The organism is Arthrobacter sp. P1_B9, from assembly GCF_056406495.1.
Genome location: NZ_JBFUAA010000012.1, coordinates 1 through 53,575 on the forward strand (window position 1 = coordinate 1; position 53,575 = coordinate 53,575).

62 protein-coding genes (1 of these 62 cut by a window edge) are annotated in these 53,575 nt (G+C 65.1%); 35 read left to right on the forward strand and 27 right to left on the reverse strand.

What is annotated here, in order from left to right; genetic code table 11:
- Positions 1-285: 285 nt before the first annotated feature.
- Entirely contained in the window at positions 286-960 is a 675-nt protein-coding gene (locus tag AC1D1A_RS15745; protein WP_476948123.1) for a ScbR family autoregulator-binding transcription factor, read from the reverse strand.
- A gap of 441 nt (positions 961-1,401) precedes the next feature.
- Between AC1D1A_RS15745 and AC1D1A_RS15750 the strand changes: the two genes are divergently transcribed.
- Positions 1,402-2,196: an MBL fold metallo-hydrolase gene (locus tag AC1D1A_RS15750; RefSeq protein WP_476872461.1), complete on the forward strand. Its 795-nt coding sequence runs from the start codon at positions 1,402-1,404 to the stop codon at positions 2,194-2,196.
- A gap of 101 nt (positions 2,197-2,297) precedes the next feature.
- Here the strand turns inward: AC1D1A_RS15750 and AC1D1A_RS15755 are convergent, their stop codons facing one another.
- Together AC1D1A_RS15755 and AC1D1A_RS15760 are read right to left on the reverse strand one after the other, a co-directional pair.
- Positions 2,298-3,020 carry an AAA family ATPase gene (locus tag AC1D1A_RS15755; protein ID WP_476870869.1) on the reverse strand — a complete coding sequence of 241 codons (723 nt, stop codon included), beginning with the start codon at positions 3,018-3,020 and terminating at the stop codon, positions 2,298-2,300.
- An 88-nt stretch (positions 3,021-3,108) separates the two neighbouring features.
- Positions 3,109-3,534, reverse strand: coding sequence for a GNAT family N-acetyltransferase (locus AC1D1A_RS15760; RefSeq protein ID WP_476849236.1), 426 nt, complete (start codon positions 3,532-3,534; stop codon positions 3,109-3,111).
- A gap of 191 nt (positions 3,535-3,725) precedes the next feature.
- Here AC1D1A_RS15760 and AC1D1A_RS15765 point away from each other — a divergent pair, with 191 nt between their 5' ends.
- Positions 3,726-4,055 carry a hypothetical protein gene (locus tag AC1D1A_RS15765; protein WP_476948124.1) on the forward strand — a complete coding sequence of 110 codons (330 nt, stop codon included), beginning with the start codon at positions 3,726-3,728 and terminating at the stop codon, positions 4,053-4,055.
- Between the two features lie 37 nt (positions 4,056-4,092).
- Here the strand turns inward: AC1D1A_RS15765 and AC1D1A_RS15770 are convergent, their stop codons facing one another.
- A complete protein-coding gene (locus tag AC1D1A_RS15770; protein ID WP_476948125.1) occupies positions 4,093-4,788 on the reverse strand; it encodes a class I SAM-dependent methyltransferase in 696 nt (231 codons plus the stop codon).
- Positions 4,789-4,884: 96 nt separating this feature from the next.
- Between AC1D1A_RS15770 and AC1D1A_RS15775 the strand changes: the two genes are divergently transcribed.
- Entirely contained in the window at positions 4,885-5,475 is a 591-nt protein-coding gene (locus AC1D1A_RS15775) for a helix-turn-helix domain-containing protein (protein WP_459384676.1), read from the forward strand.
- 23 nt (positions 5,476-5,498) lie between these two features.
- Here AC1D1A_RS15775 and AC1D1A_RS15780 read toward each other — a convergent pair whose 3' ends face one another.
- From AC1D1A_RS15780 to AC1D1A_RS15790, 3 genes are all read right to left on the reverse strand, one after another.
- The gene (locus AC1D1A_RS15780; protein WP_476849233.1) at positions 5,499-5,726 is read right to left on the reverse strand and encodes a hypothetical protein; all 228 of its coding nucleotides are present in this window, start codon (positions 5,724-5,726) and stop codon (positions 5,499-5,501) included.
- Between the two features lie 76 nt (positions 5,727-5,802).
- The gene (locus AC1D1A_RS15785) at positions 5,803-6,255 is read right to left on the reverse strand and encodes a hypothetical protein (RefSeq protein WP_476849232.1); all 453 of its coding nucleotides are present in this window, start codon (positions 6,253-6,255) and stop codon (positions 5,803-5,805) included.
- A gap of 146 nt (positions 6,256-6,401) precedes the next feature.
- The gene (locus AC1D1A_RS15790; RefSeq protein WP_476948126.1) at positions 6,402-7,343 is read right to left on the reverse strand and encodes an AraC family transcriptional regulator; all 942 of its coding nucleotides are present in this window, start codon (positions 7,341-7,343) and stop codon (positions 6,402-6,404) included.
- A 271-nt stretch (positions 7,344-7,614) separates the two neighbouring features.
- On the opposite strand from AC1D1A_RS15790, the gene AC1D1A_RS15795 reads away from it, so the two are divergent.
- The 5 genes from AC1D1A_RS15795 to AC1D1A_RS15815 are packed head-to-tail and all read left to right on the forward strand — an operon-like array spanning position 7,615 to position 12,957.
- Entirely contained in the window at positions 7,615-8,961 is a 1,347-nt protein-coding gene (locus AC1D1A_RS15795; RefSeq protein WP_476948127.1) for an ABC transporter substrate-binding protein, read from the forward strand.
- 23 nt (positions 8,962-8,984) lie between these two features.
- Entirely contained in the window at positions 8,985-9,953 is a 969-nt protein-coding gene (locus AC1D1A_RS15800) for a carbohydrate ABC transporter permease (protein WP_476930953.1), read from the forward strand.
- Positions 9,950-10,867, forward strand: coding sequence for a carbohydrate ABC transporter permease (locus AC1D1A_RS15805; protein WP_476858476.1), 918 nt, complete (start codon positions 9,950-9,952; stop codon positions 10,865-10,867). The genes AC1D1A_RS15800 and AC1D1A_RS15805 overlap by 4 nt, the downstream gene beginning before the upstream one ends.
- A gap of 51 nt (positions 10,868-10,918) precedes the next feature.
- A complete protein-coding gene (locus AC1D1A_RS15810; RefSeq protein WP_476948128.1) occupies positions 10,919-11,980 on the forward strand; it encodes an NAD(P)-dependent alcohol dehydrogenase in 1,062 nt (353 codons plus the stop codon).
- Positions 11,980-12,957, forward strand: a complete 978-nt coding sequence (locus AC1D1A_RS15815) for a carbohydrate kinase family protein (protein WP_476858477.1) — start codon at positions 11,980-11,982, stop codon at positions 12,955-12,957. Before AC1D1A_RS15810 ends, AC1D1A_RS15815 begins: the two co-directional genes overlap by 1 nt.
- An 8-nt stretch (positions 12,958-12,965) precedes the next feature.
- Here AC1D1A_RS15815 and AC1D1A_RS15820 read toward each other — a convergent pair whose 3' ends face one another.
- From AC1D1A_RS15820 to AC1D1A_RS15845, 6 genes are all read right to left on the reverse strand, one after another.
- Entirely contained in the window at positions 12,966-15,611 is a 2,646-nt protein-coding gene (locus AC1D1A_RS15820) for a PEP/pyruvate-binding domain-containing protein (RefSeq protein WP_476948129.1), read from the reverse strand.
- Between the two features lie 239 nt (positions 15,612-15,850).
- Positions 15,851-17,026, reverse strand: a complete 1,176-nt coding sequence (locus AC1D1A_RS15825; RefSeq protein WP_476948130.1) for a PRC and DUF2382 domain-containing protein — start codon at positions 17,024-17,026, stop codon at positions 15,851-15,853.
- 604 nt (positions 17,027-17,630) lie between these two features.
- On the reverse strand, positions 17,631-17,978 hold the full coding sequence (locus tag AC1D1A_RS15830) for a hypothetical protein (RefSeq protein ID WP_476849223.1): 348 nt from the start codon (positions 17,976-17,978) through the stop codon (positions 17,631-17,633).
- Positions 17,979-18,139: 161 nt separating this feature from the next.
- The gene (locus AC1D1A_RS15835; RefSeq protein ID WP_476849222.1) at positions 18,140-18,586 is read right to left on the reverse strand and encodes an Hsp20/alpha crystallin family protein; all 447 of its coding nucleotides are present in this window, start codon (positions 18,584-18,586) and stop codon (positions 18,140-18,142) included.
- A gap of 326 nt (positions 18,587-18,912) precedes the next feature.
- Entirely contained in the window at positions 18,913-19,179 is a 267-nt protein-coding gene (locus AC1D1A_RS15840; RefSeq protein WP_028276267.1) for a GlsB/YeaQ/YmgE family stress response membrane protein, read from the reverse strand.
- Positions 19,180-19,381: 202 nt separating this feature from the next.
- Positions 19,382-19,885 carry a MarR family winged helix-turn-helix transcriptional regulator gene (locus tag AC1D1A_RS15845; RefSeq protein ID WP_476855806.1) on the reverse strand — a complete coding sequence of 168 codons (504 nt, stop codon included), beginning with the start codon at positions 19,883-19,885 and terminating at the stop codon, positions 19,382-19,384.
- Positions 19,886-20,201: 316 nt separating this feature from the next.
- On the opposite strand from AC1D1A_RS15845, the gene AC1D1A_RS15850 reads away from it, so the two are divergent.
- The 4 genes from AC1D1A_RS15850 to AC1D1A_RS15865 all read left to right on the forward strand — a co-directional run bounded on the left by AC1D1A_RS15850 (position 20,202) and on the right by AC1D1A_RS15865 (position 23,319).
- Positions 20,202-21,041, forward strand: a complete 840-nt coding sequence (locus AC1D1A_RS15850; protein WP_476855807.1) for a hypothetical protein — start codon at positions 20,202-20,204, stop codon at positions 21,039-21,041.
- 8 nt (positions 21,042-21,049) lie between these two features.
- Positions 21,050-21,451: a phage holin family protein gene (locus tag AC1D1A_RS15855; protein WP_043435594.1), complete on the forward strand. Its 402-nt coding sequence runs from the start codon at positions 21,050-21,052 to the stop codon at positions 21,449-21,451.
- Positions 21,452-21,469: 18 nt separating this feature from the next.
- Complete coding sequence (locus AC1D1A_RS15860) at positions 21,470-22,078, forward strand: DUF3618 domain-containing protein (RefSeq protein WP_476948131.1); 609 nt, start codon at positions 21,470-21,472, stop codon at positions 22,076-22,078.
- Positions 22,079-22,161: 83 nt separating this feature from the next.
- Positions 22,162-23,319 (forward strand): YihY/virulence factor BrkB family protein, encoded by a 1,158-nt coding sequence (locus AC1D1A_RS15865; protein ID WP_476855809.1) that lies wholly within the window; start codon positions 22,162-22,164, stop codon positions 23,317-23,319.
- A gap of 12 nt (positions 23,320-23,331) precedes the next feature.
- On the opposite strand, the gene AC1D1A_RS15870 is transcribed toward AC1D1A_RS15865, so the two are convergent.
- From AC1D1A_RS15870 to AC1D1A_RS15885, 4 genes are all read right to left on the reverse strand, one after another.
- Positions 23,332-23,964, reverse strand: a complete 633-nt coding sequence (locus tag AC1D1A_RS15870) for a CG0192-related protein (protein ID WP_476855810.1) — start codon at positions 23,962-23,964, stop codon at positions 23,332-23,334.
- 215 nt (positions 23,965-24,179) lie between these two features.
- Positions 24,180-24,527 carry a DUF6510 family protein gene (locus tag AC1D1A_RS15875; protein ID WP_476849216.1) on the reverse strand — a complete coding sequence of 116 codons (348 nt, stop codon included), beginning with the start codon at positions 24,525-24,527 and terminating at the stop codon, positions 24,180-24,182.
- Entirely contained in the window at positions 24,524-25,261 is a 738-nt protein-coding gene (locus tag AC1D1A_RS15880; protein ID WP_476849215.1) for an FAD-binding oxidoreductase, read from the reverse strand. Before AC1D1A_RS15880 ends, AC1D1A_RS15875 begins: the two co-directional genes overlap by 4 nt.
- 10 nt (positions 25,262-25,271) lie before the next feature.
- Entirely contained in the window at positions 25,272-25,865 is a 594-nt protein-coding gene (locus AC1D1A_RS15885; protein ID WP_476948183.1) for a sulfite oxidase-like oxidoreductase, read from the reverse strand.
- 221 nt (positions 25,866-26,086) lie between these two features.
- Here AC1D1A_RS15885 and AC1D1A_RS15890 point away from each other — a divergent pair, with 221 nt between their 5' ends.
- From AC1D1A_RS15890 to AC1D1A_RS15910, 5 genes are all read left to right on the forward strand, one after another.
- Entirely contained in the window at positions 26,087-27,523 is a 1,437-nt protein-coding gene (locus AC1D1A_RS15890) for an MFS transporter (RefSeq protein WP_476858486.1), read from the forward strand.
- Between the two features lie 125 nt (positions 27,524-27,648).
- Positions 27,649-28,209, forward strand: coding sequence for a Chromate resistance protein ChrB (locus AC1D1A_RS15895; protein ID WP_476948132.1), 561 nt, complete (start codon positions 27,649-27,651; stop codon positions 28,207-28,209).
- Between the two features lie 5 nt (positions 28,210-28,214).
- Positions 28,215-28,679, forward strand: coding sequence for a DUF1232 domain-containing protein (locus AC1D1A_RS15900; protein WP_230009189.1), 465 nt, complete (start codon positions 28,215-28,217; stop codon positions 28,677-28,679).
- Positions 28,680-28,698: 19 nt separating this feature from the next.
- Positions 28,699-29,274 (forward strand): cation efflux transmembrane domain-containing protein, encoded by a 576-nt coding sequence (locus tag AC1D1A_RS15905; RefSeq protein WP_230009188.1) that lies wholly within the window; start codon positions 28,699-28,701, stop codon positions 29,272-29,274.
- Positions 29,275-29,314: 40 nt separating this feature from the next.
- Positions 29,315-29,467: an LPXTG cell wall anchor domain-containing protein gene (locus tag AC1D1A_RS15910; RefSeq protein WP_028276278.1), complete on the forward strand. Its 153-nt coding sequence runs from the start codon at positions 29,315-29,317 to the stop codon at positions 29,465-29,467.
- A gap of 238 nt (positions 29,468-29,705) precedes the next feature.
- Here AC1D1A_RS15910 and AC1D1A_RS15915 read toward each other — a convergent pair whose 3' ends face one another.
- Positions 29,706-30,341 (reverse strand): LysE family translocator, encoded by a 636-nt coding sequence (locus tag AC1D1A_RS15915; protein ID WP_476849211.1) that lies wholly within the window; start codon positions 30,339-30,341, stop codon positions 29,706-29,708.
- Positions 30,338-31,327: an alpha/beta fold hydrolase gene (locus tag AC1D1A_RS15920; protein ID WP_476948133.1), complete on the reverse strand. Its 990-nt coding sequence runs from the start codon at positions 31,325-31,327 to the stop codon at positions 30,338-30,340. Before AC1D1A_RS15920 ends, AC1D1A_RS15915 begins: the two co-directional genes overlap by 4 nt.
- Before the next feature lie 97 nt (positions 31,328-31,424).
- Between AC1D1A_RS15920 and AC1D1A_RS15925 the strand changes: the two genes are divergently transcribed.
- Positions 31,425-32,489, forward strand: coding sequence for a hypothetical protein (locus tag AC1D1A_RS15925; RefSeq protein WP_476948134.1), 1,065 nt, complete (start codon positions 31,425-31,427; stop codon positions 32,487-32,489).
- 27 nt (positions 32,490-32,516) lie between these two features.
- Here AC1D1A_RS15925 and AC1D1A_RS15930 read toward each other — a convergent pair whose 3' ends face one another.
- From AC1D1A_RS15930 to AC1D1A_RS15955, 6 genes are all read right to left on the reverse strand, one after another.
- On the reverse strand, positions 32,517-33,530 hold the full coding sequence (locus tag AC1D1A_RS15930) for a patatin-like phospholipase family protein (protein ID WP_476948135.1): 1,014 nt from the start codon (positions 33,528-33,530) through the stop codon (positions 32,517-32,519).
- 256 nt (positions 33,531-33,786) lie between these two features.
- Positions 33,787-34,314 (reverse strand): DUF427 domain-containing protein, encoded by a 528-nt coding sequence (locus AC1D1A_RS15935; protein ID WP_476855816.1) that lies wholly within the window; start codon positions 34,312-34,314, stop codon positions 33,787-33,789.
- 87 nt (positions 34,315-34,401) lie between these two features.
- Positions 34,402-35,337 (reverse strand): polyphosphate kinase 2, encoded by a 936-nt coding sequence (gene ppk2, locus AC1D1A_RS15940; RefSeq protein WP_476948136.1) that lies wholly within the window; start codon positions 35,335-35,337, stop codon positions 34,402-34,404.
- Between the two features lie 211 nt (positions 35,338-35,548).
- Complete coding sequence (locus AC1D1A_RS15945) at positions 35,549-36,316, reverse strand: SDR family NAD(P)-dependent oxidoreductase (protein ID WP_476948137.1); 768 nt, start codon at positions 36,314-36,316, stop codon at positions 35,549-35,551.
- A 105-nt stretch (positions 36,317-36,421) separates the two neighbouring features.
- Entirely contained in the window at positions 36,422-36,856 is a 435-nt protein-coding gene (locus AC1D1A_RS15950; RefSeq protein ID WP_223916232.1) for an SRPBCC family protein, read from the reverse strand.
- Positions 36,857-36,937: 81 nt separating this feature from the next.
- On the reverse strand, positions 36,938-37,300 hold the full coding sequence (locus AC1D1A_RS15955) for an ArsR/SmtB family transcription factor (RefSeq protein WP_028276286.1): 363 nt from the start codon (positions 37,298-37,300) through the stop codon (positions 36,938-36,940).
- 420 nt (positions 37,301-37,720) lie between these two features.
- On the opposite strand from AC1D1A_RS15955, the gene AC1D1A_RS15960 reads away from it, so the two are divergent.
- From AC1D1A_RS15960 to AC1D1A_RS16020, 13 genes are all read left to right on the forward strand, one after another.
- Positions 37,721-38,107: a hypothetical protein gene (locus tag AC1D1A_RS15960; RefSeq protein ID WP_476858762.1), complete on the forward strand. Its 387-nt coding sequence runs from the start codon at positions 37,721-37,723 to the stop codon at positions 38,105-38,107.
- Positions 38,108-38,171: 64 nt separating this feature from the next.
- On the forward strand, positions 38,172-38,849 hold the full coding sequence (locus tag AC1D1A_RS15965) for a PAS and ANTAR domain-containing protein (RefSeq protein WP_476849203.1): 678 nt from the start codon (positions 38,172-38,174) through the stop codon (positions 38,847-38,849).
- Positions 38,850-38,994: 145 nt separating this feature from the next.
- A complete protein-coding gene (locus AC1D1A_RS15970; protein ID WP_018772833.1) occupies positions 38,995-39,612 on the forward strand; it encodes a TetR/AcrR family transcriptional regulator in 618 nt (205 codons plus the stop codon).
- A gap of 193 nt (positions 39,613-39,805) precedes the next feature.
- Positions 39,806-40,198: an ArsR/SmtB family transcription factor gene (locus AC1D1A_RS15975; protein WP_230008795.1), complete on the forward strand. Its 393-nt coding sequence runs from the start codon at positions 39,806-39,808 to the stop codon at positions 40,196-40,198.
- Entirely contained in the window at positions 40,195-41,175 is a 981-nt protein-coding gene (locus AC1D1A_RS15980; protein WP_476849202.1) for a TIGR03086 family metal-binding protein, read from the forward strand. Before AC1D1A_RS15975 ends, AC1D1A_RS15980 begins: the two co-directional genes overlap by 4 nt.
- A gap of 48 nt (positions 41,176-41,223) precedes the next feature.
- Positions 41,224-41,562 (forward strand): YciI family protein, encoded by a 339-nt coding sequence (locus AC1D1A_RS15985; RefSeq protein ID WP_476849201.1) that lies wholly within the window; start codon positions 41,224-41,226, stop codon positions 41,560-41,562.
- Positions 41,563-42,043: 481 nt separating this feature from the next.
- Complete coding sequence (locus AC1D1A_RS15990; RefSeq protein ID WP_476855823.1) at positions 42,044-43,099, forward strand: ABC transporter substrate-binding protein; 1,056 nt, start codon at positions 42,044-42,046, stop codon at positions 43,097-43,099.
- A complete protein-coding gene (locus tag AC1D1A_RS15995) occupies positions 43,096-44,034 on the forward strand; it encodes an ABC transporter ATP-binding protein (protein ID WP_476948138.1) in 939 nt (312 codons plus the stop codon). Before AC1D1A_RS15990 ends, AC1D1A_RS15995 begins: the two co-directional genes overlap by 4 nt.
- The gene (locus tag AC1D1A_RS16000) at positions 44,034-44,951 is read left to right on the forward strand and encodes an ABC transporter permease (RefSeq protein ID WP_476870845.1); all 918 of its coding nucleotides are present in this window, start codon (positions 44,034-44,036) and stop codon (positions 44,949-44,951) included. Before AC1D1A_RS15995 ends, AC1D1A_RS16000 begins: the two co-directional genes overlap by 1 nt.
- Positions 44,952-44,979: 28 nt before the next feature.
- Positions 44,980-45,927 (forward strand): TauD/TfdA dioxygenase family protein, encoded by a 948-nt coding sequence (locus tag AC1D1A_RS16005; protein ID WP_476948139.1) that lies wholly within the window; start codon positions 44,980-44,982, stop codon positions 45,925-45,927.
- Positions 45,924-47,342: an LLM class flavin-dependent oxidoreductase gene (locus tag AC1D1A_RS16010; protein ID WP_476948140.1), complete on the forward strand. Its 1,419-nt coding sequence runs from the start codon at positions 45,924-45,926 to the stop codon at positions 47,340-47,342. Before AC1D1A_RS16005 ends, AC1D1A_RS16010 begins: the two co-directional genes overlap by 4 nt.
- Before the next feature lie 88 nt (positions 47,343-47,430).
- Entirely contained in the window at positions 47,431-47,733 is a 303-nt protein-coding gene (locus AC1D1A_RS16015) for a DUF4193 domain-containing protein (protein WP_476948141.1), read from the forward strand.
- 94 nt (positions 47,734-47,827) lie between these two features.
- Positions 47,828-48,580, forward strand: a complete 753-nt coding sequence (locus tag AC1D1A_RS16020) for a lytic transglycosylase domain-containing protein (protein ID WP_476855828.1) — start codon at positions 47,828-47,830, stop codon at positions 48,578-48,580.
- An 86-nt stretch (positions 48,581-48,666) separates the two neighbouring features.
- On the opposite strand, the gene AC1D1A_RS16025 is transcribed toward AC1D1A_RS16020, so the two are convergent.
- Positions 48,667-49,104, reverse strand: a complete 438-nt coding sequence (locus tag AC1D1A_RS16025) for a hypothetical protein (protein ID WP_476948142.1) — start codon at positions 49,102-49,104, stop codon at positions 48,667-48,669.
- Between the two features lie 482 nt (positions 49,105-49,586).
- Here AC1D1A_RS16025 and AC1D1A_RS16030 point away from each other — a divergent pair, with 482 nt between their 5' ends.
- Positions 49,587-50,165 carry a histidine phosphatase family protein gene (locus tag AC1D1A_RS16030; protein ID WP_230009858.1) on the forward strand — a complete coding sequence of 193 codons (579 nt, stop codon included), beginning with the start codon at positions 49,587-49,589 and terminating at the stop codon, positions 50,163-50,165.
- Positions 50,166-50,174: 9 nt separating this feature from the next.
- Here AC1D1A_RS16030 and AC1D1A_RS16035 read toward each other — a convergent pair whose 3' ends face one another.
- Positions 50,175-51,074: a C2 family cysteine protease gene (locus AC1D1A_RS16035; RefSeq protein ID WP_476855830.1), complete on the reverse strand. Its 900-nt coding sequence runs from the start codon at positions 51,072-51,074 to the stop codon at positions 50,175-50,177.
- 266 nt (positions 51,075-51,340) lie between these two features.
- Between AC1D1A_RS16035 and AC1D1A_RS16040 the strand changes: the two genes are divergently transcribed.
- From AC1D1A_RS16040 to AC1D1A_RS16050, 3 genes are all read left to right on the forward strand, one after another.
- A complete protein-coding gene (locus tag AC1D1A_RS16040) occupies positions 51,341-52,063 on the forward strand; it encodes a DNA alkylation repair protein (protein ID WP_476948143.1) in 723 nt (240 codons plus the stop codon).
- A 120-nt stretch (positions 52,064-52,183) separates the two neighbouring features.
- Positions 52,184-52,672 carry a histidine kinase gene (locus AC1D1A_RS16045; protein ID WP_476849190.1) on the forward strand — a complete coding sequence of 163 codons (489 nt, stop codon included), beginning with the start codon at positions 52,184-52,186 and terminating at the stop codon, positions 52,670-52,672.
- Between the two features lie 77 nt (positions 52,673-52,749).
- A protein-coding gene (locus AC1D1A_RS16050; RefSeq protein WP_476855831.1) for a DUF4097 family beta strand repeat-containing protein crosses the window boundary here: on the forward strand, positions 52,750-53,575 show its 5' portion. 20 nt of this gene lie beyond the right edge of the window; the window shows 826 of its 846 coding nt (coding positions 1-826); it begins with the start codon at positions 52,750-52,752; its stop codon lies beyond the right edge, outside the window.

Here is a 53,575-nt window from a genome sequence, read left to right on the forward strand (position 1 = left end):
TGGCGATCCAAACGTGACGGCGGCGGCCGCCGCCGTCACGTTTGGATCGCCATGGCGGACAGTCCAGGCCAGGGGTCTGTGCCGGCGCCCCCCAAAAAATGCGCGCCGACACAGCCGCTCTCCGAGCGGAGTCCCCAATGGATCCGAGACAAGAATAAATGACCACTCACCCTAAAACAAGGCGGTCATCCGGTTTATGGGAGTTGGACTCGCTGAAAGTCCCGCGGATGGCAAGCAAGGCGCCACCTGCCCGGGGCTGCAGTACTCGGTGGCCGTGTGAGCCCGTCACGGTGCTGGTGGGGTGGGATTCCGCGGCGGGTTGGGGCTTCCAGCGGAAACCAGTCCGGAGAGAGCATGGGCGTCATCGTTGAAATCGTCATGCATGATCCCCGGCAGCACGATCTCCCACATCTCTTCGATCCGTTGCATGACGTCCGCTCGGTCGGTAAGTACTCCGGAGACCATCTGAACCCCGGTGAACGAAGCAACAAGGTATCGGGCAAATGTCCCGGCGTCGACGGAGGGCCGGACCTGCAATTCTGCCTTGGCCCGTTCGGTAAGCTGCTCCATGACGGCGATCCAGTCCTCGTAGGGGCCGCGCACGGGCGGACCAAAAGCCGTCGCTTCAAACGTCAATCGGATGCCGGCCCTGACAACTGGCTCGTGCACGAGCTGAAGACCGAAAGCGCGGCACAGCAGGATCATTGCCGTCAGGCCTGGCCAATCCCCGGCAAGGATGCTCTCGCTTTCGGCCACGACGATCCGATGCTGCTCCTCGATGACCGCCCTGGCGAGATCTTCCTTGGACTGAAAGTGGAAATAGAGGGCGCCCTTGGTCACCCCGGCTGTCTCAGAGACCTGGGTCAGGCTGGCACTGCCGTAGCCGTGCTCCTCAAAGACCGCAGCGGCACCGACGACAATGGCACCGCGGGTGGCCTTCGCGCGATCCTGAATGACCATCTGTGAACCTCAACTTCAACTCTGGGATGTGGAAGCAGGATCTTTACCCACCCGCTGCGCGAGTTGATCGGGAGTTCCGCTGGCCTTCTCTGAAGCACCCTGGCGCGCATTTCCGGGATCCACCGGCCGCCAACTGAAAGGTAGGGGACGAAAGACTGGTCCGATCCTAGCAAAACGGTCAACCGTCTTGGTGCGCCAGCCGAGGCCCCAGCTGGCGACGGTGTACTGGGACCGAGGTTCCACGATTCCTCCTTGACAGGTATTTAGTCCTCACTATAGGAGTTGCAGAACGTATCACTGTTAGGAAGAGGAGATGATGGGCCGCATCGACCATTGGATGAATGTCTCCGCCGAGCTGCGGGTCGAGCAAGTTCCGGGGGACAACCACGCCGTCCGCGATGTAAACGAGGCCAGCTCGTGTTGAGGCAGGTCGCGGAGGGTGTGCTGATCCACGAGAGCGAGTTCTGCGAGAGTAACGCCGTCGTCGTAAAGGGCCGGGCTGGCGTGTTGCTCATCGACGCCGGGGTGCACGGCTACGAAATGGACTGCCTCGCGAAGGATCTGTCCGATTCGGGCCAGACCGTTGTGGCAGGCTTCTCGACGCATCCTCATTGGGACCACCTGCTTTGGCACGCCGGGCTCGGCGCGGTTCCCCGTTACGGCACCGCGCGCTGCGCGGCTACCGCCCGGGATCGGCTGTCGGGCGGAGTGGACGCGGTCGCGAAGGCGGCCGGCATCCCCGAACAGGTACCGCTGGACCTCCTCGGCCTTATTACCGGCCTGCCCGTCGGGACGGTGCAGATTCCTTGGGATGGGCCCCAAGTCCGCATTCTCGAGCATCGAGCACATGCCCCGGGCCACGCGGCGCTGTTGATTGAGGAACGTGGGGTTCTCGTCGCCGGCGACATGCTTTCTGATGTTTTGATCCCGATGCTCGACTTGAACGACACCGAAGACCCGATCGAGGACTACCTCGCCGCGCTGCGGCTGCTCGAGGGCGTGGCGGGCGACGTCGATGTCCTTGTCCCCGGACACGGGTCCGTCGGCGGAGCTGAACAGGTACACGCACGGATCGACCAGGATCGGGCGTACGTGCACGCCTTGCGTGACGCCCATGAGCCCAGCGACCCGCGGGTCGGCCCATCGGCCGCTCCCGGGTGGGACTGGGTGAGCGGCGTTCACGCACGGCAACTCCAGCGCCTCGCCCAAAGGAAGTCTGGAAAGCTCGACACATGACATGAGCGTTGACCGCGGTCGGCGGTTCGTTTTTCCCCTGTGGCGTTGTCTGGCATTTTCCGTTCGGGGACGCCGTTAGTTCAACCCCGACCGGGCCGGCCTTATAGGTGTCTCAGGTATCTTTCGGGGGAGTCCATGAATGATCGCCAGTTGGAAACCAGATCGAGGTCCGACCATTCCTGCTGCCGAAGTCCCCACGGGCCGACTTCGAGAATCTGCGCGCCTGGAAGCGCTGCAAGAACTGGGGAGTGCGTGGACATGATGACTTGCGAGGAGCCTTCGGCGAGGAGATCTTTCAAGACCGCAAGGAGGCTGAGGCATCCCGCGAAGGACAGCGCTGATTCCGGTTCATCGAGCACCCACAATCCGGGTCCCCGGAAACGATCCACGGCCAGTTCCAGGAACGATTCACCGTGTGACATGTCGTGGAACGAGATGTCCGGACCCGCGGTGCTCGGGTTCTTCTCGAGGTAGGTGAAGAAGCCGTGCATGGTTTCCGCGCGCAGGAAGTAGCCGCGTCTTGTGGCGCCGGCGGTGCGGACAAGCTGCAGGTGATCGGCAAGTATGGACTCCGTGGATCGGGTGCTGTGGCGGGCGCCTGTAGATCCGCCTTCTGGAGACAAGCCATAAGCCAGTGCGATGGCTTCCACGAGAGTGGATTTTCCCGACCCATTTTCGCCTACGAAGATTGTGGCCGGGGTCAGGTCGAGCCCTTGGTCCAGAACCTGTGCGACAGGGGGCAGGTTGCCTGGCCACCGACGGCGGTCGAGGACGTGGGCCGGGTCTTCGGCCAACCGTCTGATCGGAAAGCTAGGCGGGGGCATGCCCCATTCTTACAGGCTGGGGAGTTCGCAGCGGCTCATTACGAAAGGTCCTGGAACATACCAGTCATTTCGAACTGAAACTCCGGGACTACCGAAATAGAGCGAAGACACGCACGGGTTCCGGAGCGAAGTTCGACCCTTCCGTAAAACCCATGGCTTCGTAGAAGGCGCGTTGCCCTGGTTCATTGTCAGTGATGAGCACTGTTTGCCGGACATGCGCGTATCGTGCCGTGACGTGCTCCACCAGAGCCCGGCCTACGCCCGCGCCTTGGAAAGGCGGCCGTACAAGGATGTCCTGCAAATAGCAGATGGTCGCATCGTCGGACACAACCCTCGCGAGGCCAACTAGCTCACCATCCCCATTCCGGGCCGTCACGACAAATGAGGAACTTCGGATCGCTCTGGCGAGCAGTTCCGGATCCCGGGTATAGGCGGCCCACCCCACAGATTCGTACAACGAGAGAACCTCGGCATCGGAAAACCCGTTGGATGTGAGGATGCTGAACGCCGGCATCCGACCAGTGTTGCATGGCCTTGCCATTTGTTCATGGACACCGTGCGCAACTCCGATTACGGCGCCGACGAGAACGATCCGAAGGTCGCCCAGATCGAGCGCGAGGACCCGCTCGGCGGGTCCGGAGCATCCACATTCTGATTAGCTGGAACCCTCGGCGCTGAGAGGCACCCGGTGGCAGACTTTCTGCCATGGAGCCCATGGATTGTCTGGTCATTTACGTCCCCACCGACGCTGCGCCCGCGGTCCGGCAGGCCATTGGCGACGCCGGGGCGGGCAGGCTCGGCAATTACTCCCACTGCTCGTTCAGCCTCGACGGCACCGGGCATTTTACCCCGTTACCCGGCGCGACCCCGTTCGTCGGCGTCGTCGGTTCCTCCGAGGAGGTGCCGGAAACCCGGATCGAGGCAATCTTCCCCCGCTCCCGGCGTAACGCCGTCGTCAATGCCGCTTTGTCCGTTCATCCGTACGAGACGCCGGCGTTCATGACCTACCCGGTAGATGCCAGCCGGCCGGACTGAGCAACACCGGGGGTGCAGCGCGGCGGAAACTGTGAGGTCACCCGCGCCGGGTGGCACGCACGACGACGTCTTGCCGCGGCAACGCACGGTCACCGGGTCCGGGGAGTGTCCGCGTGATCTCCTCGGCACTCGTGATGCTCCATACGGCAGCGTCGAGACCCCCGGTGATGTCCGCGAGGGTAACAGTCGCTTCCGGGGGAGGGCGGTGCCCGTGCCCCGGGGAGGCGGGAGCGTGCAGGTGCCCGACGATCAACAGCGTGCCGCCGGGGGCTACCCAATCCGAGATGCGTTCGTAGAAGGCAAGCTGCGGCATCGCCGGATGAGCGTAGTGGGTGGTCACAAGGTCGAACCGATCTCCCGGTTCCCATGACGTCAGGTCCGCCTCGACCCAGGTCACCTTGCCGGACATAGGCTGCCCTTCGGCACGCTCGGCCGCTTGGGCGAGGGCAGCGCCGGAGATGTCGGCGCCGGTGACCTGCCAGCCGTGCGCGGCGAGCCAGGTCGCCTCTGCCCCTGTCCCACACCCGGCATCCAGCGCTGTTCCCGGTGCGATTCCGCTGGTTTCGCGGATGAGATGCGGGTTCGGGGCAGCCCCTCCCGAATCTGCCTGGGCGGGATCGTGGGCATGCTCCCAGTGCTGTTGCCAGTAGTCCTTGTCGAAGCTGTGCGTCATCGCGTCACCGTCGCGTCCGCCCGCTGCTTCCCCTGGCGATGTCTTTGCCGTCCCGGCCATGTGGAACCCCTTACGATCTGATGTGCCTTCAGATTCCATGCTCCCGGGCCGGCAGGTGGATGTGCAAGCGGTATTGCCGAATGGCAAAATAGCCTCATGAATGACGATCTCGACCACACACTCAGCGCCGTCGGGCCGCGCCTCAAGCGCCTGCGACTCCGCCGGGACGTCACCCTCGCAGACCTCGCCGAGCAGACAGGCATCTCCGCCAGCACACTCTCCAGACTCGAAGCAGGCCTGCGGCGGCCCACTCTCGAGCAGCTGCTCCCGCTGGCCCGCGTGCACGGGGTAACCCTCGACGAACTCGTCGATGCGCCGCCGACCGGCGACCCCCGGCTCAATCTGCGTCCCGTCGCCGGTCCGGACGGGTCGACGATCTTGCCTCTCACGCGACGCCCAGGCGGCATTCAGGCCTACAAGTTCATCCTCCCCAAGGGCAGGGATGGGCAGGAGCCTCAGCTGCGTACCCACGAAGGCTACGACTGGGCCTATGTCCTCAATGGCACCTTGCGCCTGGTCCTCGGTGAACATGACCTGATCCTCAGGCCCGGCGAAGCCGTGGAGTTCGACACCCGAACCCCGCACTGGTTCGGCGCAACCAGCGCCGGTCCGGTCGAATTCCTCAGCCTTATCGGCAAACAAGGTCAGCGCACCCATGTCCGGGCGGCACCCAAGCGCGATAGCTAGGCGCATCCTCTGATGTGCTCTCCTTAGGACCCTGCCGGCGCCATTCGGAGGGCCAGCATCCCGCCTTCGAGGAGTTCAAGTTCGACGATCCGCAATGTGTGCCGGGTTCCGTCCTCCGGCAGCATTTTCTTGCCACGCCCGTTCTCCCGCTCGCGAAGCTCGCGGACCTGGCCGGGTATGTCGTCGGCGATAATCGTGCTGTTGTTCCAGCCGGCGTGGTCCAGCGTGGTCGACACGACATACTTCGGCATGGCGTTGAATGTGCCGGCGGTGAAGTCACTGTCAACTTGCCCATGAAGATCTCCTTCAGGTTGCGGCGCCTGGCTGTTATCCGCGGTTTCGGAGCCGGAGTGTTCGGGCCTCGTGGATGGCGGCCAGGGCAACTGCGCTGGCGGCGAGCCTGAGGGCGTGGACCCTGTACCACCGCTTCAGCAGGGGGTTGCGGCGCGTCTCACTGAGCGGTTGCGGGCTGAAGAACAGGTCGGGGTTGATGGACCGGAGCAGATAGGCGGTCGCGGCCGCACCCGTCGTCGAGCTGGCCGCAGCGACTAGCAGCCATGGCCTGCTGTCGGCATGATTCCAGCCTGCCACGAGGGCACCGATTGCCGCCGGCGCATTGATCGGTGCAATCGGTGCGTAATAACGGCCCGGGCTTCCCGCCCCAAAGGGCGAGCGGGGCAGTTCACGGCTTGCTTCCGCCGCCGCGACGCGGTGCGGGATTTTGACGAGGACCTCATAGAGATTGCCGAAAAACCAATGCGCGTGACTGAACTCCGCCACGCCCAAGATCCGATCAGCGAATAAATCCCGGCGGCCCGAGGAAGCCTGTCCCATGCCCACAATCTACCGCCGATGCCCACCGCCGGGCCATGGTGACCAGCTCGCGCGCCCCGGGGCGGAGAGTGCAGAACCCCGCGCTGTTGCCGTCAGTTCTGCACCCGCTGACGATAGTCCCGGGGGGTTTCGCCTGCGTCATTGCGGAAATGCCGGTTGAAGTTGGACAGGTTCGTGAAACCCACTTCGTAGCAGATGTCCGAGATCGATTTGTCGCTCCGCTCCAGCAGGCGGCGGGCGTGGGCCAGCCGAAGTTTGCGCACCAGATCACTGAAATTCTGGCCGGTCGCGCGCTTGAAATACTTCGAAAATGTCGGTTCCGACATACCCACCAGCGCCGCCGCCTCGGACATCCTGACGCTGCCGGCGTGATTGCTGAAGACATACTCGAGGACTAGGTCCACCACCGCCGCGGCCTGCCCGTCCAGTTGCGGCCTGAACCATTCGTCGGCGAGGTAGCGCCGCTCGGACTCTGGCGCACGTGAAAGAATCGCCAACACGTCAAAGAGATGCTGAAGCCGCTGCAATCCGGTGGAGGTCCCCATCGCCTCCAGGGAAACGGCGGCGGCACGGGCTGATCGTCCGAGGAACTCGATCCCGCGCGAGGACTGCTCCAGCAAGAGTTTGACCTCGGCCATTTCCGGCAGAATCGAGGCGGCCCTCTCCACCCATTTTCCGTCGAACTGAATAAGGACGTCCCTGCCCTGAAGCACTTCTCCGGGTCTCAGGTCGCTGACCCAGTCGTGCGGCAGCCCCGAACCCACCAGGGCCAGGTGCCCGGCCTCGAAAGTGCCGATGTGGTCTCCCACGATGAACTTTCCGGTGCCCTTCCGGATAAGGTGCAGCTCGTATTCAGGATGGTAGTTCCAACGTGCGACCGGGCTGGGGTAGTCGTGCTCGTGCCAGCGCACGGAATGGTTGGGGTCTTCCGGAATCACCTCACGGTTGGCCCGCATCCCCAGGAGTCTTTCGGCAAGCCTGGCCGCTGCGCCGTCATTGATGGCCGAGCCGCCGCCTGGGTCCGCCGCGCTCATCGTGGTTCTCCTTGCGTTCGGATCATGACAAATGTGCGGCATCTGTGCCGACTCTTCCCAGAATAGCGCCCGGACGGGGCCGGCCCCGGAAAATTAGTATCAGAATTCTGCAAGCATCGCGCTAGTTGTGCCCTATGCCACAAGCCTAATCTTGAGGAACACCAGCGAGGAACCAGGCATTGAGGCCCTCGTCCCGCTCACCGCCCCGCACCCCGACATAGCAATCGGAGTAGGGCAGCATCGCACCCCCTGACGAACAAAGGAGTCCTTAATGCGCGCAAAAACACGCGTCGCCATGGCGGCAGGCGCCCTGTGCGCGGCACTCAGCGCCTCGGCCTGTGCAGGCGCCGGCGGCGGCAATTCCGCAGGCGACCCGAACAGCATCAATGTCCTGATGGTCAATAACCCCCAGATGGAGGACCTGCAGCGGCTCACCGCTGATAACTTCACGAAGGAAACCGGCATCCGGGTCAACTACACCGTCTTGCCGGAAAACGACGTCCGCGCCAAGATCAGCCAGGAGTTCTCAAGCCAGGCCGGCCAGTACGACATTGCGTCACTGTCCAACTACGAGATCCCGTTCTATTCCGCCAACGGGTGGCTGGCACCGCTGGACAACGTGGCCAAGGATGCCGAGTTCAACCAGGCGGACATCCTGCCGGCCTACACGGCGTCGCTGACCGGCACGGACGGCAAACTCTACGGCGAACCTTTCTACGGGGAATCCTCCTTCCTGATGTACCGGAAGGACATCTTCGACGCCAAAGGACTGACTATGCCGGAGAAGCCGACCTGGGACCAGGTCGCCGACCTCGCCGCCAAGGCTGACGGGGCGACGCCAGGGATGAAGGGCATCTGCCTGCGCGGCCAGCCCGGCTGGGGCCAGGTCTTCGCACCACTGACCACCGTGGTGAACACCTTCGGCGGGACCTGGTTCGACAAGGACTGGAATGCGAAGGTCAACGCCCCCGAATTCACCGCAGCCACGGAGTTCTACACCAAGCTGGTGCGGGAGCACGGTGAAGCGGGCGCCGCCCAGGCCGGGTTCACGGAATGCCTGAACAACATGAGCCAAAGCAAGGTCGCCATGTGGTACGACGCCACCTCCGCGGCCGGTGCCCTGGAAGCCGAGGCCTCTCCCGTGAAGGGAAAGATTGGTTATGCCCAGGCGCCCGTGAAAGAGACCAAGTCCTCCGGCTGGCTGTGGACCTGGTCCTGGGCGATGCAGGCGGCCTCCAAGAAACAGGACGCTGCCGCCAAATTTATCGCCTGGGCCAGCTCGAAGAAGTACGAGGAACTGGTCGCGTCCAAGCTCGGCTGGTCCAAGGTCCCGTCCGGTAAGCGCATTTCCACGTACGAAAACACCGAGTTCCAGCAGGCCGCGCCGTTCTTCAAGGCCGAACGCTTCGCCATTGAGAACGCGGATCCGACCAACCCCGGTGTCCAGCCGCGGCCGGCGGTCGGCATCCAGTTCGTCGGTATTCCCGAGTTCGCGGCCCTGGGCACCAGGGTGTCCCAAGGTGTGAGCTCCGCCATCGCCGGCCAGGGCTCCGTTGCCGATGCGGTGGCCAAGGGCCAGGAAGCCGCACAAAAAGTCGGCGACAAGTACAAGAAGTAACAACCCAGCCGCAGGAGAACATTATGACTACCGCAACGGCGCGCGTCTCCCGGCAAGGGAGCAGCACAGCCAAACCATCCAGGAACGCCAGGGCGCGGGAACGCGCAGTGGCTTGGGCACGGCGGGCACCGCTGCTGCCGGCCCTGATCTTCCTCATCATCGTCACCCAGCTTCCATTCGTGGTGACCCTGATCATTTCGTTCATGAACTGGAACAGCCTGAGCCCGGACAAGACCGGATTCGCCGGGTTCGAGAACTACATCCAGGTGGTCACCGACCCGTACATGCTCCAGGCAATCCTCACCACCATCGTCGAGACCGTCTCGGTGGTCCTGGTCAGCCTGGTCCTCGGCCTCGGCCTGGCCCTGCTCCTGGACAAGAAGTTCATTGGCCGGGGCCTGGCCCGGACTCTGCTGATCGCACCCTTCCTCATCGTTCCGGTCGCGGCTGCGCTCATCTGGAAGCACGCCATCCTCAACCCGGTTTACGGTCTGATCAACGGCTCCCTCACCTGGATCTGGTCGCTCTTCGGCTCCGACGCCCCGCCGCAGCCGGACCTGCTGTCGTCGGCACCCCTGATGGCCATCATCGTCTCCCTGGTCTGGCAGTGGACCCCGTTCATGATGCTCATCCTGCTCGCCGGCCTGCAGTCCCGACCCATGGACACCGTTGAAGCTGCCCAGATGGACGGTGCCACTCCCTGGGCAATTTTCCGCCATCTCACCCTCCCGCACCTGCGCCAGTATCTGGAACTCGGTGGACTGCTCGGGGCCATCTATATCGTGCAGAACTTCGACGCCACCTTCGTCATCACCTCCGGCGGCCTCGGCACGGCCAACCTGCCCTACGCCATCTACGAGACGTTCTATTACGCCAACGAATACGGCCTGGCCTCAGCGGCCGGCGTCGTGGTGGTCATCGGCACCATCTTCGTGGCGACCTTCGCACTCCGCACCGTATTCTCGCTCTTCAAGAAGGAGGCAGCACGATGAGCACCCTCACCCCCGCCGGGCCCACGTCATCAGTCCCCACCCCGTCCACCCCGACCACGGGATCACGACGCCGGGGCAAGTCACGCATGGACCCCACCCGCAACAACACCGCCGCCGGCCTTGCCGCCTGGCTGCTGGCGCTGCTGTTCGCGGTGCCGGTCCTGTGGATGATCCTGACCTCATTCCACTCCGAAATTGACGCCGCCACCAACCCGCCGTCGATCGCCGCCGACCTTAACCTGGACGCCTACAAGGAGTTCTTCGGCGCAACTTCCGGCGTCAGCCCCTGGCCGTCGCTGATTAACTCCGCCACCGCCTCGATCTTCTCCACCGTCCTGGTCCTGCTGCTGGCCATCCCCGCCGCGTACGCCCTGTCAATCCGGCCGGTGAAAAAGTGGACCGACGTTCTGTTCTTCTTCCTCTCCACGAAGATGATGCCCGTCGTCGCCGCAGTCCTGCCGCTCTACCTCTTCGCCAAAACCGCCGGCGCGCTGGATAACATCTGGTTCCTGGTCCTGATGTACACCTCGATGAACCTGCCCATCGCCGTGTGGATGATGCGGTCCTTCCTTGCCGAAGTGCCCGTCGAAATGCTTGAGGCCGCCCAGATCGACGGCGCCACCCTGCTGCTCACGCTCCGAAAGGTCATCGCCCCGGTGGCAATGCCCGGCATCGCAGCCACCGCGCTGATCTGCTTTATCTTCAGCTGGAACGAACTCCTCCTGGCGCGGGTCCTCACCGGCGTCGTGGCCGGCACCGCCCCGGTCTTTCTCACCGGCTTTGTCTCGGGCCAGGGCCTGTTCATTGCCAAGGTCTGCGCCGCCGCCGTCGTAATCTCCCTGCCAGTGCTGTTCGCAGGTTTCGCCGCCCAGGACAAACTCGTCCAGGGTCTCTCCCTGGGTGCAGTGAAATAGCGCCGTCAAATAGCCCGCCACCGCCTCTCCAAACCGCAAAGGATTCCTTCGATGACCACATCAACCGCACAGTCCCGCACCCCCGGACATCCGGAAGTGCCCGCCACCATGCGCGCCGCCGTCCTCAAGCGCCAGGGCGACATGGCCATGGAAACACTGTCCGTCCCGGAGTTGGACGCGGACCAGGTTCTGGTGCAGGTCACCGCCGTCGGTGTGTGCGGCAGCGACGTCCATTACTATGAGCACGGCCGGATCGGCGACTACGTCGTGGACCACCCGTTGATCCTGGGCCACGAGCTCTCCGGACGCATCGCCGCCGTCGGCAGCGACGTGGACCCCTCCCGCGTTGGCCGGCGGGTCGCCGTCGAACCCCAACGGCCCTGCCGCACCTGCAAGCAGTGCAAGGCCGGACGGTACAACCTGTGCCAGGACATCGAGTTCTACGCCACCCCGCCGATCGACGGAGCTTTCACCGAATACGTGAGGATCCAGGACGACTTCGCTTACGACATCCCAGACAGCGTCAGCGACGAGGCGGCAGCCCTCATCGAACCACTCTCCGTTGGCCTCTGGGCCTGCGAACGCGCCCAGATCAAGCCCGGCAGCCGGGTCCTGATCGCCGGAGCCGGCCCCATCGGCATCATCGCCGCCCAAGCGGCCCGCGCTTACGGGGCGACCGAAATCTACATCACGGACATCGCAGAAGAAAGGCTCGCTTTCGCCCTGGAACACGGCGCCACCCATGCCTTGAACGCCTTGACGGACAGTACCGAAGGGCTCGACGTCGATGCCTTCATTGACGCCTCCGGCGCCCCGCAGGCCGTCCGTTCCGGCATCAAAGCCGTTGGACCGGCCGGCCGGGTCATCCTGGTCGGGCTCGGAGCCGACAACGTCGAACTCCCCGTCTCCTACATCCAGAACCGCGAAATCTGGCTCTCGGGCGTCTTCCGCTACACCAACACCTGGCCGCTGGCCATCCAGCTGATCGCGGACGGAAAAGTAGATCTGGACATCCTGGTGACCGGCAAGTTTGCGCTGGCCGACTCGGAAGAAGCACTCAAAGCGGGCAAGCAGGCCGGTCAGCTCAAAACTGTCGTCTACCCGGGCCGCTGATGCGCATCACCGACGCCACCCCAGCGCCCCGCCTCCCCGCGGGGGACGGTGTCCTGACGGTCATTGGCGAATCCCTTGTCGACATCATCCGCGACCCCCGCGGTCCTGCCGGCGGGCAGGCCCACCCCGGGGGCAGCCCCCTCAACGTGGCAGTGGGGGCTGCGCGCCTCGACCTCAGGACAATCCTGGTGACCCACTATGGCCTTGACCCGCACGGACACCTGCTGGAAGAGCATCTGCAAACGAACGGCGTCCAGGTGGTCAACGGCGGAAGCGCGGCCACATCTACGGCCCTCGCCACCCTGGGATCTGACGGTGCCGCCGAATACGCCTTCTCGATCACCTGGGCAATCAGTGGGGCGTCCCTCCCGGCCCTCGCTGCCGTCAAAGGTTCCACCCACGTCCACACGGGATCTATCGCTACGGTGCTCCCGCCGGGGGAGCAGGCCACCCTTGCCCTGGTAGAGGCCGCCCGGGAGCACGCGACGACCAGTTTCGATCCCAATTGCCGGCCCGCGATCAGTCCCGATGCGGCTGCGGCACGCCGGCAGGCGGAAGTGTTCGTGGCGGCGAGCGACATTGTCAAAGCCAGCGACGAAGACCTGCGCTGGCTCTACCCGGACCGGGCACCGGAAGAATCCCTGCAGGCCTGGCTGGAACTGGGGCCGGCGGTGGTGGCCCTGACGCGCGGAGCCTCAGGCCCGGTCATCCTGTCCGGAAACGGGCGGGTCGAGATGGCAGCTGAACCGATCCGAGTGTCAGATACTGTGGGCGCCGGTGATTCCTTCATGGCGGGGCTTATTTCCGGACTCGCCAAACTTGGAGCGCTCGGGGCGGAGGGAAGACGGCAACTGCAGACCCTGACCCTGGATCAGCTCCACGCAGTCGCCTCGTACGCGAACCGTGCAGCGGCGATCACCTGCTCCCGGAAGGGCGCCAATCCTCCGTGGTCGGCGGAACTCGGGGAACTGTCCTGATGACGCGGTCAGTCTGCGACCGTGACGGTGCCGGCGTCGCCGTCAACGCGGATCCGTTGGCCGCTGGTGAGCCGCTGGGTGGCCACGCCTGTGCCAAGCACGGCCGGGATGCCGTACTCGCGGGCCACGATCGAGCTGTGGCTCAACGGCCCGCCGACGTCGGTCACCACGGCGGAGGCCATCGCGAACAGCGAGGTCCAGGCCGGGGTGGTGATGCGGGCTACCAGGACTTCCCCGGGCTCCATCAGGCCGAAATCCTGGGGGCCCCTCAGGACGCGGGCCGGGGCGGTGACCCGGCCCGCGCTGGCGCCGACGCCCTTGATGACGTCGCCGAGCTGATCCTGTGGGCCTGCCGGCATCATTGAGCCGAAGGCCCGCTCCATCCACCGGCTCTCCGGCAACAGCTGCGGGGCAGCGGCCTTGGCCTGGCCCCGCCACAGCATCTTGCGCCCCTCGACGGCGCCGGCGCGGACGGGCCGGTCTGCCCCGGTAATTGCCACGGCTGCCGGTGTGCCCGACCCGGCAAGGCCGAACTCGACGGCGCTGCGCAACTCCCGGTGGCGCAGCCAGAACACGTCGGCGGGCTCGGCGATGACAGCGGAGCCGACGAGCCGTCGTCCGAGCTCGAACAGCATCCGCCGCAGCAGCGGCCACGCCAGTCCGACGTCGGCAAGGGCGTCCTCGCGGATCGGAGCCGCATTTTGCGCCCACCGAAGCAGCCGGAGGAATGCGGCCCGGCGCCGCGGCCCGAGCCGGGCGATGATTTGGCTGGTTTCATCTTCGCGGCGGGCGGCCGAGAGCCGCTGGCGCTCGTATGGGTCATTGCCATGTCCCCGCAGGTAAAACTTCACGGTCTCCAGCAGCGGCGAGGGATCGTCAGCAGGCACCGGACTGACGAAGTCCAGGTTATAGACCGCATGGCCGAACCGGCCGAGGTGCTCCTGGAAGCGGGCCTGCCATTGCTGCCAGGGTGCCGGGTCCACTCCGGCAGGCGTGGACCCGGTGCGTTGCGGCCCGGCCAGCGCAGCGGTGGGGGCGTTGAGGATCGCCGGGGCCAGCCCCGGGACGTCCCGGGCCCAGGCTGCGAGGTCGTATAGCGACTTCTCTGCGCGGATGGGTTCGCTGTCGTAACCAAGGAGGAAGGTCTGGGCGGGGGGATCGCCGTCGCGCCGAACGAACTTGTCGTAGTAGGCCCGGAAGGAGATTTCGCTTGTTGCGGCGATCGGAATGATGGACTGCACGGCCGTGTAGTACACCGTGCCGGCGTCAAGCAGCGTCTGAACACCCGCCAGCAGTTCCTCTCCGGAGAGATCCCCGACGGGCTTCGCGGACCAGTCCTTGATCACCTGCTCGTAGCGGGGATGCGAAAATTCCCGCCAGCCGGCCACTCCCATATGCGCCTTGCCACGGGCCAGCGCACGCATCGCCGTCAGCGACTTGCCCATCACCCGCCACATTCCCGAGTTGCGGTAGTAGTAATAGGCGTAGCCGTTGATAGTGGGCAGCCCGACGTCGTCCTCGCGGATGACCTCCTTGCCGACGGCGCCGGCCATCAGGGCCCTCAGCGACCGTGACACCGAGCCGTCAATGAGGTCGGCGAACAGCGGTGAGAGCGGATCGGGCAGCTGTTCAACGATGCTTGCCCGGAAGTAGAGCCCGTGCCGGTAGGGCACCGGCCAGGTGTCCGGGATGTCGGCTGCCGGTTCGGGCAGAGCGGTGATGGGCCGGGATTGCAGGATGAAGAACTCGCCACCGGCGCGTGCCCACTCGATGTCCTGCGGCGTCCCGAAATGCTCCGCGATCCGTGTTCCGTAGCCGGCCAGCTCAGCCGCCGCCGGGTCGTCCAATACGGCCTGCCGGCGGCGCGTCGCCGTCACCGGCTGCTCCAGGGTGCCGCGCTCCGCGTAGACGGTCATGACCTCCTTGTCAGCTGTCCGGCGCGACAGCACACGGCCCGTCCCTGCTTCCACGACGACGTCGTCCGTGGTGACCGATCCGCTGACAACGGACTCGCCCAGGCCCCACGCGGCACTGATCACCGTCTGGTCGCGGCGCCCGTTGGCCGGATTGGCGGTGAACATCACCCCGGCGGCCTCGGCGTCGACCATCTGTTGGACCACGACGGCGAGGCGCACCGTGTCCGGGTCGATGCCTTCACGGGCGCGGTAGGCCATGGCACGCGCCGTCCACAGGGAGGCCCAGCACTCGGTCACGGCCGCGGCCACAGCCTCCGTCCCCCGGACGTTGAGGTAGGTTTCCTGTTGCCCGGCGAAGCTGGCTGAGGCGAGGTCCTCGGCCGTGGCGGAGGAGCGCACCGCCACGGCTGTGCCTCCGTCGCCTAGCCTCCCGTAGGCGGCGCCGAGCTCCGCCGCGATGGCGTGCGGCATGGTGCCGCTGGTGAAAAGGGCGCGGATCCGGTTCGAGGCTTCCTCGTAGTCCTGTGGTGCCGCGTGTGGCGACAGTACGGCAAGTTCATGGATGCCGGCCTCGAGATGGTTGGCAGCCACATAATCCGCGTAGGCTGCGGTGTTCAGCACGAACCCCGGCGGGACCGGGAGCCCTCCCTGGCTGAGGCCGCCCAGTCCGACGCCCTTGCCGCCTGCCACGGCGACGTCGCCGCGCCCCACATCGCCGAAGTTGTTGATGTAGGTCATGACCTCGAGTCCTTTCCGCCCGGAGCCAGGCTCCGTGGTTCAGCCTGATTCCCAACATACTGGCACTGCCGCAGGCGAGAGGCCATAGCCGTACCGGTGGGCAGGGGATCCCGTTAACCCTTTAGGTCGAGGGGTGTGGCCGGGGGCCACCAATCGCCCGAACCCCCCGTTCCGACAACAAGATGCCCGGGGCCATGGGTCGCAGCCTTTGCCCCGGGCATCTAAACCAATCCGCATGTTCAGCCGCGGCTGGCGTCGGTTCCCTCGGAGCCCTCTGATCCCTCGCTGTCCTCGCCGTCAAAGTGTTCCTTGTGGACCTTCTCACGGATGGTGACTTCATCTGCGACCGTTTCAGTAACGATGCGGACCCGTTCAACCGGGACGGTCTCCTTGGTCACTATGACTCGCTCTTCGTGAAGGATTACCTCGTCGTCGCTGGCCGGACGGTTCGAGACCTCGTCGCGGTCTTCCTCGGCAATCGGTTCCCGCTCGATACGAACCTCTTCGCGCTGCACTGGCACCGTCCTGGTGACGGTTTCCGTCGTGACGTATTTGCGCAGGCGCCCCCGGCCCGTGGCGTCGCGGGTTTCGGCGCGGTCCTTATCGGTGTCCTGTGGTGTGGCTGGGGTACGGGCGGTGTCGGTGGCTGGCGTGGTGGTGCCGTATCCGGCTGTGCCGGCGGCGTCGCGGGTTTCGGCGCGGTCGGTTTCGGGGGTTTCCTGCCGTGTCGTGGGTGGCGTTGCGGCGTCGGTGGTGGGTGACGCTGTGCCGTATCCCGCTGGGCTGGTGGCGTCGCGGGTTTGGGCGCGGTCGGTTCCGGTGGTGTCCTGTCGTGTCGTGGGTGGCGTTGCGGCGTCGGTGGTGGTTGACGCTGTGCCGTATCCCCCTGTGCCGGTGGCGTCGCGGGTTTGGGCGCGGTCGGTTTCGGGGGTGTCCTGCCGTGTCGTGGGTGGCGTTGCGGCGTCGGTGGTGGGTGTCGTTGTGCCGTATCCCGCTGGGCTGGTGGCGTCGCGGGTCTCGGCGCGGTCCGTTCTGGAGGCGTCCTGTCGTGTGGCGGATGCTTCGTCAGCTGTATCCGCGTCGGTGTAGGCGCGTCCGCTGTCCATCCGGTAATGCTGGTAGAGCCGGTCTTCCTCGGCAGGCTCCAGAGGCCGATCGGCGTCGATCCTTGGCGCGTCCTTGACCTGATTTTTGTTGTACGGGACGACGATGTCATTGCCCTCCAGCCGAGCACCCTCGAGGGGAACAAATGATTCGGACATCCCGAACAGGCCCGTACGGACGGTTACCCAGCTGGGCTGGCCGGCTTCGTTGTCTACGAACACCTGGCCGATGGAGCCGATCTTTTCTCCGTCTCCCGACAGGACATTTGCGCCTTGGCTGAGCAGACGGTCAATTTGTTCGGTGGTGAGCATGACGTCTCCTTGGATCTCTTAGGTTGAAATAGTGGGTCCGATCGGGAGCCCTTGATGGGTCGCCCGACCGGTACCGGACAGGTCGCTTTGGTGCTGTCCGGTGCTTGGGAAGCGTACGCGGCAATGCGAACCACGGGAGGGGGCGATGATTAGTCGGCAGTGCGCTCAGCTGAGGTTTTCCGAGGCCGACCCGCAGTTCTGGCAAGGTTGGGGTCCTGCGCGAGACCTTCGCGAGCGGGGGCCTGAAGTCGAAAGGGAGCGCAGACTGGGGATGAACGTTGTCGCCACCGCCAGTCCGGCTTGGAGCCGGTGGGAAATGTCCAATGGAATGCGCCGCCATTCGATGAGGAGGCTGGGACCGGTCCCGTTGCGCAGGGAGTTCTCCTGCGCCGTTTTTCGTGTTATATCACGAGCCCGGTTAGATTAGGAAGCCCCCTTATGAATAGGTGAGCTCCCGGTGGTTGGGCTCCGCCGGAGGGCGCGTGGGGAAGCCCGGGCGCCCAAGAGACGGCCCGGTGAGGACACCCGCGGCGGGCATTCCGGGCCGTACAGGTGGGGTCCTTGCGCGAGGCGATGGCGGAGAGAGAATTGTGCTGGACCAGGTCTAGTCTTGGTCCAGTTCGTCGAGCAGAGACTTCGCTGCGGCGGCGACGTCATCGTAGTTATTCTGGGCGGCCCGGCTCTGGATGGCGAGAATCGCGCAGCGATGCAGCCGGCGGAAATCACCGAAGGGAAAGCTGTAGCGCCCCTTCGTGTCGTGCGTCTTCTCGGCGTCTTCGCCCAGATGCCACGTGCCGTACTCCTTGTACCCGTGCTTGTCGATGAATGCATTTTCTGTCTCAGCGTCGGGCGCGTGCTCGCTCCAATCGTCACGGGTATCCCGGGCAAACCTCGAGTCCTTGATGAGCTGCCGAGCATGACGCAGCGCCGCGTCATTGATCTTGATAGTCATGAGATGGTTTCCGCTCTGTGGCAATTTTCGGAGGCGGGGGCTGCGGAGGCCGCGGCGAGGCTGGGCACCGGTGAACCAATACCGATGGCCCCCTTCGCCCTGCCAGAAGGCACCCGCGGTCGCTGGTGGGTGCCGGGCGAGTCAAGTGCCGAAAATGCCGTTCAGGTCACGAAGTTCTCTGGTGCTTCCGGTGACTGGTTTCCACCGCGGGAGACATGGACTTTCGTGGCGGACGGTCCGGACTGCTCCGGGATCTGGGCGCGGATTTCCAAGACACCGTCGATGTAGCTGGCCTCGACGGTGTCGGGGTCCGCGCCGCGGGGCAGCGGGACGCTTCGCGAATATTCGCCGTACCGCACTTCGCTTCGGTAACCCGGTTGATCCTTGTGCGCGGGCTCGGTGCGCCGGGCAGCGATATTCAAGTTGCCCTCGGTGACGGTGATATCGATGTCCTTGTCCGGGTCGATGCCGGGGATATCGGTTCTGACCACCAAGGTGTTTCCGTCCCGGTATTCTTCGACCCTGAGCCAGGTGTCCGTCTCGCCTTGCAGGAAGCGCCGGACTGGTTCGGGCACGTCGATGCCTGTGCGGCGGAATAGGTTGTCCATGTCTATCTCCTTGCTGTTTAGCATCTCTGGTCGCATGGTGTCGGATGCGCGCGGAGCAATGACTTCTGCCGCTTTGGCGATTACTACTTACGACAGCGGAACCGGCCGCCGGGGCTGCGCTCGGAGGCTTTCAAAGCTTGTTCTCGACGAAGCGTTGCGGGCGGGCGCCCGGCATGAGGTCAACCGTCATGCCGTTGGACTCGGCGGCGCGGGCCGAGAAACGCCGGGTGGTTCCTCCCGGGGTGTTTCAGCAGCGGCCCGCAGCCGTCTAACAGAAGTCGCAGGGCGTCCTCAGTGGCAGCCCTGCATCCGGAGGATCGAGGCTGCTACGCCCTGGTCCTCCGACCGGCAAGAGCCCCATAGATCAGGAGCACAATAACGGCCCCGAGGATGGAGAGGAGCCAGGTCCGCAGGTCAAAGAAGTCAGCGAGCCCTCCGCCGAAGATCAACGAGCCGATCCAACCTCCGAGGATTGCGCCCACGACGCCAACAACGAGTGTAATCAGCCAGCCGCCTCCTTGACGGCCGGGAAGGACCGCCTTGGCGATAGCTCCAGCGATAAGGCCGAGAATGAGAAAAGCGAGAATTCCCATCTTTGTACTTCCTTTCGGTAGACCGGTCGTGGAATGCGGCCGTAACGGCGATTTAATCAGCATGCATAGTAACGCGCAATACCCGGCTCATGGGCCTTCTGTCTTGCTCGCCCCTTGCCGGTCCGAACTGCAATGGAAGCGGCGACTGCCCGTGGGCGCCGGGCGGGGGAGGCCCAGAGGCACCCAGCCGCGGGCGGCTAGTTCATTGGCGCCGGAGGCCGTCTTGGGCAGGGGAGGGCACGTCGAGCCTGGAGTTCCCGGTCGTGGAGCCTTGGGTGCCGGGCCGTGGAGCCTGGAAGAAATCCACAAACCGGGCGAGTTGCTCAGACAGGGCCTCCCACCCGTCGAAGTCGGCAGGAACGGCTGCGCGCTCAGCCTGGGAGGCTGCTTGCAGTGCGGCTGTGCCGGCGTCGGTAATCTCGACCTGAAATTGGCGCCGATCGTCCGGGTTGCGCGTCCTGGTGACCAGACCCGCGTCCTCGAGCCGGGCAAGGACGCGGCCGAGCGTTTGGCTTTGGACATGAACTCTTGCGGCGAGCTGTTCCTGGTACATGGGGCGGGGAGCCACGGCTTCCAGTGCGATGACGGCGGCACGCGTCAATCCCAGTGGCGCCAGGGCATCGTCGTGGAGGCGTTGCACTAAACGGGCCGCTGCGGTTAGAAGCCGGTAAACGTCCCGGGCGTGGGGCTCGCGGGCGAGGATCACGAAGACGACCTTCCTGATTGGGTGGCAACGAAAGTCACGCTACCTGCGACGGCGGCACAAAGCGCCGACGCTGGACCCCCACCATATGCATGCCGGACTCCTTTTTGGCAAGTATGCTTACTATTTTTCACGCGCGGCTTGCAGTGCGCGCCGCGCGTCACCAGGCGGGCGGGAGGCGGCCCGTCCGATTTTCGATCGAGGCCTTGCGCGACATATAGCAAGTGTGCTTAGTATTTAGTTAGTAACCGTGCTTACTAATTTCATCCGGTAGCGCTAGTCACGATCCCAAGCGGACCATTCCTGAAAGAGAGCAACGATGACACAGAACCCATGGGCCCAGGCAGCACCCGAAGCTTCCCCGGACCGGTACGCCGGCGTTGGAGTTGTGCCCCCACAAGGCACGGGACGCGCTGACTCCAAACAGGAAGCGGCCAAGGACGAAGCTGCGGACGTAACGCGGCACGCGGCAGATGCTGCCCAGAACGTCGCCGAGACGGCTAAGACGGAGGCAGTCAACGTTGCCGCCGAGGTCAAGACCAATGCCCGGGACCTGCTTCACCAGGCCAAGTCCGATCTCACCGAGCAGGCAGGAACCCAGCAGCAGAAGGTCGCCGAAGGTCTGCGGTCCGTCGCCGGCGAACTGCATTCCATGGCTGCCGCCTCCGACCAGCCCGGCGTGGCCACCGACCTTGTCCGCCAAGCTGCCGAGCGGTCCTCCGCTGTTGCGTCCTGGCTCGATGGCCGGGATCCGGGTTCGCTGCTGACCGAGGTTAAGTCCTTTGCCCGCCAGCGCCCGGGAACCTTCCTCCTGCTCGCGGCCGGAGCCGGTGTTCTGGCGGGGCGTCTCAGCCGCAGCTTGAGCGCCGGCGCCCCCGAAGCGACGGGCGCTACCGCTACGGGCACGTCCACTGGCGGCCGGATCCCCGATACCGGGGTAGCGGTTCCGCCGCCGCCGGTACAGATGCCCGCTCCGCAAACCACGACGGCGGGCCTAGCCGACACCTACCCGCCGAATCCGCTGGACTCCGATTTGGGAACCCCCGATCCGCTCCGCGACGCCGGGCAGGGCCGCCGGTCCTCAGAGTCCGTGGCCGGTGAGCCATTGCAGCAGGCTGATCCGCTGCGCGATGACCCCTTTGACGGTGGCCGTCGATGAGCAGCGAAATGCCTCCCACAGCCGCGCAGGCAAAGGCTGAATCGACTTCCCTGGGTGACCTCCTCGGTGAGGTCACACGGGACATGTCCACCCTGATGCGACAGGAAGTGGAACTGGCCAAGGTCGAACTTAAGCAGTCCGCCACCCGGGCAGGCAAAGGCACCGGCATGCTCGCCGGCGCCGGCGTCGCTGGCCATTTCGTGCTCCTGTTTCTGTCTTTGGCGCTCTGGTGGGCGCTGGGGATCGTGATGGGACTGGGCTGGTCCGGCGTTGTTGTCGCCGTCATCTGGGCAGTTGTAGCCGCCGTTCTGGCAGCCATGGGCCGCAAGGAACTGAACGCGATCAAGGGCATGCCGAGGACGGCTGAAACCCTCCAGGAAATCCCGCCCACCCTAAAACCCAACTCCTAGATTCAGCGAGGAAACACGATGAGTGAAAACCCGGATGTCATCCGAGCAGATATTGAAGCAACCCGTGCCCGCCTGGGCACAAACGTGGACGCCGTCGCTGACAAAGTCACGCCGTCGCATATCGTCCAGCGGCAGACGGACAGAGTCAAAGAGAACGTCAAAGACGCCGTCTTCGGAGTGAAGGATAAAGTCATGGGAGCCGCAGACCACACCGCCGACCACGTCCACTCCACCACCGGAAGCGTCGGCTCGCATGTGAGCGACGCGGGCTCCGCAGTGGCGGGCGCGCCGGGCCAGCTGAAGAACAGGACACGGGGGAACCCACTGGCTGCCGGGCTGATCGCCTTTGGTGCCGGCCTGCTCGTTTCCTCCCTGATCCCGGCCAGCCAGAAGGAGCGTGAAGCCGCTGATGCCCTCAAATCGGCGGCCGAGCCACTCACCACGGAACTGACGGACGCCGCCAAGCAAGTAGCCGAAGGCCTCAAGGCGCCCGCCCAGGAAGCCATGGAGAACGTCAAGGCCACTGCCGCGGACGCAACCGATCACCTCAAGGCAGACGGGCAGGCCGCTGTGGGGGACGTCATGGATCGGACTGCCGAAGCCAAGGACAACGTTCAGCAGGCCTGAGGCCGCGTCTGAATAAGGCCGGCTGCCCTCGCTGATGCGCTGGGCGGCCGGCCATTTCCCTTAACCCCACGAAGGAATTTCCAATGGCCAAGAACCCAACCAAGGCAGAAAATGAATCCATGACCGACGCCGAAACGGACGAGAGCAGTACCGCCAAGGCCCGGACGGCACCTGCCCCGGACGACTCCCGTAAACCGGACAGCCCGGCCGACGTCACTAAGCCCTCGTGGAAGTACATCGTCAAGAAGACCCTGCGTGAGTTCACCAAGGACCAGTGCCCGGATCTCGCCGCAGCCCTGACCTACTATTCGGTCCTCTCAATTTTCCCGGCGCTGTTGGCCCTCGTGTCTTTGCTGGGCATCTTCGGGCAGGCAGAGAAGACCACGTCCGCGCTTCTGGAGATCGTCCAGGGTTTCGCGCCTGGTGACACTGTGCAGGCGATCAAACAACCAGTCGAGCAGCTCAGCAGTTCCTCCGCTGCCGGACTCACCCTGGTACTCGGCATCCTCACCGCCCTCTGGTCCGCCTCCGGTTACGTCGGCGCGTTTGGCCGGGCCATGAACCGGATCTACGAAATTGACGAGGGCCGGCCGTTCATCAAGCTTCGGGGCACGATGCTCGCGGTCACCATTGCCACCGTGCTGATCGTTCTTGTGCTTTCGGCCATGCTGGTGCTGAGCGGGCCGGTGGCCGAGGCCGTCGGCAACGCTATCGGCTTGGGCGGGGCCGTCCTGACGGCGTGGAACATTCTCAAGTGGCCGGTGATTCTGTTGCTCGTGATTCTGGCGATCGCCATCCTCTACTACGCTACGCCGAACGTAAAGCAGCCCAAGTTCCGCTGGATGAGCCTGGGTTCCGCTATCGCCTTGGTCATCTTCCTGCTGGCGTCCCTGGCCTTCGCTTTCTATGTGGCCAACTTCAATAGCTACGAGAAGACCTATGGTGCGATCGGCGGCGTCATTATCTCGCTGCTGTGGCTCTGGATCCTGAACATGTCGTTGCTGTTCGGTGCCGAGTTCGACGCCGAGATGGAGCGTGGACGCCAACTCCAGGCCGGCATTGAGGCCGAAGAGACCATCCAATTGCCGCCACGGGACACGAAACAGAGCGATAAGCTCCAGGCCCGCGAAGAAGAGGACATTCGCCGCGGGCGCGAGCTGCGGGAACGGCACGGGATGCAGCCTGAACGGCAGGAAGGCGATACCCAATCCCGGGACACGGACGGAGTGGGGCGCCCCTAACCCGCGGAAATGTCAGGCACCACTGACGGCGGCGAGTTTGACGTTGTCCTTCTGACCTTCCCAGGTGCCGGTCAGCGCGAGCGGGCCGACCGGTTGCTCATCCAGGTCCAGCCGCCGGATAACAAGCAAGTGAAGGTCAGCAGTCTCGATGGCGGTGCCGGCGTCGGTGGCGCGCGGTGCCGCTGAAGAGACGTCAGGGACTGCCTCGAGTTTCGGTCCGGTGCTTCGCACGAAGACCGTCTGGGCCAGAAGTTCCAGATTTTCCCCCTTTTGGAGGTATTGCTCTGCCTGCGGCCGGCCCAGCATGATGCTCGCCGCCAGCGCTGCCACGTAGATTGGATCGGCGCAGGCATCGTAAACCCACCTCGGGCCGAGAACCGAGTGCTGCATGGTTCCGACCAACCAGGATTCCGCTCCGGCCAAGGGCTGGGCCCTGTACGTGAGTGGGACTTGAAAAGTGGAGTTGCCCACCGACACGATGATGGTTTCTATGCCGACCTCGCCGGCGGGGTCGTCGAACCGGTAGGAGCCTACTTTGTGCAGCGCTGCCGTGCCGGGTTGCGTGAACCACGGCTGGCGGGGCAGCCACTGTGCGAGAAGTTCAAGTTTCGTCGGCTGCAGTTCTGCCTGGTGGATGATCGCCATGACTGCAAGCCTAACCGTGCACTGGCGACACGTTGATCAAATAACTAGAGGAAAGGTACTGACCACTGGTTGGCGATCGCCCGGCCGAGTGTCGTTGTTCCAGATCCACTGGCTCCCATGATGAAGGGTTGAGAGTGTTCAGCATCGTCGCAGGCTACCCCTTCACGCCCCCTGCGGTCTTGAGCACGCCGGGGTGCGGATAGCAGAGCAGCGCGTTAGGTCTCCCGGTCGATCTGGAGGTAGCTGAGTCCGCTGACATCGAGCCAGAATTTAGTCGGAGTCTCTACGAGACGCAGCAGGACGCCCCCGCAGGAACTGCAGCGCACAACCATTCCCGGGGCATCGGCATAGACCGCTGCTTCCCCGAAGACCCTGACAGCGCCACAATTCTTGCACCGACCGATCGCTGCAATGATGTCGATGCGGAACAGTTCCCACAAGGGTCCCGCTGCCGCGTTCCCGTCAAGATGAGGTATCGGATTGCCGCCGGTCCCGGCGATGTCCTGGTCCTCGAGGCGCGGGTCCTCAGCACCAGGGGAAGCGGAGCCGTTGTTGCCAGTCACCGTATTCCTCCCGTTCCGCCAAAGCGTTCGGTCTTGATCGAGGCGGCCGGATAGCCCGCCTGCACCATCCACTCTGTGACCGTTTCGACAAACATCGTCTGACCGCAGATGAAGATGTCGGGTGCCATGTCCGCCGGCAGGATGCTTGCCAACAGTGTTTCAGCGGTGAGTCGCTGCGGGACCATTGGCCAGCCCTCCGGGACTTTGCGTGTATAGACATAGTCGACCGTCAGCTTGGGAGATCCCTGGTTCAAGGTGAGCAGCTCCTCCCGATAGAACCCTGCCTCGGGCGATTTCAGCGAGTACAGCAACCGGAACTGTGAAGGATTCCCGGATGCCTCGTGGGCGCGGATCATGGACATGAGCGGGACAATGCCGGATCCCCCGGCGATCAGCTGAACCGGGTTGGGGTCGGTCGGAAGCCAGACGAACCAGCCGCCGACGGGCCCCCGGATCTCCAACTGGTCCCCGACCATCAGGTCTCTGACCAGGTAGGGGGAGACCTCCCCGTTGGCCAGTTCGTCGACCGTGATCTCCAGGAGTTCGTCCATGCCGGCTGTGGCCACTGAGTAGGACCGCACTGCCGTGTATCCGTCGTCCGCCGTGAGCCGGATATCGATGTGCTGGCCGGGAAGGTTGCCGTTCAGCCCGTCCACGCGCAGGCCGATGGTTCTGGAGGATTCCGTTTCTGGAACGCCACGAATCACCTCGGCGACGCGCCACAGGGTGCTCATCTGTCCTGCCTCATGAGTAACGCTCCTCGCGCCACGGGTCGCCATAGATGTGGTACCCGTTCGATTCCCAGAAGCCGGGAACATCGTGCGGCATCAGCTCGATGCCATTGATCCACTTCGCACTCTTCCAAAAGTAAAGATGGGGTATCAGCAGGCGGGCAGGGCCACCGTGGGCCCGTTCCAATGGCTCACCGTCGAATTGCCAGGCCACCCATGCCTGGCCGTCCAGCAGGTCCTGCAACGGGACATTGGTCGAATAGCCGCCGTAGGAGTGAGCGGTAGTGAACTCGGACGTTGTTTCCACATCCGTGAACAAGGTGTCCAGGGACACCCCGCGCCACGAGGTGCCTAGCTTGGACCAGCTGGTCACGCAATGAATATCGGTCCGGATATCAATCTGCGGTAGCGCCAAGAGCTCGTCCCAGGACCAGGCGCGGCGCTGCCCAGTCTCCGTTGTAATAAAGAATTCCCAGTCAGCCCGGGCGATATAAGGTGCAGGGCCCGCCGTCAGTACGGGAAAGCTTGGCGTCTCGTATTGGCCGGGTGGTAAGGCTGGATTGCCGGTGCGCCGTTTTCCATGAAAACCAGACGAGATGATTCCCATCATGTACCTCCGATGCGGAGCTCCGCCGGTCGAATGTAATCGGTGCCCCAACGATAGGGCAACGGCGGGACAGAGACCAGACATAAAAATATACTCCGGTGCCGCCAGGATACGCCGAGTACGTAAACGCAGCCGACGGCGTCGTCTGTCGCCAGAGCGACGGGCTGAACGTCCTTCCATAGGTGAGTCCGGCAACCGCCGGGGCGGGTGTAGCTTGAAGGATGAGTTCCCTACCGTCGGCGCGTACGCAGAGGCTCGTGCTGTGGATCGCGATTCTCGCTTCCTTTGTGTCGTTTCTCGACGGCAGCGTCATCAATGTAGCGCTGCCGGCCATTTCCCGTGAACTGGGCGGCGGACTGACAACGCAGCAATGGGTTGTCGATGCCTACCTGATCACCCTGGGTTCACTGATCCTTGTCGCCGGTTCGCTCTCTGATTTGCTGGGCCGGGTTGTCGTTCTCCGGGCAGGCCTGATCGGGTTCGGCGCGACATCAGTGATGTGTGCGCTGGCACCGACAGCGGACTGGCTGGTCCTGGCCAGGGCGCTTCAAGGCGTCGCGGGCGCCTTGCTGGTGCCCAGTTCCCTGGCTCTGATCACATCAAACTTCGACGAAGCGCCCCGGGCGAAGGCAATCGGCCAGTGGACTGCCGGTACAACCGTGGCTTTCATCGCGGGACCCCTGCTCGGCGGAGTGCTCGTTGATTCGGTGGGCTGGCGTTGGATCTTCGGAATCAACGTCCTGCCCATTGCCGTGACCTTGTACCTGCTAGCCGTGTTGCGGGTCAAGGATGTTCGCAAGGAGGGCGTGCGGATCGACTACGCGGGTGCCGTGCTCTGTGTGCTCGGGTTGGCGGGGCCGGTCTACGCGTTGATCGAACAGGGCAACTATGGCTGGGGGAGTCCGCTCATTCTGATGCCCCTCGCCCTCGGTATCCTGTGCCTCGCCGGGTTCATTTGGCGGGAAAAGACCGCGAAGTACCCGCTCCTGCCGCTCAGCCTCTTCTCCGTCCGAAACTTTGCCGTAGGCAACGTGGCTACGGCCTTCGTCTACGCCGCGCTGTCGATCGGCGGGTTCATCATCGTGCTTTTCCTGCAGCAGGTTGCCGGGTTTCCGGCGACGTCGGCCGCTCTGGCCTTGCTTCCCGTCAGCCTCGTCAACATCCTCTTGGCGTCATGGTTTGGCTCACTGGCCGGGCGGTTCGGCCCGAGGTGGTTCATGGCCTTCGGACCTGCCCTCGCCGGGGGCGGCTATCTCCTGATGCTCGCGTCGGAAATCCCGGTCGATTACTGGACCCAGCTGATGCCCGGGATCCTCCTGTTCGCAGTCGGGCTCTCGGCGACAGTCGCGCCGCTAACCGCCGCCATTCTCGGTTCGGTGTCGGAACAGCAGGCAGGTATCGGTTCGGCAGTGAATAACGCCGTCAGCAGGGTTGCCGGTCTGGTCGGCATCGCGCTGGTGGGCCTCGTCATGGGCGGCAAACTTGATCTCGACGGATTTCACCGGGTGGTGACCGTGACGGCGGTGTTGCTCATCCTCGGGGGCATCGTTTCCGCCGTCGGTATCCAGAACCCGCCTAAGCGGCCTGCACTTCGGGCCAGGCAGAAAGTCCCATCCCAAGGCACCCGGAGCTACCGTATTTTCAGACCGGGCCGATAGGGCTAAGGGATTCCATCGGACCGACCGAACGTACCGGCCGAGGCCCTCGGGTATCTGTGCCGTCCAGGGCAGTGGGTGATGTAACAGCTGTTACTTACCTTGTTGTAGCAGTATATGATTGGCGCATGGATTGGTTGGTTCTTGTTGTCCGGTTGACTGGTGAGGCCTCACGGACGAGGGTCGGTGTGTGGCGGGAGCTCCGGAGGATCGGTGCTGCGCCAGTGGCCTCAGGGGTGTGGACCGTTCCGGACACGCCGTTCTTCTCGGAAGCCGTGCCGAGGGTCGTGGAGCTGGCCGGCCGCGGAACCGGCAGCGTCCTTGTCCTGCCCACGCCGGGCAGCGGCGATGCGGGAGTGGAAGGCCTGCGCTCGGCATTCGAGGAGCTCAGGTTGGATGAGTGGAAGGAATTCTCCGGCGATTGCGGGGCGTTCGAGGCCGAAATCGCCAAGGAAACCCGAAGCGGCAAGTTCACTCTGGCGGAGCTGGAAGAGGAAGAGCAGAGCCTGGACCGCTTGCGGCGCTGGTACCGTGATCTGAAAAGCCGTGACGTTCTGGAACTGCCGGAAGCGCAGGCCGCCGACGAGCAGTTGCGCGAGTGCTCCGCTGTATTCGACGAGTACGCCGAGAAGGTCTACGCGACTCTGCATGCCCCGGCAGGCCATGGCCTGCCTGAGGCCGGGGAGTAGGGGCCGTGCAGTGGTGGCAGACGGCGCTGGGTATCCTGGCCGGGCTCGTTGGCGTCTACGCGGTTCTTCTGCTGGGGTTGTGGGTCTATGCGAGGTCCCATCCGGAGACGGTGGGTATGCGGGACGCGTTGCGGCTGCTGCCGGATGTGTTGCGCGTGCTGAGGCGTTTGGCGGCCGACCCGGCGGTATCCCGCGGCGCCCGGATCAAGCTGTTGCTTTTGCTGGGATATCTGCTCTTGCCGCTGGATCTTGTTCCGGACTTCCTCCCGCTGATTGGCTATGCCGATGACGTGATCATCATGGCCCTGGTTCTTCGTTCCGTGATCCGCTCCGCGGGTCCGGAGTCTTTGCGGCGGCATTGGCCGGGCACCCCGGCCGGGCTTGCCGTCATCGAACGGCTGGCCGGCCTGCCGGCACCCATCGCCGGAAACGCCGGGGGCGCCGGGAAAGAGAGCACAGATGCTGCCTGAAATTTTGAAGCGCCCTGAGATGGCGCGCCTGAGACGTCGCGGGTTCATCCTTGAGGGCATCACGTTGGGCTGGAACGTCGTCGGAGTGGCAGTTCTTGCCGTCACTTCCATCACGGCCGGATCGGTGGCGCTGGCCGGCTTCGGCCTGGACAGCCTGATCGAGATCGGTGCCAGCACCGTGGTGATCTGGGAACTCTCCGGGACCGGGGAACGGCGTCAACGGTTTGCGTTGAGGCTGATCGCCGGGGCGTTCGTTGCCCTGGCCCTCTATCTGCTCATCCAGTCCGGACTTGCCTTGGCGGCCGGGCACCACGCACGGCCGAGCCCCGCCGGAATTATCTGGACGGCTGTCACGGCAGTGGTCATGTTCGCCCTCTCAGCCGGAAAGGCCCGCACGGGCATGGCGCTGGGCAATCCCGTTCTGATAGCAGAGGGCAAGGTGACGTTTATCGACGGTCTTCTGGCGGCCGCCGTGCTGGCCGGTATCTTGCTGGACACCTTTGCCGGTTGGTGGTGGGCCGACCCCGTGGCCGGCATGGTCATCGTCTACTACGCGGTCCGCGAAGCCGTGGCCATCTTCCGCCACGATCACTGATCGTTCGGAAGCAGCCACCTGGGTGGCTTAGGCTTTCCGTATGGGACTAATAATCACACTGCTTATCATTTGGCTTATTCTTTCGATCCTTGGCTTCGCTGTGAAGGGTCTGCTCTGGTTGGCCATCATCGGACTGGTGCTCCTGGTGGCTACGGCTGTATGGGGCTGGGTGAAGCGCAAGGCCAAGGCCTGACGCAACCCTGATCTTCATTCGGCGGCGGCCGGTCCTCTTCAGGACCGGCCGCCGTTTTCGTGAAATTCGCGGAGTCAATGAGCCAACTCGGGGGTGGCGTCCTTAACAGGCCTGGACTGCGAAGGATCCCGGTGATGTATGCCCTCGACTGGTCGCAGCCACCCGAGGAACGGCTGGATTCGGGTTGGCGTTCTACCGGATAGGGAACTGCACCTGTCCGTCGAGGTCCGGCGCGCCGCTACGAGCTGGTGCTGGATGCCAGTACACCCAGGCCGAGCGCGGCGATGATGCCGCTGCTGCCGCGTTCGAGCCAACTGCTCACCCGGGGGCGCTGCAGCCAGGCCATTGCCTTCGCTGCCGCGACGGCTACAGCCGCCAGGTAGAGGAATCCAATGGCGCTTTCGATGGCACCGAGCACCATGGCTGTATCCAGCGTGTTGCCGCCGTGTGGAATGAACTGCGGCACGACGGCGAGGTAGAACAGGCCGACCTTGGGGTTGAGCAGTGTGGAGAACGCGCCGGCGCCGAAGCCGGTCCTTCGGCTGTAGCTCCGGCGGGGAGCGTGCCCGGCCGCCGGGGATGCAGTTGTGCGGCGCGCCCGGATCAGCGACGAGATTCCCAGATACAGCAAGTACAACCCGCCTGCGATCTTCAGCCAACGGAACACTTCCGCCGAGTCCTCCAGCACGGCGGCGAGCCCCACTCCCACCAGCGCGGCCCAGACCAGGGATGCCAGAGCTGAGCCCAGCGCCGCCGCCAGGCCGGCCCCGGCACTTTGCAGCGAGATCCTCAGCACCAGGAAGGTATCCGGGCCGGGGGTAACGGAAAGCAGCAGGCACAGCCCGGCAAAGGCCAGGAGGGTCACGGCGGTCATGGGCACCATTGTCCTTTCGCTGGCCGCCCGACTGCAATCCGTCGCGATGGTTTGCTGCTTACCGGGCATTGCATGACGCCGGTTGGACGCCGCGGACGCATCGCCTTGCCCTTCTTCGGCGGAGCCATGACACAGGGATTCCGTCCGCATGCGGGCGCCACTGCCCGCTGGCTTTTGTCGTCTGACGCCTCACGCACGCGCATGAGCCAGTCGGCGGCAAGGGCTCGCACGAGGTTGGGTTGCTCATGGATCAAGGCGTGGCCGGCGCGGTCGAGTACGGCCAACGTAGCGCGTGGGTAGTGCAGGATCAGCTCCGACGGTCCTGTGTGCCCGGCGGTGGCATCCTGTCGCCCGGCAACGACCAACACCGGATGAGGATAGGCTTTCGCGGCTTCCGGCCGATCCCGCAACTCCCAGTGCGAAAAGATCCGCATCAGGCTCGACTCGTCAGCCAGGGACGTTGCGGGAGCCACATACTCCTGGAACCGACGCAGCGTTTCAGGCGTCTGCACAACGAAGTAGCTGCGGTAAGTAGCCTCGAGATCCGAGCCGAGTGCACCGGTCAGATCGACCGACGAAACAAGGACCTCGTGCTGAGGCACGTCGCGCGTCTGTTGGCCAACAGGGCAGATTAGCGCCAGCCCGACGGCCTGATCAGGTCGCAGACTCGCAATCGCACGGGCCAGGTAGCCGCCGTAGGACTGACCCACGATAAGAAACGGTTCATCACCAATAGTGCTGGCGATAAGGCCGAGCAGAATGTCCACGACGTCGTCATTGCTCGTGATCGTCTCAGGCGCCGGGGTCCGGCCCATCCCGGGCAGGTCCGGATACAGGCGCCGGTAGCCAGGCACGTCGTCGAAAATCGGTTCAAGGGCACCGGCGATCTCGCGATGATCCACACCGGCGCCGTGCAGAGCGAGAACCGGCGTGCCACTGCCGTACTCGGCGTAATGCACAGAAACTCCGCTAACCGTGGTCTCCATCACGCTATGGTAAAACGCGTTGCGACGATACCCGCCATCATCGACGGCACCTGAGACCGCTCCAGATAAAGCTGCGCTGTGGTGGGAGGATGATCTGATGACGCCAAGTGTGGACGTATTTCTGCGGGGGCCCCGGGGGCGCCGTCTGTGCCTCGAACTGGCGATGCAGCTGGATCCGGAGGTCAAAACGGCGGCCTTCTGGTTGGGATACGAACTTGATAGTGGACCGGGGACCTCGCGGGTCCTGCTGAGCGCTGCTGCCTCCGGGGAGACCGCGATGCCGGCCTTTGCCGCGTCACCAGAACAGCTGGCTGCCAGGCTCGCCTCACTGGATTTTACCGACCTTGACAGCGACCTGGTCCAGGCGGCCCTCGAGCGGTCCGTGGACGCTGCAAGGTACTGGCAGGCACCCGATGGAGAGGACGTGCTCGCGGATCTCCCGGGTGTGACGGCGGCCCTGTCGCCCGTCGCGGAACAGGTCATGGCGCTGCCCGACATCCAGTGGTTCTGGCAGCCTCGCCGGGCGGAGCAGTGGGCCATCGACTGGCGATCGACAGACGGCCAGACACTGCTGCCGAAGAATCCGCGACAAACACTGGCTGGGTGGGGCCGAGACGAACGAGCCGGTGAATTGCGGGCCGCGCGCGAACGCCCGGGCGACCCTCGCGCCAACTGGTCAGGAACCTGGTGGTCGATACCGCACGGGCTAGTCCACACCGTCGGGCAGGTCCCGGCCGCACTGAGCCTCGTGGAAGATTCCCTGGGCTGGGAGCAGGCGACCACGGTTCCAGTTCAGGGAGCGGGCCGGACACTTGAGATCGGCACAGCAAAAGACTGGATAACGCTGTGCCGCAGGTTCCCAATGGAGGTCACTGCATCCCGGCGACACGACTGGTTCCGCCTGACTGGACGCGACGGCCGGTGGGTCATCCCGGATTGGGAACAAGTGGCAGGGGAGTGGGACGCCGCGCACCTCTCCGTCCTGGGTTACCTCGACGGCGCGACGCGCCCACTACAGGTCGACGCCGAAACGGCGACGGTCATCGCCGGATGGGCCCCGGACAGCACGATCTGGCTGACAGATGTCGCGCACGAATCGGGTGGCCCGCGGCAGGCATGGCACCGCGCCTCGCACGGCGACCCCTGGACTCTCGCGCCGTAACAGTCGAACACCGACAGGTTTCGGCCGTCACCGCCAGATTTCGGCGACCAGCTCCGCGAGGGCTCTGCCCTGGCTGTAACCAGCTCGAGCCGCAGGCGGACGCAAGGACAGATCCATCGCATTGGCGCCGAACATGTGCTCCGCGGCGCTATCCGGGAAGATAGTTTGGACCCTGCTGCCCCCGGCGCGCAGTTCGTCGACTTGGGTGGCGAGATCCATGCCCCACTCGAGCGGCATCCGCGACCTGCCGCCGAAGGGTGACAACACCAGCACAAGCCCGTATCCAGCCGCCAGGTCGGCGTTCTCACTGCGTCGATAGCCGCCGTTGATGTACCGGCTCCCGCCGATGCGGTAGCCGTTGCTGGTGCTGGCGGCGACGGCGTCCACCAGATCGATTCCGCTGTTGCGGTCGAACACGACCGGTTCCCCGGTATCCGCATCAACAGCCGCGATCAGCACGGGCTGTTGCGGCCAGTGCCGGCTGGGAAGCCGGGCCGCGACGATGTCGCGCCAGCGCATCTGGGCAGAGCCGTCGGAAGCTTCCATCTCGAGTGCCGCGGCGCCCATCCTGCGGCGCATGTCGGAGGCATCCGCAGCAGAACCAATGATTCCGTTGGACCACTCCAGATAGGTCTGCCCCGAGAAATTCGTTGCGCGTCCCTTGTCCGGTCCGGAATGGCCGGCTTGTGGCCGAGGCACCTCGGCGAGGATGGCGGCGTACAGTTCGGCCGGCCGTGTCCCGCTGGTGATCTGGGCAGCCACTGTCGATCCTGCCGATGTCCCGATGATGAGATCGGCCTCGGTGACATCGATGCCGGCATCGGACAGGCCGGCGATGAGACCGAGTTCCCACGCATTGCCTGCCGCTCCGGCGCCGGCGAGCACCAAGGCCCGCGTGTGTGTGTTGCCGGTCCGTCGTGCGGCGCCGGTCTGTTGGCCGGGAACGGGCCAATTTCCGGGCTGTGGTGTCCGCGTCACTGCAACGGCACCGGATGCGGTCGTCGAACGGATGCGCGGAGTTGAAGAAGATGTTGTGTTCATGGGAGTCGCCTTTCGCGAATTTGCCTTGCGGCACTCCCGGAGACGACTACTTCAGTCGCGCGACCGTGGACTTCGGGGGAGCGCCCATTACGGAAACTGCGTTCATGGGTCTCACCTCCTGAAGATTGATCACGATCACCGGAAAGCTATCACGCCGGCAAGGCGGGGCACAACGGGCTTCAAGCCGCCAGAGCGAGCACCGGCTGAGTCGCCACACGCACCGGCAGCAAGTCTTGCCGGCGTAAGCGCGATGTGCTCACCACCCGGCCGTGCCCGGGCCGCCCTTGAAAGGACCAACGATCTGCGTGGTGATCCAACCGCCGTAGAAGTCACCTTCCTGGAAGGTCACCTGCTCGCCGTCGACTTGGCAGGAGTCCATGTGAGCCGGGTAGAGGGCCACCCGGGAGCTGAGCGCCCCGAAACCCAGGGTGGGTTCGGGATAGGTCCACCCGCCACGGGGAACGACGACTCCGCCGGCAACGACGTCGAAGTAGTGCGCTTCTCCCTTGAACTCGCAGAAGCTGGTGCCCCCGACCGGGACGAGTACACCGGCAGGGAATGAGTCCAATGGCAAGTAGTAGACAGGCGGGTGACTTGTCTCCAGGACGCGCACCGCATCGGTGGTGTCGGCAATCACCTGCCCGCCAAGCCGCACGATAACCCGTTCGGATCGGGGCTCGACCCTCGGCGGCCGCGGATAGTCCCACACCGATTCTTGGCCCGCCTTGGGTTTGATGGGCTGGGGACGCCGGAAAAGGCCTGAAGAACCGTGTGCAGGAGTCATGTCCCCATGGTGCCATCTTCTGCTGGGATCCCACCGTGAGCGCGACGCAGCCGTGCGTTCGCGCATCCGCCGACCGCGAGCCAGCCGCTAGTCGCCGGCGGCTTCGCGGCCGCGGCGCACGATCAGCCGGTCGGGGCTGTGGACCACTGACGTGTCCTTGTCCTCGTAGTCGAACTGGTTGAGGAAGTAGCGCATGGCGTTGATCCGACCCCGCTTCTTGTCGTTGAACTTGATGGTGATCCACGGCGCATGGTCCGTGTCGGTCCGAAGGAACGTCTCCTCCTTGGCGGCCGTGTACTCCTCCCACCGGTCCAGGGAGGCGAGATCGATGGGCGAGAGTTTCCAGCGCCGCACCGGGTCGATCTGCCGGATCGCAAAACGGGTGCGCTGCTCGTGGCGGGTCACCGAGAACCAGAACTTGGTCAGGTGGATCCCGGAATCCACCAGCATCCGCTCGAAGAGCGGGGCCTGAACCATAAAGGTGTCGAACTCCTGCTCCGAGCAGAAGCCCATGACCCGCTCCACATTTGCCCGGTTGTACCAGGAGCGGTCGAACATCACGATCTCCCCGGCCGTCGGCAGGTGCTGGATGTAGCGCTGGAAATACCACTGGCCCAGTTCACGGTCAGAGGGTTTACTCAATGCCACTGCCCGGGCCGAGCGGGGATTCAGGTGCTCGGTGAAGCGCTTGATTGTTCCGCCCTTGCCGGCCGCATCCCGGCCCTCGAAGACGATCACGTGCCTGAGCTCCTGGTCCTGGCCCCAGTACTGGAACTTCAGCAGTTCAACCTGCAGCCGGTATTTCTCCAGCTCGTACTCTTCGCGGGACATCCGTTGCTCGTAGGGGTAGTCTTCCCGCCACGTCTGGACGGCCGAGCCGCCGGGGTGAATCAGTTCCGGATCTTCGCCTTGCCCCCCGCGCACCGTGTACCCCATCTCCACCAGGTGGTCGATGGCCTCACGCAGGTTTTCCCGGAGCCAGCCCTGGTCCTCGGGTGTCCATGTCCTGTCCGCCGGCGTCATCCCGGCCCCCTTCCGGCCCCCTCGAACCAGCTGCCGGCCTTCCAGATGCCGGCGGTGTTCGATGCTCAACTGCGTTCATAGAATGCGACCAGCCTAAGCCGACAAGTGGAGCTCACGATAGGGACGGGCTGGGGGATACTTTCCGCCACCTGACCTGCCGGCAGGGACTACCTACCCTTGCGTGCCGGTCGGGCCGGGTCGATGGTTCGCTTCAGAAGAGCGCGATGCCGGTGAGTTCGGCCAGTTTGTCGGTGAGATTGTCCTGGAAATCAGCGTCTGTGACCTCCGGGGCCGGTTTCCGCGGCCGGCGGTGGTGCCAGTACATTCCGGAGACCTGGGCGACCGGGTCAGGGCTGACGGCGAGCCAGCCCTGGGTGTCCTGGCCCAGGGCGAGGTCGTCGGGGGCGCCGGCGCCGCCCATCTTGGTGGGCACCCAGCCGGGGTCAACGGAGTTGCTGAGCACGTTGGTCCACTGCCGGGCGACGGCAGCGGAGAGCGCGGAAACGTAGAGCTTGCTCTCGGAGTAGGCGGCGCTGGCGTCCCAGCGCCGTCGGGTCCAATCGATGTCCTGAAGGTTTCCGCCGGCCGCGCGGTGCATCCCGCTGCCGAGGTAGATCAGGCGGTGCGGCCGCTCGATCAGCGCGGTGAGAATGTAAGGGGCCAGAACGTTGATGGCCAGGGTGCGGGAGTGTCCCTCCGGGGTCGCGACGCGCCCCGGCGAGAGGTAGACGCCCGCGTTATGGATGACGGCGTCCATCCGCCCGTGAGCGTTCACCTGCGCGGCCAGTTCCCGGGTTTCGGAGGCCCTGCTGAGGTCACCGATCACGATGCCGATGGCAAGCGGCGCGAGTTCTTCGAGGGTGGCGGCGCGTTCCCTGGAGCGGGCGTGCAGCAGGACCTCGTCGCCGCCGTTCAGGAGCGTCCGGGCGGTGGCGAGGCCAAGTCCGTCGGTGGAGCCTGTGATGAAAATCCGAGCCATGAGGATGGTCCTTTCTTCACCGTTACCTATGAAGGTTGCTGCTTGCCACTTGATGGCCTTAGCTGGGACGGGTCACACTCAAGAATGAACGCCCTGCGCCCTCATCTAGGCGGATTCGAGAACGTTCTTGAGATTGGTCAACTGAGCGACCTCGGCATTCATGGTGCGGACAATCACCGGGCCCACGAGCTTCATGAGTCCCTTGGGCTCCAGGTCCAGGCTGAAACGAACGGTCGTTCCGCCCGGCGCTTCACTGAGCCGGTACGCACCGGCCGGACGGGCCGGACCGGCCACCACCTGGAAGCCCAGGAGCTTTCCGGGGTCCGCCGCGGTGATTTCATAGTCCCCGACGATCGGCCGGCCGCCGGGGCCCGAGAGGGTCTGGCTGTACACGGCACCGAGGTCCCCGGGTGTTCCACTCTTCAGTGCTATGTCCTGAACCCCGGAGCGCCATGCGCGGTTGTTCAGCCCATCCGCGAGGAACGCATAGACGTCCTCCGGTGATCGGTTGATGGTGGTCTCGTTCTCGGCGTGAGCCATTGCTACCCCTGCTGGTTTTAGTCCGGACGCGTCCAGGCCGGTCGATCGATGTTGTCCATACAGTCCGGCGTGCGCCGGCATTTAGCGGATTGCTTCTTCAGGCTCTTCAGCCATGGGGCTCAGGGTCATCCGGGTGGTGACCAGGAGAGATCCGAGCAGGGATCGGGCGGCCGCGAGCAGCACATTAACCTCAGGGCTGGCCAGTTCATAGAACAACCTGCCCTCGCGCCGTGAGGGGACAATCAGGCGCTGGCGGCGGAGAATGCTCAAATGTTGGGAGAGGTTCGACGGCTCAAGGCCCGTGTTGTCGCGCAGTCGGCTTACGGCAACTGGTCCGTCGGCGAGCATTTCCAGCAACTGGATTCGGGCAGGGTGGCCCATGGCCTTGAACAGTTCTGCCTTCACATCGGTCTGGACCGGACTTGCAGGAAGATCATCCGGCATCGGTGCCTCCCTCCTTCACATTCAACTATTCTGAACCGTGCGTCTGTGCAGACCCCGGCGACAGGAAAACTAGCACGTGCAAGACAGAAAAGTCTGTCTTGCACACCCATCAATTGGTCAGCCCGCTTACATATCGTAGCGCCGGACCGCTGCAGTGTCGTCGCCGCCGCCGGACAGGGTGGTACCTCTTGCGCAGGTGAGTTGCATAGTTCAGACTTTCATGAATTCATCAATTCGATCCGGCCGGTACGAGTGACTGGCATCGTTCGGGTGGATTCAGGCTGTTCCCGGTGACAACGGCGTCGCCGGGAACAATCGGGTCCCGGCTTCCAGGAGGGTTCTATGACAGGCATGTTCGAACTGTTCACCGATTCCGACACGTCCTACCGATTTCGACTTACGGCCCCGGACGGGACCGTCATGGCCCTCTCCAGGCCCTTTCCAGACCTGCCGGCGGCGGTGGCCGGGATCGCAGCAGTACGGGAGTATGCCGGCATGGGGCTGGTCTCGGAAATTTCGGCACCGCGAGATGACGCGCTGCTCCAGTCCGTAGCCGAGGGCATTCCCGTGGAACCCAGCGCTCAGAGGCGCGGAGTTCACGAAGCGCACGTGAAGGGCCAGCGCGCCCGGGCGAGACCGGCCCGCGGCTGGGCGCCCAGGTCTCCTGAAGGGCCGCCGCGCCTCCGCATCCCGTCCGCAGCGCGCTTCTTGGGCCGACTCGCAGGGACCCGGAACCAGCAGCTGATCGTGCGGTGGCGGCAGGCATTGGAGACGCGGACTGCGCAGGTTGGGCTCAGTTCGTGCTGACCGTGTCCCGGGACAGGGCGTCCGCCGCCGCCGCCGCCGGCGGGCCGGGCAGGCAGGCCCGGCCATGACGGAGTTGAAGGCGTTGCAGGCCTATTCCAGCGCGCTGGCCACCGAGGGCTGCCTCGCCGGGACCTTTCGCTACGATGCTGCCTCGGGGGAGCTGCAGTGGTCCGAGCAGATGTACCAGATCCACGGCTATCACCGCGGCGAGGTGGTGCCCACGGTGGGTGTTCTTATGCAGCACGTGCATCCTGACGACCGGAAGCCGTGCAGGGAAATCTTTGAGGATGTGTGCCGTGGCGGAGGTTTTTTCGCCAATTATCATCGTCTCTTCGACGCACGCCGGCGTGAACGCCGCGTCCTGACGGCGGGGGAGGGCGTGCTGGACAGTGACGGGAAGCTGCTGTTCGTCGACGGGTTCATCCTGGACCTCACCAGAACAGTTCAACTTGAAACGGACCGGTCCGCCCGCGAGGCCGTCGCCGGAGCCATCGGCACCCGAGGCCTTATCGAACAGGCCAAGGGCATCCTGATGGGAATACTCCACATCGGTTCCGACGACGCCTTCGAACGGCTTTCCGCCTACAGCCAGCACCACAACATCAAGTTGGCCCACACGGCTTCGGCCATCGTCCGGCTGGCCAACAGCACGCACGAATCCGCGACCCTCCGCAGCTTCGTCCACGCACTGGACGGTCGTTTCTCACAACGCCGCGATGGCGACCGGGTTCTGCATCCCTAGGTGGGGGTAAGGCGCCGGGCGGGTCCTCGGCCGGCCCGCCGGCGTCGTGCTGGCCGACAGCGCCGGTGGAATCCGGCGGAGACTGATAGCACACTCCGAGGCAGACCGGTCTGTACGCCTCGGTCCGGTGTAAAATTTTTTTATCATGACTGTCAACGACGCCGAGGGTCCTACGCTGCTGCCCGCCACAGCCATGGCCGGACGCGACGAGCCGGTGGACCGTATCCTCGCCACTGCTTACGAGTTATTCTCCCGCCGCGGCATCCGCGACGTAGGGGTCAATGAGCTGATCAGCAGTTCAGGGGTATCCAAGGCAACCTTCTACCGGCACTTTCCGTCCAAGGACGCCCTGGTGCTGGCCTTCCTGGAACTCCGCGACCAGGTGTGGACCGTGGACCTGATCGTGGCCGAGGCCAGCCGGCGGGGCAACACCCCCGAGGAGAGGCTGCTCGCCGTCTTTGACGTGTTCGGTGACTGGTTCCAGCGCGAGGATTTCGAGGCGTGCTCGTTTATCAATGTGCTGCTGGAAATGGGCGCCGGGCACCCGCTGGGCAAGGCGAGCATCGATTACCTCAGCCGCATCCGCGGGCATATCCAGGCGCTGGCCGAAGAAGCCGGGCTGGACCGCCCCGAGGAATTTGCCCGGTCCTGGCACATCCTGATGAAAGGCTCCATCATTTCCGCCACCGAAGGGGACGCGCTGGCCTCCAAGCGCGCCCAGCAGATGGCGCGATGGCTCATCGAGCACCACCGGGGCCTCTAGCCGCTGCGCCCGGGGATTCCCCGTCCCGGTTACCGGCATCTCTTTAACCCGGGACGCGGTAACCCGGCACGCGCCATAGCGCCCTGACAAACCGCTCCGATAACAGCTGCGCCATGCCCGGGCCGCGATCCGCAAGGGTGCCGGCCTGCGTTCCCTGATCCCTCTGACTGCTGGGCACTTGCGGAATACGTTAGTGATCACTAACGTATTAGTTGTGTTGGATGCCTTGGAGATTGCTGCGGAGCCGAACCGGCGACGCCTGCTGCATCTTCTCGCCAGCCACGAACAGGCTGTCGGGGAGCTGGCCGCCCATTTCACGGTCAGCCGCTCCGCGGTGTCCCAGCACCTGCTGCTCCTGGAGCAGGCCGGCCTGGTATCTGCCCGCAAAGAGGGCCGGAACAGGTACTACCGACTCGACCCAGGCGGCATGGGCCGGCTGCGTGACCTTGTCGAACAGTTCTGGACCTACGAACTGGACCTGCTGGCATCAGATGCGGCCGCACTTGCCGCCCAGCGTCACCGGCCCCCTCAACATCACACGACCACTTCCGATGCTTCGCCTCAAGACAAGGGACCACTCTCATGACGTTCGATAAAACCATTCACCTGCCCGTCAGCGCCGACGAGGCCTTTGCGCTCATCACCGAGCCGGAACGTCTGCGCCGCTGGCAAACGGTGGCGGCCCGCGTTGACCTTCGGATAGGCGGCGACTACCGCTGGACCGTCACTCCCGGCCACCACGCCGCCGGCACATTCCAGGAGATCGAGCCGGGCAAGCGCATCGTCTTCACTTGGGGCTGGGAGTCCGGAATGGACCTGGCGCCGGGCGCGTCCACCGTGACCATCACGCTGGAGCCCGACGCCGGGGGCACCACGCTCCGCCTGGTCCATGCCGGCCTCAACGCCGAACAGGCCGCAGCACATGCCGAAGGCTGGAACCACTACCTTGGCCGCCTGATCGCCGAGACCTCCTCCCCGGACGGCGCCGGTCCGGACGCATGGTCGGCTGCCCCGGACCCGATCGATCACCTCAGCTCGGCCGAGGCTTCGCTCGCCGTGCTCCTGGGCGTGCTGCGCAAGCTCACCCCGGAGGACCGTGAGAAAGCCACTCCCTGCGAAAATTTCACGGCCCACGAGTTGCTGGAGCACCTGGCCGGTTCGCTGAAGCAGATCGGCGGGGCGCTGGGCGCGGACGTAAGCGACGACGCCGGGGCGGGCCCGGAAGTTCGCATCGCCGGACTCGCGCAGGCCACCCTGGAGGCGTTCAGCCGCCGCGGCTTCGAAGGCACCATCGACATGGGCTTCGCCGAGCTGCCCGCGACCGTCGTCGCCGGGATCGTCAACCTCGAGCTGCTCGTCCACGCGTGGGACTTCGCGAAGGCCACCGGCCAGGAACTTGTAGTTTCCGACGTCGTCACGGATCACGTTGAGGCCCTGGCCTTGGTGACCATCTCGGACCAGGTCCGCGCCAGCGGCAGCTTCGCCGCTGTCCAGCCGGTCGCGGAGACTGCGAGCAGCCTGGAGCGCCTGATCGCGTTCACCGGCCGGACCGTCGCCGTCTGAAGTTTTCCAACCTAAGCCCGTCAAGACCGCCAGGAAAGCAGGAGCAACATGACCAAGTTCGTCTTCCTCTATCACGCCCCGATGACCCCCGCCGAGGCCGCGCCGCCCGCGCCGGATGACATGGCAGCCGCCATGGAACAGTGGAACAACTGGGCCGCCAAGGTCGGCAACGGCCTGATCGACTTCGGAACGCCGCTGGCCAACGGTGTCCGCGTTTCCGCGGGCGGAGCCACTGCGCCAAGCCAGCGTGAAGTCGCCGGATACAGCATCATCGAGGCCGACAGCCTTGAGGCGGCCGTGGAACTGGCCAAGGTGCACCCGCACCTGAACATGCCCGGCGGCTGCGAAATCGAGGTTCACGAGGCGCAGCAGATCCCCGGAATGTAAGCAGCGGCTCGGCCCGATGATCAAGGCGTGTTCGCCGCTGCTTAAGAGCAGCGGCGGACACGCCTTTATTCGTCCTGTTGTGCGCCTGGTCGTGCTGGGCCCTAACCGCCGGTACCGCGCCGGCGCGCAACATTCGGCCACATCTCCAGCAATCTTTCGTCCCATGCACGACAGTGGCGCGGCGCCGGCCCCTTCACGCGCCGTCGCCGGGCGTCACCAAGACTTCACAGTGCCGGGCCGGTGTGGCACGGGTGTGTCCCAGGATGGGCGCAAATGACCGCGTGAGTCTTGCCCTGTTACGGACTGCTTCGCGCTGCGTCCGATCGGGTACTGGGGGTGCGTCCATGGCTGTTTCCGTCGCCGGATTACGCGCGGTTTCCTCGGGTGTCGAGGCACCTGCGGAACGGATTCGACTCTGCTCTGATGGTGGGCACGGTCCGGTAGCCCCGGTCCGCACCATCGAATCCAGAAAGAATCCGCTATGAAAAACCGACACTTACCCGCAGGACTTTTCTCCACCTTGGGCGTTGCTGCCGCCGTGGCGGTCTCGCTGGTGGTCTCCGGTTGCGGCGGCCCTGCGAGCGCCCAGTCCCCGGCCGGAAATACCCCCGGGGCACCCGAAGTGACCGAACTCCGCTACGAGGGCTCGGCCAACAACGTGAGCCTGCCGGAGCTGGCCGAGGACCTCGGCTACCTCGGCGACGTCAAGCTGAACTGGGTGGGCAACACCATCAGCGGGCCGGCGAGCATCCAATCAGCCGCCACAGGAGCCACCGACTTCGGCGGCGCCTTCTCCGGGGCCGTGGTCAAGCTCATCGAAGCCGGCGCGCCGGTCACTGCGGTGATCAACTACTACGGCGAGGACGAGAAGACGTTCAACGGCTTCTACGTCACCCAGGACAGTCCGATCCGGACGCCGCGGGATCTGATCGGCAAGAAAGTCGCCGTCAACACCCTGGGCGCCCATGCGGACGCCGTGATCAACAGCTACCTGAAGAAGAACGGACTGTCGCAGGAGGAAATCAGGCAGGTCCAGCTCGTCGTCGTTCCGCCCAATGACACCGAAGAGGCCATCCGCCGCGGCCAGGTCGACGTCGGTGCGCTYGGCGGAGTGCTGCAGGACAACGCTGTCGCCACGGGCGGCCTGCGGTCCCTGTTCAGCGACTTCGAACTCTTTGGAACCTTCGCCGGCGGCCAGTACGTCCTGCGCAAGGACTTCATCGAGAAAAACCCGGAAACCACGAAGATCTTCACCACCGGTGTGGCCAAGGCCATCGAATGGGAACGCACCACCCCCCGCGACGAGGTGATCGCGCGGTTTACGAGCATCATCAACAAGCGTCAGCGCTCCGAAAGCACCGCGGCGTTGAAGTACTGGAAGAGCGTCGGAGTCCCGTCCAAGGGGGCCATCAGCGACCAGGACTTCACCCGCTGGTCAGCATGGCTGAACGACACCGGCATCGTCAGCGGCGGGATCACCCCGTCCAAGTACTACACCAACGATTTCAACGGACTGCTGAACGGGGCGGCATCATGACCCGCGGTACCGGACCGACGCCGAAAATCAGCCTCCGCAACGTCGGGAAACAGTTCACCGTCCGGCCCAGCAAGGACCAGCCCGAGGGCTCCACCCTGACGGCGCTGGAGGGCATCACCCTGGACGTCGCCGCAGGCGAGTTCATTACTCTGGTCGGACCGAGCGGCTCCGGCAAAACCACCCTCCTGGACCTCCTCGCCGGGCTCACCCGGCCGGACGCCGGCCAGGTGCTCGTGGACGGCAAGGAGGTGACCGGGCCAGGCCGCGACCGTGCAGTCGTCTTCCAGCAGTACGCCCTTTTCCCATGGCGCACCGCGGCCGCCAACGTCGCCTTCGGCCTCGAAGGAACCGGCAGCGACGGGCGCCGCCCGAGCCGGAGGGAACGTGCCGACAAGGCCCGCCACTACCTCGAGCTCGTCGGCCTCTCCGGGTTCGAGGACCGGTATCCCCATGAGCTATCCGGCGGCATGAAGCAGCGGGTTGCCCTCGCACGGAGCCTCGCGTACGAACCCGACGTCCTGCTCATGGATGAACCGTTCGCAGCGCTGGATGCCCAGACCCGGGAACAGCTCCAGGAGGAACTCCTGCGCATCTGGCGCTCCACGGGCAAGACCATCATCTTCATCACCCACGGCATCGACGAGGCCGTGTACCTGGGCCAGCGGGTCGCCGTGCTTAGCTCCCGACCCGGCCGGCTCAAGCAGATTGTCGACATTGACCTGGGGGAGCGGAGCGGTGACCGGGACGTCCGCTCCGACGCCGTCTTCGTCGAACACCGCCACGAAGTCTGGTCGCTGCTGCACGACGAGGTCCGGAAGGCCCAGGAAGCCGGGCACGCCAAGATCCGGCCCGACGGGTCCGCGCCCGACGAGGCACCCCAGCTCAGCAAGATCGAGCCCAGCAAGGGACAGCTCAGCACGGGAAAGGCAGCCTGATGACCGCACCAACACTGACCAAAGAGACCACCGCGCCTGCCGCTCCTACCACCCCTGCCGCCCCCGCTGCAGCCGCAACCGGGCGGCCCCCACAGCCCGCCGCAACCCGACGCCTTCCCGCCCTGGTCCGGTCCGGCGCCCGCAGGGCCGGGCGGGGGATCTGGGCCTCGGGCGCGATCGTGCTGTTCCTCCTGCTCTGGGAACTGGGTCCCACCTATCTCGCCTCGGCCTCGACCAGGGTATTCCTTCCGCCGCTGCACGAGGTCCTGCGGGCACTGGGATCACTCGTCGCCAAGGGCCAACTGCAGAACCATCTGGCAGCCAGCCTGACCCGCTCCGCCAGCGGCTTCGGCATCGCCGTCGTGGCCGCCGTCGCCCTTGGCCTGCTGGTCGCCTGGTACCGGTCCCTTGACCGGTTCCTCAACCCACTGCTGGAGGTCTTCCGGAACACCGCGGCACTGGCGCTGCTCCCGGTCTTCACCCTCCTGCTGGGGATCGGGGAGACCTCCAAGATCAGCATCGTCGCTTACGCTGCGTTCTTCCCCGTGCTGCTGAACACCATCGCCGGCGTCAGGACCGTCGACCCGCTGCTCGTCCGGGCCGCCCGCTCGCTGGGACTCTCCAACTTCCGGCTGTTCCAGAAGGTCATCCTTCCCTCGGCGGTGCCGACAATTTTCACCGGAATCCGGATGGCCGGAACGTCCTCGATCCTGGTGCTCATTGCGGCGGAGATGGTCGGTGCCAAGGCCGGACTCGGGTACCTGATCGTCAACGCACAGTCCAGTTTCCTGATCCCGGACATGTACGCCGGGATCCTCACCGTCTCGCTGCTCGGCCTGCTGGTCAACTACCTGCTGGTCGCCGTCGAACGGCACTTCTCCCGGTGGCGGACCGCCGTCGGATCCCAGTCCAATTAACCCCCACAGACCAAAGGACACAACCACCATGTCGACAACCACCGAAACCCGGCTCGAATTCCGGCAACTCAGCGCCCGCATCGGCGCCGAGATCCGGGGCCTGGACCTCAGCAATGACCTCAGCGACGCCACCATCGCCCAGATCCGTGCGGCCCTGAACACCCACAAGGCCCTGGTCTTCCGTGACGCCAACGTCCACGACGACGAAGCCCAGGTCCGCTTCGCCGCCCGCTTCGGCCCGCTCACCCAGGCACACCCAACCGTGGCCTCCGTCGAGGGCAAACCTGCCGTCCTGCCGGTGGACAGCGAAAACGGCAGCGCGAACAACTGGCACACCGACGTCACGTTCGTCGTGAACCCGCCGCAGGCCTCCACCCTGCGCAGCATCACCTTGCCGGCCTACGGCGGCGAGACCCTGATCGCCTCGGCCGCCGGAGCCTACACCGATCTGCCGGAGGAGCTGCGGAACTTCGCCGACACCCTGTGGGCCATCCACACCAATGATTACGACTACTCCGTGCCGAAAAACCTCGAGCACGCCAACGCCGGTGAGCGGCGGAAGGAATTCACCCGGATCCACTTCGAGACTGCCCACCCCGTGGTCCGGGTCCACCCACTGACCGGCGAGCGCGGCTTCTTCATCGGCGGCTTCGCCCAAAGGCTGCGCATCGTGGGACTGTCCAACACCGAATCCAAGGACATCCTGCGGCTGCTCCAGGCCTACGTCACCCGTCCCGAGAACGTGGTCCGCGTCAACTGGGAACCGGACCAGCTGGTGCTGTTCGACAACCGCATCACCCAGCACTACGCCCCGGACAACTATGACGGCCAGCCCCGGCAGCTGAACCGGGTCACGGTGGCCGGCGACGTACCCCGCGGCGTCGACGGACGCAGCAGCACGTCCATCCAGGGCGATTCATCCGTCTATTCCGAGACGGTGGAACTGCGGGCCGACGTTCCCGGAGTTCAGCTGTGAGCGGGGCACGGCAGTTGCACCTGAACGCGTTCCTGATGAGCACCGGTCACCACGAGGCCTCGTGGCGGCTGCCGGAAAGCGACAGTTTCGCCGGGACGGACGTCGCGCATTTCCAGCAGCTGGCCCGAACGGCGGAACGCGGCACGTTCGATTCGATCTTCTTCGCGGACTCACCGGTGCTGCACGGCGACGTCGGCCAGCGGCCCTACGGCACACTCGAGCCGACCGTCCTGCTCGCCGCCATCGCCGCCGTCACCGACCGCATCGGGCTGATCGCCACGGCGTCCACAACCTACAACGACCCCTACAACCTGGCCCGCCGGTTCGCTTCCGTGGACCACATCAGCGGCGGCAGGACCGGGTGGAACGTGGTCACCACCGCCGGAGACGCCGCCGCGAGGAACTTCTCCCTGCCGGACCAGCCGGCCCACGCGTTGCGGTACGAGCGGGCCGCGGAATTCCTCGACGTGGCCCGCAAACTCTGGGACAGCTGGGAGGACGACGCCGCTCTCGGCGACAAGGAAGCCGGGACCTGGGGAGACAACACCCGGGTCCACCCGGTCAACCACTCCGGCACGTACTTCAGCGTCCAGGGGCCGCTGGACGTGCCACGCTCCGCCCAGGGCCACCCGGTGATTGTCCAGGCCGGCTCCTCAGAGGACGGCAAGGACTTCGCCGCCCGCTACGCCGAAGCGGTGTTCACGGCGCAGCAGACGCTGCCGGACGCTCAACGCTTCTATGCCGACCTGAAGCGGCGAACCGCCGCCGCCGGCCGTGACCCGGGAACGATCAAGGTGCTCCCGGGCATCGTTCCCGTCATCGGCTCCACCGAGGCCGAGGCGCGGCGGCTGGAGCAAGAACTCGACGAGCTTATCCACCCGGAGCACGCCAGAAGGCAGCTTGCCGGGGTGCTGCGGGTCCCCGCAGCATCCCTGGCCCTGGACGCCGAGCTGCCGGACGACCTGCCCTCCGAGGACGAGATCGAAGGGGCCAAGAGCAGGTACACGCTGATCGTAGACCTCGCGCGGCGGGAACGGCTGACCGTGCGCCAGCTCATCGGCAGGCTCGGCGGCGGCCGCGGCCACCGCACCTTCTCTGGCACCCCTGGGCAGGTGGCCGACGCAATCCAGGAATGGTTTGAGGCCGGGGCGGCGGACGGCTTCAACATCATGCCGCCCGTGCTTCCGTCCGGCCTGGACGCCTTCGTGGACCACGTCATCCCGATCCTGCGGGACCGCGGACTCTTCCGGCGCGCATACAGCGGACGGACGCTCCGCGAACACTACGGGCTGCCCCGGCCGGCCAACACCTTCGCCTCGGCTGCCCGCAGCAGTCCGGCGGGCCCGGGCCCGGCGGGATCCCAGGACCCCACGCCGGTGCCGGTCGACGAGGTCCCGGGACTCCGTTCGGCCTGAAGGACTTGGTTCACATGAGGCAGCGACGCGCGCAATGGTGTACGTTGGCTTCCCGTCAGAACTAAACACAGGAATGAGAGTCACCCCCGTGGCAACCGATTACGACGAAGTCCGATCCGACGTCAAGGAGTCGCAGGATAATTCCCTGCAGGCACTGCAATCCGCCAACGCCCCGGATGCCCGCAGCGTTGTCCGTGAACTGGATGAAGCCGACGCTTTTGACGATGCGATCAGCCCGGGCGGGGAAATTGTCGCCGAGGAACTCGTCGTGCAGGTCATCCCGCAGGCGCAGGACGAATTCACCTGCTACTCCTGCTTCCTGGTCCGGCACCGGTCCCAGGTTGCACGCGAAAAGAACGGCCACGCTTACTGCGTCGWGTGTGTTGGCTAGGGCCATGGCCTCCCGCGTGTCCGGCGCCGGGGCGGTTTTCCGTGCCGCGCCGGACACGCGGGCCAGCACCGTCGCCGGCCGGCCCGCTTAGTCCATGCTCCGTCTGAAACGCCTTGCCGTGCTCGGCCTGTTTGTATTTTGCGTCATCACCGGGTTCTTGTTTTGGGTCTTCCGGTTCTCCGGGGCGGAGACCCGCGTGGCCCTGCCTGCGCCGCCGCGGGCAGAGGCGAAACTCGAATCGCTGTCCGCCGGCATCACCTCCGCCGTGAACATCACCCGGAGCGCGGACGCCGAGTGGCTCACCCATGCCGCCGCGCAGACCGGCATCCCCGCCCGGGCGCTCCAGGCCTACGTGGCGGCGGCCACTGCGGCCAACACATCGGCCCCCACCTGCGGGATCGGCTGGAATACGGTGGCAGCGGTGGGCTTCGTCGAATCCGGCCACGGAACGTACGGCGGCGGCAGCCTGACCGCCACTGGTCAGGCGAGCGGGCCAATTGTCGGTCCGAGCCTGAACGGTGACGGCTTCGCCGCGATCCCTGATTCGGACGCCGGAGCCCTGGACGGTGACGCCCGGTGGGACCACGCCGTCGGACCCATGCAGTTCATTCCCTCCACGTGGCAGATCGCAGGCCGGGACGGGAACGGGGACGGAACAGCCGACCCGTTCAACATCGATGACGCCGCGCTAAGTGCCGCCTCGTACCTGTGCGCACACGGTGGTGACCTGACCACCGCCGCGGGCTGGGCCGACGCGATCTACTCCTACAACCAGTCCGATCCGTACGTGGACCATGTCCGCGACCGGGCCACTGCCTACGCAGCACAGTCGGGCACTCCCGGATAGCGCCACCGTGCAACTCGACTTAGTCTCCGGACACCTTGCCGGCTCCCATAGTGATTGGCAGCGGCCGGCCGCGGTCCGGCCGGGCCCTAAGCCCATGCCTTGGCAACCAGGTCTCCTGTAGGACCGAGAATGAAGTCCACATTGAGGGATGCGCTGGGCCCCTCACCCATAGAGATCTTCTGGTCGAAAGACCCAAAGGTTGCCGGCAAGAAGTACCCCACGTTGTCCCAGTAATACTGGAAGACATACAGGAGGGGATCTTCGATCGTATCCAGGTCCTCCCCAAGGCGGTACACAACAATGGCCTTCCGGCGGACCTCTTGCGAATTCGAGCACCAGGGCAGAATCAGCCCTCCCGCATTAGCCATATTTCCAGGCGGAACCTGATCCGTTTCCCTTGGAATGATCCCCGAGGGATCGCCCGGGCCAAAGAGGGGATTCCACTCAAGGTCCTCGTAGAACAGGTTCACGCCCACATCGGCTGGCTGTCCCGGCAGACGGGTTCGGTTGGTGAGCCTTTCCAAGCCTGAATTCCACAGTAGTGGTCCTCTGCGGTCCTGGGCACCGTACGAAACTTTCTTCCGCGACGCGGAAGTGGACGCCAGCGCCGCCTCTTTGGCGGCCCTGGCCGCAGTTACCGTCTTTGGGCCTGGGGGCGGTTGCTCGAGATCCATCCTTACTTCTCCTGTCCAAGAGGTGACCGGAGCGCTCCCGTTGTTGACCGCAAGCGGCTCCGCCTGGGAGGGGCTCAAGGGATGCAATATGCTCCGCCGTGCAGCGGTTGTTGCGGCATGAGGGCTGGGCCCGGACGGCTATCGGCCATCTGAGGAATGACTCTCGTGTGAACTTTGCGTCCGGTGCTTGCCATGCGTCAAGGGACTATGCGAAGTGGCGGTGTATTGTGATCGCTCTTTGCCGCTCTTTGCCGATGACGAGGATGCTCGCGGCGGCTCCCAGACCGGCGCCTCTGTCATCGCCAGCCTGCCGTCAGGGCAGAATGGAAGGCATGACATCTACGACGTTCGCCCTCATCCGCCATGGCCAGACGGACTGGAATGCACAGCGCCGGCTGCAGGGATCCACCGACATTCCTCTGAACGACGTCGGCCGCGGTCAGGCTCGCGACGCCGTCGCCGTCCTGTCCGGCTATGAATGGGACGCGATCGTGTCGTCACCGCTGAGCCGTGCCGCGGAAACCGCCGATCTCATCGCCGCCGGGCTCGGCCTCAGCGTGGCCCGGCGCGTGCCGGAGCTCGCCGAGCGCAGCTTCGGACCCGCGGAGGGCCTTCAGGACGGTCCTGAACTGGACGCACTGCGCATCCCCGACGGGTTCCGCGGCGCAGAGAGCGAGGACGAGGCCGCCGGCCGAGGGTTGGCCGCGCTTGAGGCGCTGGCCGAGGAGTTCCGTGGCCGCCGCGTCCTGGCCGTCGCCCATGGCACGCTCCTGCGCGTGAGTCTCAGCCGCGCCGTCGGCCGCACCCTGGACAGCATCGACAACGCTGTGCTCAACCTGGCCCACCACCATGCCGTCGACGGCTGGCAGCTCGAATACTTCAACGGCGAGCGGGCCATGGCTGCCGTTTAGGGCTGCCGCTCAAGGATATGTTGGTATCGCGATGTACTGGTTGATGTTCGTTGACTGGAAGGTCGCAAAAGCCAGCGTGGTGTGGCCACCCTCCGGGTCACCTACCACAACCGTTTGGTCGGAGGGATTCAGACCCAGCAATGCGTAGGAATGGTCGGAGACCAGCTCGCCGTCGGAGTTGGACGTCCCAAAGGTCACGAGGCCTTTCGTGAAATCCTGCTGCATCTGCTCAAAGCTCACTCCCGTCATGGGGCCGCCGGGGTTGCGGTCGACGCCCACTTCGCCGGTGATGGCATAGAGGGCATTGTGTACATCATGATCCTGGGCGTTGCTGAGGTCGGTGCCATCGATGCCGTTGTAGCTGTTGCCGTTCGCGGCCGCCCACCCTTTCTCGATAATCGCGGCCCATGACACGTTTTTGCCATCGATATTTTCGATGCCGTTTTCGAAGGGCTTGCCGCGGCGGTACGGAAGATCACCGTTGACCGTGACCGTCACCGGATTGGACACCCCGTCGTACTTGCTGTGGAAGGAAATGGTGTAGGTGCCGTTGCCGTTGTCATGGACCATGTTCAAGACGGTCGCAGGGGCCCGTGACGCCACTGTCATCAACGCTGCGAGGAAATAGCAATCGCCGGCGTCACCCTGCTTGATATTCGTCAAGTCTCCGGAGAGATCCGGGTTTCCGGAATCATCAAGCGCAAACAGAACCTGATTCGGGACCTTCTGGAAAGCCGCACGTCCCGATACCGAAGGATTACTCACCGGGGCCCCGGACGCTCCCGGAGGCGGCGTGACCGGTGACCGGGTAGTCACGATCCACGCAATTCCAAGAATTACCATCACCGCCACCACTGAGAAAATGACGGCGGCGCGAATTTTTGCCGGCCTGGATCCTGCACGTTCCATGTTCCGAGCCCTCCCGTCCTGCGGGGTTCCAGCCCCGCAACGGCACCGCCGCGGCAACCTTCCGGGGGCTGCCGCCGTCGGGTCTCTCCCGGTTGATCAATTCATCAGCTGATCAACAGCTTGCCGCAGGCAACCAGTCTGGGGCAAGGGGCAGCGGGCGATTCACAGGTGAGCACCGGACGCTCACCGGCGTGCGCGCCCACGGTGCAGTCGTCTGTTTTCGTCGCCAAGCCGCTTATTGCCGCGGGCGGCCGAACCGCCGACGTATGCTGAATCGCACAAGCAACGGACAGGAGGCCGAGGTGGCCCAGACGACGGAAACCGGAACGACGGCGGCCGAGGTGATGGCCGAGCTGGCCGACCTCGAGGACCCGAGGATCCGGGACGTGAACGCCAAGCACGGTGACGACCACGGGGTGAACCTCGGCAAGCTGCGGGCCTTGGCCAAGCGGCTCAAGACGCAGCAGGAGCTGGCCGGTGAGCTGTGGGGGACCGGTGATACCGCGGCGCGGCTCCTGGCGCTCCTGATCTGCCGTCCGAAGGCGTTCGATCGTGATGAGTTGGACGTCATGTTGCGCCAGGCGCACACTCCCAAGGTGCAGGACTGGCTCGTCAACTATGTGGTGAAGAAGAACCCGCATGCCGAGGAACTGCGCGTGGCCTGGTTCGCCGATCCGGACCCGCTGGTGGCAAGTGCCGGCTGGGCGCTGACTACCGACCGCGTTGCCAAGAAGCCGGAGGGCCTCGACCTGCCAGGACTGCTCGACATCATCGAGGCGCAGATGAAGGACGCCCCGGACCGCTTGCAGTGGGCGATGAACCACTGCCTGGCCCAGATGGGGATTGAGCACCCCGCACACCGCGCCCGCGCGATCGGCATCGGCGAGCGCCTCGAGGTGCTCAAGGATTACCCGACGCCGCCGAACTGCACCTCTCCGTTCGCGCCGATCTGGATCGCCGAAATGGTGAACCGACAGGACGCCAACTAGGACTCAGGGCGGGGGCCTTTCACCCGTACTCACCCTCATCGAGCCGCCGCACCAACCTGCGGATCACCCGTGACACCACGAAGGCTTGACGTGACACCACTGTGGTGTCACTATGGTGGCATGGAACTCGGACAATACGTCAACGACCTACAGCGGCAGCTAGTGGATGCCGCGGAGAACGGCTCGGAGGACACCCGCGCCGTGGCCGAGCGGCTCGCCGCCGGACTGGACGCCGCGACCCGGCTCGTGCTCCTCGACGTTCTCTCGGCTGCGGTCGGCGAGATCACCCGCGACCTCGCACCCGGATCAGTCGACATGCGGCTGCGCGGACGCGACGTCGAGTTCGTGGTGACCCAGCCGAACCCGGAATCTGACACCGACGAGCGGCCGGCCGCACCCCTCGACCTCGACGACGCGAGCACCTCGCGCACGACGCTCCGCCTGCCGGATGCCCTCAAGACCCGGGTGGACGAGGCCGCGGCCGCTGACGGCCTGTCCGTCAACACCTGGCTGGTCCGCGCGGTCGCAGCCGCTCTCCAGCCCAAGCAGCGACGATCCGCGCAGCGCACGCTGCGCACCGGCGACAACTTCGCCGGCTGGGCGCGCTAAACCGCCCACCGCACCGCACCCACCAACCACGCGGACCCGCGGGGTCGATCAAACACACCCAAAAGGAAGGCGCCAGCATGCCCACCTACGACACCCCCACCCCCATCGACCTCGCCATCAAACTGCAGGTCGGCGCGATCGAAATCATCGCCACTGACCGTGACGACACGGTCGTGACCGTCTCGCCGACGAACCCCGCGAAGGCAGTCGACCGCCGGGGCGCGGAAGAGACCAAAATCGACGTCGACGGCCAGCGGCTCATCATCACCGGCCCCCGGCCCCGCATCAGCTGGATCGGCCCAACCGAGTCGGTCGATGTGAAGGTCGAGCTGCCTGCCGGGTCGCGGCTCACCGCCGAGATCGGGGTCGGCGGCGTGCGCGCCGTCGGACGCCTCGGCGCAACCCGGATCAAGAGTTCGATGGGCCGCGTTGATCTCGACTCCACCGGCGACCTGTGGCTGCGCGCCTCGCACGGCAACGCGACCCTCGGCACCGCCGAGGGCGGGATCGAGATCACGGCCGACCACGGTCAGATCCGGATCGGCAAAGTCACCGGCGACGCGATCCTCAAGGCGTCGCACGGCACCATCCTGATCGGGGAGTCCGGCGGCGACCTTGAAGCGAAGCTCTCCTACGGCGACCTCGAGATCTCGAAGGCACTCGGGTCTGTCGCGGCGAAGACCGCCTACGGCAGCATCCAGCTCGCAGAGGTCTCGAGTGGTTCCATCCAGGTCGAGAGCGGCTTCGGCCAGGTCACCATCGGCGTGCGGCCCGGCGTTCCCGCCTGGCTCGATCTGTCCTCGAAAGAGGGGCACGTCCGCAACCAGCTGGACAGCGACCGCGCTCCGGACGCGTCCGAACAGACCGTCGCAGTGCGTGCACGCACCCAGCACGGCGACATCA

Excerpts from the sequence above, each read along its gene's own strand:
- AC1D1A_RS15745 (WP_476948123.1), bottom strand. The coding sequence starts at position 960 with ATGGTCATTCAGGATCGCGCGAAGGCCACCCGCGGTGCCATTGTCGTC.
- AC1D1A_RS15755 (WP_476870869.1), bottom strand. The coding sequence starts at position 3,020 with ATGCCCCCGCCTAGCTTTCCGATCAGACGGTTGGCCGAAGACCCGGCC.
- AC1D1A_RS15760 (WP_476849236.1), bottom strand. The coding sequence starts at position 3,534 with ATGCCGGCGTTCAGCATCCTCACATCCAACGGGTTTTCCGATGCCGAG.
- AC1D1A_RS15765 (WP_476948124.1), top strand. The coding sequence starts at position 3,726 with ATGGAGCCCATGGATTGTCTGGTCATTTACGTCCCCACCGACGCTGCG.
- AC1D1A_RS15770 (WP_476948125.1), bottom strand. The coding sequence starts at position 4,788 with ATGGCCGGGACGGCAAAGACATCGCCAGGGGAAGCAGCGGGCGGACGC.
- AC1D1A_RS15775 (WP_459384676.1), top strand. The coding sequence starts at position 4,885 with ATGAATGACGATCTCGACCACACACTCAGCGCCGTCGGGCCGCGCCTC.
- AC1D1A_RS15780 (WP_476849233.1), bottom strand. The coding sequence starts at position 5,726 with ATGCCGAAGTATGTCGTGTCGACCACGCTGGACCACGCCGGCTGGAAC.
- AC1D1A_RS15790 (WP_476948126.1), bottom strand. The coding sequence starts at position 7,343 with ATGAGCGCGGCGGACCCAGGCGGCGGCTCGGCCATCAATGACGGCGCA.
- AC1D1A_RS15795 (WP_476948127.1), top strand. The coding sequence starts at position 7,615 with ATGCGCGCAAAAACACGCGTCGCCATGGCGGCAGGCGCCCTGTGCGCG.
- AC1D1A_RS15800 (WP_476930953.1), top strand. The coding sequence starts at position 8,985 with ATGACTACCGCAACGGCGCGCGTCTCCCGGCAAGGGAGCAGCACAGCC.
- AC1D1A_RS15805 (WP_476858476.1), top strand. The coding sequence starts at position 9,950 with ATGAGCACCCTCACCCCCGCCGGGCCCACGTCATCAGTCCCCACCCCG.
- AC1D1A_RS15810 (WP_476948128.1), top strand. The coding sequence starts at position 10,919 with ATGACCACATCAACCGCACAGTCCCGCACCCCCGGACATCCGGAAGTG.
- AC1D1A_RS15815 (WP_476858477.1), top strand. The coding sequence starts at position 11,980 with ATGCGCATCACCGACGCCACCCCAGCGCCCCGCCTCCCCGCGGGGGAC.
- AC1D1A_RS15820 (WP_476948129.1), bottom strand. The coding sequence starts at position 15,611 with ATGACCTACATCAACAACTTCGGCGATGTGGGGCGCGGCGACGTCGCC.
- AC1D1A_RS15825 (WP_476948130.1), bottom strand. The coding sequence starts at position 17,026 with ATGCTCACCACCGAACAAATTGACCGTCTGCTCAGCCAAGGCGCAAAT.
- AC1D1A_RS15830 (WP_476849223.1), bottom strand. The coding sequence starts at position 17,978 with ATGACTATCAAGATCAATGACGCGGCGCTGCGTCATGCTCGGCAGCTC.
- AC1D1A_RS15835 (WP_476849222.1), bottom strand. The coding sequence starts at position 18,586 with ATGGACAACCTATTCCGCCGCACAGGCATCGACGTGCCCGAACCAGTC.
- AC1D1A_RS15840 (WP_028276267.1), bottom strand. The coding sequence starts at position 19,179 with ATGGGAATTCTCGCTTTTCTCATTCTCGGCCTTATCGCTGGAGCTATC.
- AC1D1A_RS15850 (WP_476855807.1), top strand. The coding sequence starts at position 20,202 with ATGACACAGAACCCATGGGCCCAGGCAGCACCCGAAGCTTCCCCGGAC.
- AC1D1A_RS15855 (WP_043435594.1), top strand. The coding sequence starts at position 21,050 with ATGCCTCCCACAGCCGCGCAGGCAAAGGCTGAATCGACTTCCCTGGGT.
- AC1D1A_RS15860 (WP_476948131.1), top strand. The coding sequence starts at position 21,470 with ATGAGTGAAAACCCGGATGTCATCCGAGCAGATATTGAAGCAACCCGT.
- AC1D1A_RS15865 (WP_476855809.1), top strand. The coding sequence starts at position 22,162 with ATGGCCAAGAACCCAACCAAGGCAGAAAATGAATCCATGACCGACGCC.
- AC1D1A_RS15870 (WP_476855810.1), bottom strand. The coding sequence starts at position 23,964 with ATGGCGATCATCCACCAGGCAGAACTGCAGCCGACGAAACTTGAACTT.
- AC1D1A_RS15880 (WP_476849215.1), bottom strand. The coding sequence starts at position 25,261 with ATGAGCACCCTGTGGCGCGTCGCCGAGGTGATTCGTGGCGTTCCAGAA.
- AC1D1A_RS15885 (WP_476948183.1), bottom strand. The coding sequence starts at position 25,865 with ATGGGAATCATCTCGTCTGGTTTTCATGGAAAACGGCGCACCGGCAAT.
- AC1D1A_RS15890 (WP_476858486.1), top strand. The coding sequence starts at position 26,087 with ATGAGTTCCCTACCGTCGGCGCGTACGCAGAGGCTCGTGCTGTGGATC.
- AC1D1A_RS15895 (WP_476948132.1), top strand. The coding sequence starts at position 27,649 with ATGGATTGGTTGGTTCTTGTTGTCCGGTTGACTGGTGAGGCCTCACGG.
- AC1D1A_RS15905 (WP_230009188.1), top strand. The coding sequence starts at position 28,699 with ATGGCGCGCCTGAGACGTCGCGGGTTCATCCTTGAGGGCATCACGTTG.
- AC1D1A_RS15910 (WP_028276278.1), top strand. The coding sequence starts at position 29,315 with ATGGGACTAATAATCACACTGCTTATCATTTGGCTTATTCTTTCGATC.
- AC1D1A_RS15915 (WP_476849211.1), bottom strand. The coding sequence starts at position 30,341 with ATGACCGCCGTGACCCTCCTGGCCTTTGCCGGGCTGTGCCTGCTGCTT.
- AC1D1A_RS15920 (WP_476948133.1), bottom strand. The coding sequence starts at position 31,327 with ATGGAGACCACGGTTAGCGGAGTTTCTGTGCATTACGCCGAGTACGGC.
- AC1D1A_RS15925 (WP_476948134.1), top strand. The coding sequence starts at position 31,425 with ATGACGCCAAGTGTGGACGTATTTCTGCGGGGGCCCCGGGGGCGCCGT.
- AC1D1A_RS15930 (WP_476948135.1), bottom strand. The coding sequence starts at position 33,530 with ATGAACACAACATCTTCTTCAACTCCGCGCATCCGTTCGACGACCGCA.
- AC1D1A_RS15935 (WP_476855816.1), bottom strand. The coding sequence starts at position 34,314 with ATGACTCCTGCACACGGTTCTTCAGGCCTTTTCCGGCGTCCCCAGCCC.
- ppk2 (WP_476948136.1), bottom strand. The coding sequence starts at position 35,337 with ATGACGCCGGCGGACAGGACATGGACACCCGAGGACCAGGGCTGGCTC.
- AC1D1A_RS15945 (WP_476948137.1), bottom strand. The coding sequence starts at position 36,316 with ATGGCTCGGATTTTCATCACAGGCTCCACCGACGGACTTGGCCTCGCC.
- AC1D1A_RS15950 (WP_223916232.1), bottom strand. The coding sequence starts at position 36,856 with ATGGCTCACGCCGAGAACGAGACCACCATCAACCGATCACCGGAGGAC.
- AC1D1A_RS15955 (WP_028276286.1), bottom strand. The coding sequence starts at position 37,300 with ATGCCGGATGATCTTCCTGCAAGTCCGGTCCAGACCGATGTGAAGGCA.
- AC1D1A_RS15960 (WP_476858762.1), top strand. The coding sequence starts at position 37,721 with ATGGCCCTCTCCAGGCCCTTTCCAGACCTGCCGGCGGCGGTGGCCGGG.
- AC1D1A_RS15965 (WP_476849203.1), top strand. The coding sequence starts at position 38,172 with ATGACGGAGTTGAAGGCGTTGCAGGCCTATTCCAGCGCGCTGGCCACC.
- AC1D1A_RS15970 (WP_018772833.1), top strand. The coding sequence starts at position 38,995 with ATGACTGTCAACGACGCCGAGGGTCCTACGCTGCTGCCCGCCACAGCC.
- AC1D1A_RS15980 (WP_476849202.1), top strand. The coding sequence starts at position 40,195 with ATGACGTTCGATAAAACCATTCACCTGCCCGTCAGCGCCGACGAGGCC.
- AC1D1A_RS15985 (WP_476849201.1), top strand. The coding sequence starts at position 41,224 with ATGACCAAGTTCGTCTTCCTCTATCACGCCCCGATGACCCCCGCCGAG.
- AC1D1A_RS15995 (WP_476948138.1), top strand. The coding sequence starts at position 43,096 with ATGACCCGCGGTACCGGACCGACGCCGAAAATCAGCCTCCGCAACGTC.
- AC1D1A_RS16000 (WP_476870845.1), top strand. The coding sequence starts at position 44,034 with ATGACCGCACCAACACTGACCAAAGAGACCACCGCGCCTGCCGCTCCT.
- AC1D1A_RS16005 (WP_476948139.1), top strand. The coding sequence starts at position 44,980 with ATGTCGACAACCACCGAAACCCGGCTCGAATTCCGGCAACTCAGCGCC.
- AC1D1A_RS16020 (WP_476855828.1), top strand. The coding sequence starts at position 47,828 with ATGCTCCGTCTGAAACGCCTTGCCGTGCTCGGCCTGTTTGTATTTTGC.
- AC1D1A_RS16030 (WP_230009858.1), top strand. The coding sequence starts at position 49,587 with ATGACATCTACGACGTTCGCCCTCATCCGCCATGGCCAGACGGACTGG.
- AC1D1A_RS16035 (WP_476855830.1), bottom strand. The coding sequence starts at position 51,074 with ATGGAACGTGCAGGATCCAGGCCGGCAAAAATTCGCGCCGCCGTCATT.
- AC1D1A_RS16040 (WP_476948143.1), top strand. The coding sequence starts at position 51,341 with ATGCTGAATCGCACAAGCAACGGACAGGAGGCCGAGGTGGCCCAGACG.
- AC1D1A_RS16045 (WP_476849190.1), top strand. The coding sequence starts at position 52,184 with ATGGAACTCGGACAATACGTCAACGACCTACAGCGGCAGCTAGTGGAT.